Genomic DNA, 50,410 nt, shown 5'->3' on the forward strand with positions numbered 1-50,410 from the left:
CTGCCCGTTCTGCCACGGCTGGGAGGTGCGCGACCGCCGCATCGGCATCCTGGTCACCGGTCCCCAGTCGGTGCACAAGGCGTTCCTGTTCCGGCAGTGGAGCGCCGACGTGGTGCTGTTCTCCAACGACCACGAGCTCGAGCCGCAGGAGCAGAGTCAACTGGCGGCACTCGGCGTTGCCGTGATCGACGGCACTGTCACCGGGCTGGACGTCGAGGGGGACGCGCTCCGGGGAGTGCGCCTGGCCGACGGACGCGCCATCGATGTGGACGCCATCGTGGTGGCGACCCGGATGGTCGCACGCACCGAACCGTTCGAGGGCATCGGCCTTGAGCCGACCGAGCACCCGATGGGGGCGTTCATCGAGGCGGATGAGTTCGGCAGGAGCACCGTTCCCGGTGTGTGGGTCGCCGGAAACGCGAGCGATCTGGGCGCTCAGGTGAGCCATGCGGTCGCCGCGGGCACCCGCGCCGCGCAGCACCTCATCTCCGAGGTTGTCATGGCCGGCCTGGCGCCGATCGACGCCCCAGTCCCGGCATCGTCCGAGCCAGCCCAGGAAGGAGCCTGATGGAACACTCCTTCAGCAAGGACTACTGGGATGAGATCTGGCAGGGAGACCGGCGTGGCCCCATGAGCGTGAGTCCGCCCAATCCGCACCTGCTGACCGAGGTCGCCGACCTGCGGCCCGGCACGGCGCTCGACGCCGGGTGTGGAGCCGGCGCGGAGGCAGTGTGGCTCGCCTCCCAGGGGTGGCGCGTCCTCGGGGCCGACGTCTCGCAGGCCGCCCTGGCGCTCGCTCAGGACAGAGCGGCGGCCAACGGTGTCGGGGACCTGGTGACCTGGGTCCGGGCCGACCTCTCCACCTGGGAGCCGACCGAGCAGTTCGACCTGGTCACCACTCACTACGCCCATCCGGCCATGCCGCAGGTGGAGTTCTACGAACGCCTCGCCACCTGGGTGGCCCCCGGCGGCACTCTGCTCATCGTCGGCCACCTGCACCACAGTCCCGACGACGGCCAGGACCAGCCGGGCCACGGGCACCCGCCCGGCGGTGAGCACCAGAACCACGGTAACCACCAGAACCGCGATGACCAGCGGAACCACGATGACCACCAGAACCACGATGACCACCAGAACCACGGTGAGCACCAGCACGCAAAGCACGAGACCCGGCCGCCGGCGGAGGCCTCGGCGACAGCTGCCACCATCACGGCCGTGCTGAGCTCGGCCAGCTGGGACATCGTCACCGCGGAGGAGTCACATCGCGCTATGACGGGCCCGAACGGCGCCGAGACCACGATCCATGATGTCGTGGTCAGGGCAACACATCACACATGAGCCTTCTGCGATGAGGTGAGAGTCAGCGCTCCAGGGTGCGGGTCCAGGTCGCCATCTGCAGCACATACCCCTTGCGTTCGCGACGCTGCAGTGGACTCGGTGCCAGGCTGAAACCAGCGGCAACAGCGCTGCGCTGGCTCGCGGTGTTCCCGGTCGCGATCACCAGACGGCTCATCTGGTAGCCGGCGCTGACCGCCACCGGGAAGAGTGCCAGGACAGCCCGAGCCGCCAACCCCTGACCCCGATGCTCCTGGCCCACAGCGAAGGCGAACTCGCAACCGGTCGCGGTCTCGGTCGGGAACAGCAGCACCTCGCCCATCGGCGCTCCTCCATCGTGGGTGATCGCCAACGCCAGGGTGCCACCCTCGCGTGCCTCACGCGCTTGCCGGACGTAGTCGGTCGCGACGTCCGTGTCGAACGGCTGCGGAAGTGGTGTCCAGCGGTCCATCTCGTCCGTGTTGAACAGGGTGACCATCGTCGGGATGTCCGCATCGGTCCAGTCCCGCAGGACAAGCCCCTGCCCGCGCACCGGCGTCAGTCCGTCCCAGTCCACTAGGAGCCGACCGTGATCACAACGCAGGGGGCACCGCGAAGGGCCACCGGCTCAGTGGTGTCCAGGACGTCATACCGCGCGAGCCTCCAGGTCTGGCCGTCACCGCCGCTGGCGGTGAACCCGTCCTCCAGCGCGACCACCAGCCGGCGTGCGCCGCCCTTGACAGGGCCGAGACGGGTGTCTCCCGCCTGCCCGGCTCCCCCATCGTGGACCACGACCTGGCCGCTGGCCCGGCCACGGCGGGTCATCAGGTTCAGGGCCCTGGTCGGGCCGTCCGGCAGGCGGGCCGTCACGGACTGCTCCCCTGGGAAGTGGTGGGGCCGGCGCTCGACGAGCACGGTCTCCCCCGCCGCGCTCGCCAGCACCATCGACCCGCCCTCGAGCAGCGTGAGGACCCGATCGACCCCGGGAAACGCCGAGAAGGGACCCGGCGCCTCGATGTCGGCGATGCTCACCCGCCAGTCGAAGGTGCTCGGGCCGCTGGTCCCAGGTGCGGTTGCGACAGCTCGGGTGAGACCACCCCCGTTCTGCCAGGGGGTGGTCTCCGCGTCCACCCAGCGGGTCACCGTGGATCGGGGTGTCACCAGGTCCGCAGCCTGGTGTGCCTTGCGCTGATGCATCAGTCGACGACCAGATGCTGGTGTCCGTCGATACCTTCGCGGACCATGTCCAGGTGGCCCGCGTGGGTGGCGGTCTCGACGAGGAGCCTGAGCAGGCACTGGCGAGCATCCGCGAACGGTGGGAAAGGGAACACGTCCTCCGGTGGCCACCAGCACGGCGGAGCGTCGAGATCCACCCCTGCCAGCACGGCGTCGGAGCGGTGTGACCAGTGCCGGTACAGCTCCACCGTCTCAAGGCCAGAGGTCACCGGGACCTTCCAGCCGTCGGTGATCAGGGCCATCGCTTCGTCATCACCACCAAGGATGGCACTGGCCCAGAAGATCTCATCGTCGTAGGTCAGATGGTTCAGGAGCTGGGCGATAGACCAGCCTGAGGCAGCGATGGTGCGGGTCAGGTGGGCATCGTGCAGCCCGTCCACGGTGGCCAGCACATGACGTCGTTCGGACTCCAGCTGCGCCAGGAGCGCGGACCGTTCTCGCGTCATCACAGCACCGTACGCGCGATCAGCCCGCTGTGGGACAGGCAACGCCGCCCCGGCTCAGCCGTGCCGCCGGCGCAGCTCTGTCTCAACGTCGGCCAGTCCCAGTCCACGACTGCGCAGCAGCACCAGCAGGTGATAGATCAGGTCGGCCGACTCCCCGACGAGTTCGGGGTCCTCCTGCACGACCGCGGCGAGGGCGGTCTCCACACCCTCCTCACCGACCTTCTGAGCCACGCGGCGGATGCCACCCTCGAGCAACGAGGTGGTGTAGGACCCTTCAGGCCGCTCTCGGTCGCGACGCAGCACGATCTGCTCCAGGTCCGCGAGGAAGGAGCCGACCTCGGACCCTCCCTGTCGAGCCTCCGAACGAGCCGGTCCGACCTCGAACCCTCCCTGTCGGTCGTCCGAACCGGCCGGTCCGACCTCGGAACCTGCCCGCGCAGCCTCGAAGCAGGACTCGGCGCCGGTGTGGCAGGTCGCACCGTCGGGCGCACACAGCAGCAGGACCGTGTCCCGGTCGCAGTCGACCTGGACCGCCGCGACACGAAGGTAGTTGCCACTGGTGGCGCCCTTGACCCACTGCTCCTGTCTGCTCCTGCTGTAGAACGTGGCCAGGCCGGTCACCAAGGTGGCGCTGAGTGCCTCGGCATCCTGATAGCCGACCATCAGCACCCGACCCGTGCTCACGTGCTGCACCACGGCGGGCAGCAGCCCGCCCTGCTTGGCGAAGTCAAGGTCAGCGACGCCCAGACCATCGGGCAGCTGCAGCGAGCCGCTCATGCGGTGGTGCCCTCCATCGACGTCGGTGTGCCCGCGGTCGGTGAGCTACGCGGGATGCGGGGTGGCGTGGTCGGCGGTGTGCGTGGACCCCCGACGGGGACGGGGTCGTCCATTCGCACCTCGATGCCTGCCTCGCCCAAGCGCTCCTTGAGGTCCCGGATCGCCAGCTCCCCGGAGTGGAAGACTCCGGCCGCCAGGGCCCCGTCCACGTCAGCGTCGCGGAAGACGTCAATGAAATGCTGCGCACTGCCTGCACCGCCGGAGGCGATCAGCGGGACCTGGCACACCTGGCGGACCGCACGGAGCTGCTCCACGTCATAGCCCCGCCGCACGCCGTCGGACCCCATGGCGTTGAGCACCACCTCCCCGGCGCCGAGCTCCTGCACCCGCTCGACCCAGGCGAGGGTGGTGGTCTCCAGGGCGCGGGTGGCGTCCGGGTCACCCGTCAGCTGCCGGATGCGCCACTGCCCGTCCTCGTCGCGCAGGCTGTCGACGCCCACCACGACGCACTGGGTCCCGAACTCGCGGGCCAGCTCACCGACCAGCTCTGGCCGCCGGGTCGCCGGGGTGTTCACCGAGACCTTGTCGGCACCGGCCAGCAGCACCGCGCGGGCGTCCTCGACCGAGCTGATGCCTCCGGCGACACAGAACGGGATGTCGATCTCGCGGGCGACCCGGTCGATCCAGTCCAGGTCCACCCGACGCCCCTGCGGGCTGGCCGTGATGTCGTAGAAGACCAGCTCGTCCACGCCCTCGGCGCTGTAGCGCGCGGCCAGCTCGGTGATGCCACCCATGTCCTGGTGATCGCGGAACCTGGTGCCCTTGACGACCCGTCCATCGCTGACGTCGAGGCAGGCGATCACCCTGCGCGCCAGCGTCACCGGCGCTCCTCAGCGATGGCCTCGTCAATCGTCAACCGGCCCTCGAGGAGCGCCTTGCCGAGGATGATCCCGGCGCAGCCGAGCTTGCGGACACCACGCACGTCAGCCGCATGGCGGGCACCGCCTGAAGCCTGCACCGCCACGTCGGGGACCGCGCGGGTCAGGAAGGTGTAGAGGTTGAGGTTCGGACCGGCCAGGGTGCCGTCCCGCCCGATGTCGGTGCACAGCGCGTGCGCCAGGCCGGAGCGCGCATAGTGGCTCAGCAGCACCGCAAGATCCGTTGCGGAGTCCGAGGTCCACCCCGCAGTGGGCAGCACCCAGGAGCCGTCCTCCCCCGTGCGGGCGTCGAGCGCGACCGTGATCCGGTCGGCCCCGAACTCCTCGATCCAGCTGGTCACCGTCTCCGGCTGTGTCACGGCCAGGGACCCGATCACCACGCGCGCCGCGCCGGCCTCGAGCAGCGCGGCAACATCCTGCTTGCTGCGCACGCCCCCACCGGTCTGCACGGACAGCGCCGTCTCCGAGACGACCTCGCGCAACAGCGCGGTCAGGGTGTAGCCGCCGGCACGGGCGGCGTCCAGGTCGACCAGGTGCAGCCAGCTTGCCCCACCCGCGGCATAGTCACGGGCCACGTCGAGCGGTTCGGTCGGGTAGCGGGTCTCCTTGTCGTAGTCACCCTTGTGCAACCTGACGACGCGGCCCTCGCGGACGTCGATCGCGGGATAGACGGTGAAGTCGGTCATGGCGTCACCTCCAGGACGAAGTCTGTCAAAAGCCGCGCTCCAGCGCGGGCCGATCGCTCGGGGTGGAACTGTGCGCCCCACCTGTTGCCTCTGCGCACCACGGCACTCCAGGTGCCGGAATGCTGCGTCGTCAGCACCGTGTCCGGCGTGACCGGCACGGCATAGCTGTGCACGAAGTAGGCCCGCGTGCCGTCGGGGAGCCCCGCCGTGAGCGGGTCCTCCCGCAGTGCGGTCAGGGTATTCCACCCCATGTGCGGCACGCGCACCCCCGGTGCCCCCGGGATGGGGACCACCTCGCCCGGCACCAGCCCGAGGCACTCCACACCCCCGTCCTCGGCCGACCGGTCAAAGAGCAGCTGCATGCCCAGACACACACCGAGCAGCGGTTGCTCGACCGCCCGGAGAACCTCCACCAGTCCGGCTTCCCTGAGCCTCCGCATACCGGCTCCTGCTGCCCCCACCCCGGGGAGGATCACCCGGTCCGCGGCCAGGATGTCAGCCGGATCACGCGTCAACCGGGCATCGGCGCCGATCCGGTCCAGCGCATAGCGCACGGACGCGATGTTGGTGCCGCCCGAGTCGACGAGGGCGACCCTGGACCTAGCCACGGGTCACAGCACACCCTTGGTGGACGGCAGCTCGCTGCCCTCCACCCGGATGGCCTGGCGCAGCGCGCGGGCCACCGCCTTGAAGCCGACCTCGATCTTGTGGTGGGCGTTGTCACCGGTGACCGACAGGTGGAGCGTGGCGCGCAGCGACTCGGCGAAGGAGCGCCAGAAGTGCTCGACCATCTCGGTGGGCAGGTCACCCACCATCTCGCGGTCGAAGTCGCAGTCGAACTTCAGGAACGGGCGTCCCGACAGGTCGAGCGCGGCACTGGCCTGCGCCTCATCCATCGGCGCGGTGAAGCCGTAGCGGCCGATGCCACGCCGGTCACCGAGAGCCGTGTCCACAGCCTGACCGATGGCCAGGGCGGTGTCCTCGGTGGTGTGGTGCTCGTCGATGTGCAGGTCACCCTCACAGGCGACCTTCATCGAGAACCCCCCGTGCTTGGCCAGCTGGTCGAGCATGTGGTCCAGGAACCCCAGGCCGGTCGACACCTCGATGTCGCCCGCGCGGTCCAGGTCGACCTCGACATGGATCCTGGTCTCGGAGGTGTTGCGGTCCACCACGGCGACGCGGGGTCGGTTGGCCAGCTCGTGGGCGATCTGCTCCCAGGTGACCGCCTCCTCACCACCCTCGCCCATCGAGCTCTGCAGCAGGTAGGTCCGGATGCCCAGGTTGTCCCCGAACTCCCGGTCGGTGAGGCGGTCCCCGACCATCATCGAGCGGTCCCAGTCGATGCCGCGGTCACGCAGCAGGTGCTTGACCATGCCGATGCCCGGCTTGCGGGTGTCCGGCTGGTTGGGACCCGGCGGGTGCGGGTCGACGAAGACGTCGCGGAAGGTGATGCCCTGGCTCTCCAGGATGTGCAGCAGCAGGTCGTGTGGGCCCTGGAAGGACTCGACCGGGAAGTTCGGGCCGCCGAGGTCGTTCTGGTTGGACACCATGATGAAGTCCCAGCCGGCGTCCCGCAGCCGGGCCAGCGCCGGCATGACGCCGGGGACCAGGCGCAGCTTGTCGTAGGAGTCGATCTGGCAGTCGGCGGGTTCCTCGATGATGGTGCCGTCCCGGTCGATGAACAGGACAGGTCGCTGGGTGCTCATGGGTGGGTTCCTCGTGCGGGTTCGGTGGTGGGGGCGGGTTCGGTGGTGGGCGCGGGTCCGGTGGTGGGCGCGTGCTCGGTGGTGGTCTCGTGGGTCTGGGCGCCGTCTGCCAGGACCTGCTGCACGGCCTCAATCTCCTCGGGCGAGCCCACGGTGATGCGCAGAGCGTCGCTGAGCTGGTGCCTCATGTCGCGGACCACGATGCCACTGGCCCGCAGGTCGGTGAGCAGGGTGTCCACCCCAGGGCCGCGGATCAGCAGGAAGTTGGCCTCGCTGGCGTAGACCGTCTCGACGCGCGGATCGGCGTCCAGGAGCTCGGCGAGGCGCTCCCGGTCGATCCGGGTCCGTGCGACGCGGGCATCGACCGAGCGGCGCACGGAGCTGGACAGTGCCGCGACGGCGAGCTCGGTGACCGGTGCCGGCAGCGGGTAGGGCGCCTGCACTCGGCGCAGGACGGCCGCCAGATCCGGGTGGCACAGCGCGCTGCCGACGCGGGCACCGGCCAGGCCGTGGGCCTTGGACAGGGTGCGCAGCACGACCAGGTTGGGGTGGTTGCCCAACAACGTTGCGGCACTGCGTGGCCCGGCAAACTCCTGGTAGGCCTCGTCGACGACCACCACGGCCTGCTGGGCCAGGTCTGCTGCGAGGTGCTCGATGGCGTCCAGCGGCACGACGGCACCCGTGGGGTTGCCGGGGCTGGTGAGGAAGACGATCCGGGCGCCCTGCTCGGCGACAGCGTCCCGCAGGCCGTCGGTGTCGACCTCCCAGAGCCCACCCAGGTCCTGCTGGGGGACATCGACGACGGGGACGCCGTGCACCCGGGCCGTCACGGCATACATCCCGAACGTCGGGGAGGCCTGAACGATCCCGTGCTCGCCGCCGGGGGCACAGACGGCCCGCACGAGCAGGTCGATGCACTCATCGCTGCCGCGGCCGACGACGACCTGCTCCGACGTGACGCCGTAGAGGCCGGCCAACGCCGCGACCAGGTCCTCGGGCTGGGGGTCCGGATAGCGGCGCTGTGCACCCTCGGGGTCGACGGCACTCGCGGTCGCGGCCTCGTTGGCGTTGAGCCAGATCGTGGCCGGTGCCCCGGTGTCGGAGGTGCGGGCCGAGGAGTAGCCGGCGAAGTCGCGTAGGTCCTCCCGGATCAGGTCGGCCGGGAACTCCCCCAATTTTTGGGGAGGTTCGGACCGGCTCATGCGCATTTTTGGGGAGGTTTGGCCCGGCGTCACGGGGTGCCCTCGCTGTTCGTGGTCGTGGCCCTGGCCAGACGCCGGGTCACGGCCGCCTGGTGACCGATCAGTCCCTCGGCTCCCGACAGCTCCACGGCCGTGGGACCGACCGCAGCCAGCCCCTGCGGGCTCACCCGCTGGACGGTCATCGCCACCTGGAAGCTGGCGACGCTCACGCCACCGGTCCAGCGCGCGGCACCCGCGGTGGGCAGCACGTGGTTGGTGCCGCTGCAGTAGTCACCGAGGGTCTCCGGTGCCCAGTCGCCGAGGAAGACCGACCCGGCACGTTCCACGCGGTCCACCCAGTCCTCCGGCTCACGCAGCGCCAGGATGAGGTGCTCGGGGGCATAGTCGTTGCTGATCGCGAAGGCCTCCTCCAGGTCCTGAGTCACCACGATCGCGCTGGAGCCGAGCGCCTTGCCCGCGATGTCGGCGCGCGGCAGGACCGCCAGTTGCTCCGCCACCTGCTCGGCCACGGCCTGCGCCACCGCCTTGTCATCCGTCAGCAGGAGCACCTGCGAGTCGGGGCCGTGCTCGGCCTGAGAGAGCAGGTCGGCCGCTACAAACTCGGCGTCTGCCCCGGCATCGGCGATCACCAGCACCTCCGAGGGGCCAGCTGGCAGGTCAATGCCCGGCCCGCCCTCGTCGGTGCTTACTTGCCGCTTGGCCTCGGTGACCCAGGCGTTGCCGGGGCCGAAGATCTTGTCGCAGCGCGGGACCGACTCCGTGCCATAGGCCATGGCGGCGATCGCCTGCGCTCCCCCGGTCACGAACACCTGCGTGATGCCGCACTCGGCTGCCGCAGCCAGCACGGTGGCGTCAGGCAGGCCGTCCTCACCGGGGGGTGTGCACAGCACAACCTCAGGACACCCGGCCAGCTGGGCCGGCACGCCGAGCATCAACGCGGTCGAGGGCAGCGGTGCGCTGCCGGCCGGCACATAGAGCCCCACCCGGCGGATCGGTCGCACGACGCGTGCACAGATCACCCCCGGTGCGGTCTCCACCTCATAGCTGACGGTCATCCCCGCCCGGTGGAAGGTGCGGATATTGGTGGCCGCGTCACCGATGGCGATGCGCAGCTCCTCCGGTAGCGCGGCGGCGGCCCTGCGGATCTCCTCCTGCTCGACCACCACGGACTGGGCGGGCGCGCGGTCGAACCTTTCGGCATACTCCTGCAGTGCGGCGTCGCCGCCCTCCCGGACTCCGCGCAGGATCTCGGTGACCCCCTCGGTGACCTGCGGGCCAGCGGCCGCCGTGCCACGGGCCAGCAGCTCGGCGCGGGCGCTGTCATCCAGGGCCGACCACCTGACGGTCCTCATGCGAGCATCCCCTCCACCGGCAGCACCATGATGGTGTGCGCACCGGCGCGCTTAAGCTCCTCCAGGCGCGGCCACGGGACGGCGTTGTGGCACAACAGCTGCACCGAGACCTCATCGCGGCCGTCGACCGGCAGCACCGTCGGCTCGCCACCGGCGGGGAGGCGCTGCAGCACCTCGGTCAGCACGTCCCGACCGGCGCGGAGCATCAGCAGGCGCGTCTCCTTCAGCCGCAGCGCACCGTCCATCCGGCGCAGCAACAGGTCGGCGATCTCCTCCCGGCCGTCCTCCAGCGGGACCGGCGGGCCGGCGATCACGGCCTCGGAGTGCAGCAGCGTCTCGACCGGCTTGAGCGCGTTCGCCGCCAGGGTCCCGCCGGTGGAGACCAGGTCGCAGACGACGTCGGCCTGTCCGAGGCGCGGCGCAATCTCCACCGATCCCGACAGGGTGACGACCTGCGCGTCCACGCCCTTCTCATCGAGCCAGCGGCCCAGCGTGCGGGGATAGCTCGTGGCGATCCGCTGTCCCGCAAGCTGCTCGGGCCCGGCCCACTGCTCGTCATCGTTGATCGCGATGTCCAGACGGCACACGCCCCAGCCGAGCTGGCGCCACTCCTTCAGCGCGCTGGCCTGACCGTTGGCGGTGCGACCGAGGTCGTGCTCGACCAGGACGTTGCGACCGACGACTCCGAGGTCACACACGCCGTCAGCGATGAGGCCGGGGATGTCGTCGTCACGGACCAGGAGCAGGTCGACGGGCAAGGACTCGCCATAGCAGAACAGCCGGTCGCGGCTCTCTCGCCAGGTCAGGCCGCAGGAGGCGAGCAGGTCGCGGGCCGGTTCGGCGAGTCGGCCGGACTTTTGGATCGCCACACGGAGGCGGTCCCGGGTGATGGCAGGCGGGGTCATGGTGACCTTCCGTGGTCTGGGCCAGGAACAACCTTGGCCGTATGCAGTGGTGCAGGTCTGGGGGCGCGGTGCGCCGGGGATGGGTCGCGTCAGTGCGACCACGAGGTTCTGGGTCGGTGCGCTCAGCCCTGGGCGGGATGCGCACCGCGCGTATGCGCAAGCACCGAGCGGTAACCCCCGGTCCCGTGCTCGAGACAGCGGGCCACCCGCCCGACGGTCGTGACGCTGACACCGGTCTGCTCGTGGACCTGGCGGTAGGAGACGCCGTCGGCCAACAGCGGCACGACGCTCCACCGGTCGGCCAGTGCCTCGAGCTCGGCGGGCGTGCACAGGGCGGTGAGGAACGCGGCCATCTGCTCGGGACTCTCCACGGAAGCCAGTGCCCGCGCCAGTTCAGCCTGGGCTGCGCTTCGCTGCGACATCTCGTCGCTCACGTGCGGCTGCTCACCGCCGTCTCGGCGCTTCATCTCTGCTCCAGGGGTGGTTTCAGGACCTTCGTTGTAGTAACGCGCTATTACGCTAACACGCTGCTGCCCGGGAGCCGAAACCACCTCCCGGGATGCCCGCGACCCGGTGCAGAGGACCGTGACCTCAGTCTTTCGGGAGATCCAGCGGTTGGGCGAGCTCGACGCGCACGGCGGGAACCACCTCGTCGCGGGCCACGGTGAACTGGTCCTGGCGGCGCAGGTCCTTGATCGTGACGGTGTCCGCCGCGACCTCCTGCTCCCCCACGATGGCGACGAACCGGATCCCGGCACGATCGGCATACCGCAGCTGTTTGCCGAGCTTGCCACCGTCCAGGACCACCTCCGTGTTGATGCCGCCCTGCCGCAGGTCGGTGGCCAGCGCGAGGCACTGGGGCAAATAGGCCTCGTCGAGCTGGGGCACCAGCACCTGCACCGTTGACTCCGCGGTGCTGACCAGGCCGGCCTCGCGCAGCTGCCAGAACAACCGCGACAGCCCGATCGACATACCGACCCCGGGGAGCGTGGACTTGGTGTACTGACCCGCCAGGTCGTCGTAACGCCCGCCCGAACAGACCGAACCGATCTCCGGGTGGTCGTCCAGGGTCGTCTCGTAGACGGTGCCGGTGTAGTAGTCCAGGCCACGGGCAATCGACAGGTTCAGGGCGTAGTCACTCTCCGGGACGCCGAGGTCGCGGAGCACGGAGAGCACCTCGCGCAGCTCGGCCACCCCGGTGGCCAGCGCCTCCGACCCCCTCGACGCCACCTGCACCCGGTCCAGGATCGCCATCGCGTCCTCGTGTGAGGTGGACCTGATGGCCACGAGCGCCAGCAGCGAGTCCGCGACCTCAGCCGCCAACTGGAAGCCCTCCCCCACCAGGGTCTCGCGCACGGCGTCCGGCCCCCGCTTGTCGAGCTTGTCCACCTCGCGCAGCACCGCCACCTGCTGGTCGGCGTCAGCGATCCCCAGATCCTCGAAGTAGCCGCGCATCAGCTTGCGGTTGTTGAGCTGGATTGTGAAGGCACCGATGGCCAGGTCGGTGAAGATGGTGTGGATCACGGCGGGGCACTCGGCGTCGTGGCGGGGGCTGAGCCCGTCCTTGCCGATGATGTCGATGTCGCACTGGTAGAACTCGCGGTAACGCCCCTTCTGCGGGCGCTCACCACGGTAGACCCGTTGCATCTGGTAGCGCCGGAACGGGAAGGTCAGCTGGTGCTCGTGCTCGGCGACGTAGCGGGCCAGCGGAACCGTCAGGTCGAACCGCAGGGCGAGCTCTGGGAGCCCCGGGTCCTCTTGCGCCGCTGCCTTTTCCAGCGAACCGGTGGACTGCACGAAGAAGACCTGGCGCTCGGTCTCTCCCCCGGTCTTGGTCAGGAGGACGTCGGTCAGCTCATACGCCGGCGTCTCGATCGGCAGGAACCCGAACCTCTCGTAGCCCGACCGGATCACGTCGAGCATCCGTTGGAAGGCGATCTGATCGGTGGGCAGGAGCTCGAGGGTGCCGGGGGCGGTGCGGGGCTTGATCACCCGGCGAGTCTAACGAGGGGTGCCTGGCGACCCGCCCCGGCGCTGGCAGTCACCGCTGGCAGCCAGCACCCTGGCCGGAGCAACGGGCTGGGCTCGGTCAGGCCAGCGAGGTCAGGTAGGGGTTGGTGGTGCGCTCCCGCGCCATGCTGGTGGCCGGTCCGTGGCCCGGCAGGACCAGGCTGGAGTCCGGCAGCGGCAGGACGACATCGCGCAGTGACCGCAGCATGGCCGCGTGGTCACCACCGGGCAGGTCGGTGCGGCCGATCGACCCAGCGAACAGGACGTCCCCGGTCAGCACGGTGCGATCGACCTCGTCCGGCATCCCCGTCGGCACGCCGGGCAGACTGAACAGGACCGAGCCCTCGGTGTGTCCGGGGGCGTGCGAGACCCCGAGCGAGAGGCCAGCCAGCTCCAGCTCCTGACCTCCGGCCAGGTCGACCACGGTGTCCGGCTCGGCCCAGTTGGCGCGACGGCCGAACTGCTGCTCGAGCATGCCGAGCAGTTGAGGGCTGGTGCTGGACAACGGATCACGGAGCCGATAGCGGTCGTCATGATGGATGTATGCCGCGGTGGTGCCCCCGCAGACGGGCGTCACTGAGTAGGTGTGGTCCAGGTGGCCGTGGGTGAGAAGGACGGCAGCCGGCCGCAGCCCGTGAGCGGACAGGGTCTCGGCGACCTGATCCACCACCCCAACGCCCGGGTCGATGATCAGACACTCCTCGCCCGAGGCGGGTGCGACCAGGTAGCAATTAGTGCCGAAAGCGGCCGCTTCGATGCCGATGACCAACATGTGACCAAACCTACGTCCGATCGTGTCCAAACCGTCATCCGGCTGTGACCGTTTCGCCGCGGACCGCTGCCTAGACTGGCCGCTCCACCTTTGCCCAAGCACGTCAGGAGCACGAGAAATGGCGCTGGGTCGTCACCGGTGGCAGGCAGTCGGGTCGCTCGTGGCCAGCGTCGTCCTGTTCACCGCATGCGGCAGTCCCGAGACCACCGATACCGCCGAAGAGGGTCAGGACGACATCAGCGGCCACGCCACCACGCTCTCCCCTGCCGGCGCAAGCGCTGGCTGCAGCGAGCCGCCGGTCGTGCCGAGTGCCCGCACGATGTCGCCACTGGAGGCACCGGAGCAGCAGGCGTCCGGCACCTGGTCGGGCAGCATCGAAACCAACTGCGGGACGATCGAGGTCGACCTCTTCGGCGACAAGGCCCCGGAGACCGTGGCGTCCTTTGGTCACCTCGCCGAGGCGGGTTACTGGGTCGACAGTCCGTGCCACCGGCTCACCACGCAGGGCATCTTCGTGCTGCAGTGTGGCGACCCGACGGGCACTGGGCGGGGCGCCCCGGGCTATACCTTCGGGATCGAGAACGCGCCGGAGGACGGCACCTACCCCCCGGGCACGCTCGCGATGGCTCGCAGCCAGGACCCCAACAGCAATGGCGGACAGTTCTTCATCGTCTACGAGGACACAGAACTGCCGGCGGCAGGTGGTGGCTACAGCATCTTCGGTAAAGTCACCAGTGGAATGGACATCGTGGACCGCGTCGCCGAACAAGGCGTCGATGGCGGCGGTGCCGACGGAACCCCGGCGGCACCGATCAGCATCCTCTCGGTCGAGGTCACACAGGAAAAGGCGACAGAGTGAGCGAGCAGCCGCAGGGAACCAACAGCACGCCGGACGACACGTCGGCAACGGTCGAGGAGTCACCGGTCACGGTCGACGAGCAGAGCTCCCCACAGACACGTGCTGACGAGCCAGAGGTGACAGCACCGGAGACACCCGAAGCCGAGGTCACAGCACCAGAGACACCCGAAGCCGAGGTCACAGCACCAGAGACACCCGAAGCCGAGGTCACAGCACCAGAGACACCCGAAGCCGAGGTCACAGCACCAGAGACACCCGAGGCGCAGGAATCCGAGGCTGCAGTGCCTGAGGCGACCGAAACCACGGCAACTGAGCCTGAGGCGACGGAGGCCGGCACAACCGAGCCTGACGCACCGAGCGAGGCTGCCGCGCCCACAGAGCCTGAGGCACCTCCAGCGGCTGAGACCCAGGCAACGCCCACCCCCGCACCACCAGCCGCCGAGACGGCACCGACACCGAAGCCCAAGCCAGCACCGAAGCCGGGTCCGGTCCCCTCCCCCGCGGCCCTGGCCGGACGCAAGCCGGCGGTCACCCCTGCCGTGCCCACGCCACCCGTCACCTCGAAGCCCTCGGAATCGATGGCCTTCGGCCGAGTTGCCGAGGACGGCACCGTCTATGTCAAGGACGGCGACCAGGAGCGAGCCGTCGGCTCCTACCCGGAAGCCTCGCACGAGGAGGCGCTGGCCTACTTCGCCCGCAAGCACGACGAGCTGGTGGCCGGTGCCCAACTCCTGGAGCAGCGTCTGGACCAGACCGAGATCTCTGCGCACGAGGCACGGGAGTCCCTCAAGACCCTGCGGGACCAGATCGGCGAGGCCAACGTCGTCGGCGACCTGGCAGCCCTGCGGGACCGGGTCACCGCCATCGAGGCCGCGGTCAAGGAGCGTCAGCGCACCGAGACTGAGGCGCGTGCCACCGCCAAGGCGGAGGCCACGGCCGTCCGGGAGTCCCTGGTCGTCGAGGCCGAGACGCTGGCGGCAGCGGATGTCCACCAGATTCAGTGGAAGTCGGCCAGCGCCAAGATGCGCGGCATGCTCGACCAGTGGCGCGGCCTGCAGAAGAAGGGGCCCAAGCTCGACAAGGACGTGGAGAACGGCCTCTGGCAGCGTCTCAGCTCCGCGCGCAGCACCTTCGACAAGAACCGCAAGGCCTTCTTCAGCGAGCTGGACACCCAGCACTCGGAGGCCAAGCGTGTCAAGGAGAAGCTCGTCGTCGAGGCCGAGGCGCTGTCCACCAGCAAGGACTGGGGACCCACCGCCGGCGCCTTCAAGCGCCTCATGCAGGACTGGCGCCGCGCCGGTCGCGCACAGCGCTCCGACGACGATGCCCTGTGGGAGCGTTTCCGCGCCGCCCAGGACGCCTTCTTCAACGCCAAGGACGAGGTCGTCGCGGCGGAGAACGAGGAGTTCAAGGCCAACCTCGTGGTCAAGGAGGCGCTCCTGACCGAGGCGGAGGCGCTCCTCCCCATCAAGGACCTGGAGTCGGCCAAGGCCGCGTTGCGCAGCATCCAGGACCGCTGGGACGAGGCCGGCAAGGTGCCCCGCTCGGACATGTCGCGCGTCGAGGGCCGGCTCCGCAAGGTCGAACAGGCGGTCCGCGACCAGGAGGACGCCAAGTGGCAGAAGAGCAATCCTGAGCTGAACGCCCGGGCGCAGTCCATGGTGGAGCAGCTGGAGCGTGCTGTGCAGGGCCTGGAGCAGGACCTGGAGGCAGCACGGGCCACGGGCGACGACAAGAAGATCGCCGAGGCCCAGGCCGCGCTCGAGGCCCGTCAGACCTGGTTGGACTCCGCTCGCGGTGGCCTGTCCGAGTTCGGCGGCTGAGCGGTGACCCACGCCTTCGACCAGGATGACACCGCACGCAGCCTGACGGCATACCTTGATGCCTCTCCCTCGCCCTTCCACGCGGTGGAGAGCACTGCGGCGCTGCTGCTGGCCGCCGGGTTCACCCGCCTCGCCGAGACGGACCCGACCCCCAGCGCGCCCGGGCGCTATATGACGGTGCGCGGTGGTTCACTCATCGCCTGGTCGACCGAGGCCGACCCGGCCCCCGCGACGCCGTTCCGGGTGGTGGGCGCGCACACCGACTCCCCCAACCTGCGCATCAAGCCACGGCCGGACGTGCTCCGGGCGGGGTGGCAGCAGCTGGCTGTCGAGATCTACGGCGGGCCGCTCCTGAACACCTGGCTGGACCGGGACCTGGGGCTGTCCGGTCGGGTCGCGGTCCGTGGAGAGAGCGGCGCCGAAGGTCGCCTCCTCCTGATCGACGAGCCCCTGCTGCGCGTGTCGCAGCTGGCCCCGCACCTGGACCGCACAGTGAACTCCGAGGGTCTCAAGCTCAACCCGCAACAGCACCTGGTCCCGCACTGGGGGCAGGGCGAGACGGCCGGCGACCTGCTGGGCTTCATCGCCGAACGGCTCGAGGTGCCAGCCAGCCATGTCCTCGGCTGGGACCTGATGACCCACGACCTCACCCCGGCCAGGCGCATCGGGCGGGATCGTGACCTGATCGCCTCGGCGCGACTGGACAACCTGGCCACGTCCTTCGCAGCGTCCATCGCGCTGGTCGCCGCCGTCGAGGCGGGCACCCCCGGCGTCGTGCCGGTGATCGCGCTGTTCGACCATGAGGAGGTCGGCAGCACCACTGAGCGCGGGGCCCAGTCCACCTTCCTCACGGCAACACTGGAGCGGATCGTGCTGTCCCGCAACGGGTCACGCGAAGACTATCTGCGGGCGCTGGCCGGCACGGTGATCGCCTCCGGTGACATGGCCCACGCGACGAACCCGAACTATGCCGACCGTCACGAGGCCGGTCACCACGTGCAGATGAACGGGGGGCCCGTCCTGAAGATCAACGCCCAGGCACGCTATGCGACCGACGGGCTCGGCGCGGCGGCCTTCCGTCTGGCGTGCGAGCAGGCTGGGGTGCCGGTGCAGAGCTTCGTCACCCGCACGGACCTGCCCTGCGGCTCGACGGTGGGGCCGATGACCTCGGCCCTGACCGGGGCCACCACGGTCGACTTCGGTGCCCCGACCCTGTCGATGCACTCAACCCGGGAAGCCTGTGGCGTCGCCGACCAGGCGATGTATGCCGGCGCTCTCCAGGCCTTCCTCTCACCTGCCTGAGGGCTGACCTGCGCGACAGAGAGAACTTGCCTGTGGGCGGGTGAGGGCGTGCCCGTGCGCGGGTGTGGCCGCGGTGTCAGGCGCTCTGGTGCCGGCGGTGCGGGTCGGTCCGCTGGGTGCCGGTGATCCGGTAGGCATCGAGCACGCCGCTGACCCGCCGCACCGCGCGGATCACCGACTCCAGGTGGCTCGGGTCAGCCATCTCGAAGGTGAACTTGGACAGCGCCACCCGGTCTCGTCCGGTCTGCACCGAGGCCGCGAGGATGTTGACGTGCTGGTCGGTGAGCGCCTTGGTGATCTCGGCCAGGAGCCCGGCCCGGTCGAGGGCCTCGACCTGCAGCTGCACCAGGAAGACGCTGGTCTCCGTCGGTGACCAGGCCACGTCGATGATCCGCTCGGACTGCTGCTTCAGCGACTCGGCGTTGGTGCAGTCGGTCCGGTGCACCGAGACACCCTTGCCGGTGGTCACAAAGCCCATGATCGGGTCGCCCGGCACGGGCGTGCAGCACTTGGCGAGCTTGACCCAGACGTCGTCCGTGCCAACGACGGTGACCCCTGAGTCGAGCGACCGGTTGCGGCCCCGGTTGGGCACGGTCGCCTCGGCCAGGTCCTCGGTGGCACCGTCCTCACCGCCGAGCGTGGACACCAACTGCTTGACCACATGGGCAGCCGAAACGTGCCCCTCACCGACAGCGGCGTAGAGGCCGTCGACGTTGTGATAGCGCAGGTCGCCCGCGACGGCGTTGAGCGTCTCGTGCGACATCAACCGTTGCAGCGGCTGGTTCTGTTTGCGGAGCACCTTGGCGATCTGGTCCTTGCCGGACTCGATCATCTCCTCGCGGCGCTCCTTGGAGAACCACTGGCGGATCTTGTTGCGGGCCCGGGGGCTCTTGACGAAGTTGAGCCAGTCACGACTCGGCCCCGCCTCCGCAGCCCTGCTCGTCAGGATGTCGACGACGTCGCCATTGGCCAGCGAGCTGTCCAGCGGCACCAGCTTGCCGTTGACCCGGCCGCCGACACAGTGGTGCCCGACCTCGGTGTGCACCGCATAGGCGAAGTCCACCGGGGTTGCACCGGCGGGCAGGGCCATGACGTCGCCCCCCGGAGTGAAGACATAGACCTCGGCACCGCCGATCTCGAACCGCAGGGACTCCAGGAACTCCCCCGGGTCGGCGGTCTCCTTCTGCCAGTCCAGGAGCTGGCGCAGCCACTCCATGCCCTCCATCTGGCCGGGCCCCCCGTCGGGCCCCAGGGGTGGCTTGACGCCGTCCTCCTTGTACTTCCAGTGGGCGGCGACGCCGTACTCCGCGCGACGGTGCATCTGGTGGGTGCGGATCTGGACCTCGACCGGCTTGCCATCGGGTCCGATGACCGTCGTGTGCAACGACTGGTACATGTTGAACTTCGGCATCGCGATGTAGTCCTTGAACCGGCCCGGGACCGGGTTCCACCGGGCGTGCAGCGCACCGAGCACCGCATAGCAGTCCTGCACCGTCTCGACCAGGACGCGGACCGCCACCAGGTCGTAGATCTGCTCGAAGTCGCGGCCGCGGACGATCATCTTCTGGTAGACGGAGTAGTAGTGCTTCGGGCGCCCGGTCACCACCGCCTTGATCTTGGAGTCCTTCAGGTCCCTCCCGATCTCGGTGCGGACCGTGGCGAGATACTCCTCCCGCGCCGGGGCCCGCTCAGCGACCATCCGGACGATCTCGTCGTAGATCTTCGGGTAGAGCTGGGCGAAGGACAGGTCCTCCAGCTCCCACTTGATCGTGTTCATGCCGAGCCGGTGGGCCAGCGGGGCGTAGATCTCCAGCGTCTCGTTGGCCTTGCGGGCGGCAGACTCCGGGGACACATATCGCCAGGTCCTCGCGTTGTGGAGCCGGTCGGCGAGCTTGATCACCAGCACCCGGATATCGCGCGCCATGGCCACGACCATCTTGCGGACGGTTTCAGCCTGGGCGGCCTCGCCATACTGCACCTTGTCCAGCTTGGTGACGCCATCGACCATCATCGCGATCTCGTCGCCGAAGTCCTTGCGCAGCTGGGCCAGCGCGTAAGAGGTGTCCTCCACCGTGTCGTGCAGCAGTGCTGCGGCGAGTGTCGAGGGGGTCATCCCCAGCTCGGCCAGAATCGTGGCGACCGCGAGAGGGTGGGTGATGTAGGCGTCGCCGCTCTTGCGCTGCTGGCCCTCGTGCGCGCGCTCCGCGACGCGGTAGGCCCGTTCGATCAGGTCGAGGTCGGCCTTGGGGTGGGTGGCCCGGACCGCACGCAGCAGCGGCTCCAGCACCGGGTTGGACCCGGGCCGGGTGCCTCCCAGTCGGGCCAGGCGTGCGCGGACGCCGTGGCTGTGGGAGGAGGCCGGGGCGACATCCTCACTCATGACGCGATTGTAGGCCGCTCAGACCCCAGGTTGCGCCATCGTCCACCGACAGTGCCGCTGGTCAGTCCGTCAACAGCGCGTGGACCGGCGTGCCCGTGAGCTTGCTGCGACCGTTGAGGAAGCCCAGCTCGAGCACCACCTCGACCGCCACCGCCTCGCCGCCGCACTGCCGGACGAGGTCGACGGTGGCTGCCGCGGTGCCGCCGGTGGCAAGGACGTCGTCCACCACGAGCACGCGCTCCCCCGGGCGCACCGCGTCGGTGTGCAGCTCGATCGTCGCTGAGCCGTACTCCAGGGTGTAGGAGACGGCGTGGGTTGCCGCCGGGAGCTTGCCCTCCTTGCGCACCGGCACGAAGCCGACGCCCAGTTCGTGGGCGATGATGGCGCCGAGGATGAACCCGCGTGCCTCCACGCCGATCACCACGTCCACGGTCCCGCGGCGTCGTCGGACCACGTCGGCCACCACCCGGTCCCGCAGGGGCGGGTCCAGCAGCAGCGGCGTGAAGTCCTTGAAGACGACTCCCGGCTCCGGGAAGTCGGGGATCGCCCGCAGGCGAGCCCCGACATCCTGGGCGAGGTCCGGGTCCGCTCCATCGGGCGTGTGGTCAGCTGGTCGCAGAGCCGCGGTCATGATCGCAGTATGCCGTGGGGCCGGGTCAGCGCTTGGACTTCGGCGGGCGCTTGGGTTGGTTGCGCGGCCCGCGGGACCGCGGGTGGACCTCCCGGGCGGCACGCGGGTGGACCTCCCGGGGGCGGGGTGCAGGTGCGGCCTCGCCCGGCGTCCCCTCGGCCAGTGCGTCGGGGGCCGTGTCCGCCGTCTCCTCGGTCAGCAGTATGACCCCGGCGCCCTCGTCCTCCTGGGGCTCCATGGACTCCATCCCGGGAGGGGCGTTGTAGTCGCGCTCCATCCCGGGCGGGGCCGCGTAGTCAACCTTGTCGGACTGCCGGTCCTCACGCTTGGCAATCTTCTTGTCCAGTGCCTTGATCTCGTCCTCGTTCTGGCGCAGGTGCACCAGGAGGGGGGTCGCGATGAAGATGGAGGAGTAGGTGCCGACCAGCATGCCGACGAACAGCGCCACGGACAGGTCTAGGAGCGTGCCGGGACCGATCAGCGTCACACCGAAGACCAGGATCGCCGCGACCGGCAGCAGTGCGACGACGGAGGTGTTGATGGAGCGGACCAGGGTCTGGTTGACCGCAAGGTTCGCCGCCCGGGCGTAGGTCGTGCGCTTGGAGTCCAGGGCGTACTCGGTGTTCTCGCGCACCTTGTCGAAGACGACGATGGTGTCGTAGATCGAGTAGCCCAGGATCGTCAGAAAGCCGATCACGGAGGCCGGCGAGATCTCGATGCCGAGCAGCGCGTAGATCCCGACGGTGAACAGCACGTCGTGCAGGAGCGCGACCAGCGCCGCGGCCGCCATCTTCCACGTGCGGAAGTACAGGGCCAGCACGACGGTGACCAGCGCCAGGAAGGCCACCAGCGCCTGGATCGCCTTGGTCGTGACGGTGTCGCCCCAGGAGGGCCCGACGAAGGAGCTGGTGACATTGTCATCGCCGACCGAGAACTCCTCCGCGAGGGCCTCGATGGAGGCGTTGGACTCCCCGGCGCTCAGCTCGCCGGTCTGGATACGGACTGTGTCGGAGCCGATCTGGGTGACCGATACCTCGGCGGCGTCGGGAGCCTGACCGCGCACTACCTCGGTGGCCCGGGACTCATAGTCCTGCATGTTGCTGACCCCGGGGACGCGGAGCTCAGTGCCGCCGCGGAACTCAATACCGAAGTTGAGTCCCTTGGCGAAGATGCCGAGGAGCGAGATGATGAGGAGGATCCCGGCGATTCCGTACCAGAGCTTGCGCCGACCGACGATGTCGAACGAACGCTTGCCGGTGAACAGGTCATTACCGAATCTGGCGAAACTAAACATCAGACGATGCCTCCCTCGGTCTGCTCCCGGGTGGGACCGGTCCGTTTGGGTTCGGGCATCGCGAACTGGCCGCGGCCCAGGTAGGTGGAACGACGGGCCCCCAGGTGCTCGGGATCCATGCCCGACCACTTGTGACCCTCACCGAAGAACTTGGTGTTGGCCAGGATGCTCACCACGGGGTGGGTGAACATCATGACCACGATCAGGTCGATCACGGTGGCCAGCCCCAGGGCGAATGCGAACGCCTTCACGCCCGACTCGGAGAGGAAGTACAGCACCGCAGCCGCCAACAGGTTGACGAAGTCGGAGATGATGATGGTCCGACGGGCTCTGCGCCACCCGGTGTCGACCGCATAGCGCAGTGGACGCCCCGTGCGGACCTCGTCCCGGATGCGTTCGAAGTAGACGATGAAGCTGTCTGCCGTCACACCGATCGCGACGATCAGTCCGGTCACGCCGGCCATCGTCAGCCGGAAGTTCGTCGCCCAGCCCAGCATGGTCACTGCCAGATAGGCCAGGATGCCCGCGATGACCAGGGACGCGACGGTCACCAGGCCCAACGCGCGGTACTGGACGAGTGAGTAGATGAAGACCAGGATCATGCCGATGGCGCCGGCGATCACGCCGAGCCGTAGCTGCTCGCCGCCGAGCTGCGGGCTGAGCTGCTCCGAGGTCTGCACGTCGAAGCTCATCGGCAGCGCGCCGAACTTCAGTGTGTTGGCCAACTCCTCCGCACTGTCGTTGGTGAAACCACCGGTGATGGTGGCCACACCGTCAGTGATCGGCGAGTTCACTCCGGGGGCGGAGATGACCTGGCCGTCCAGCACGATGGCGAACCGGTTCTGGGTGGAGTTCTGTCCGAAGTTGAACAGGCGGGTCGTGATCTCCCGGAAGGCGTCCCGGCCCTCGCTGTCGAAGTTCAGGCGCACCTCCACGATGCCGGTCGGCTGACCACCGGCGCCGACCTGCAAACCAGAGCTGGCGTCGGTGAGGGAGGCACCGCTGAGCTCGGAGGGACCGAGAATGTACTTCTCGGTGCCTCCCACCGAGCAGGCCACGATGGCCTCGTCGCTCGGAGCGGAGGAGGCGGTGCGCACGTTCTCGTCCTCGGCGCAGTCGTACTCCATGAACTGCTGCTGCAGCTCGGGAGTGACCCAGGCCAGGTCGCTGGCGCTGGTCGGTTCGGCGCCCTCCGGCGCGTCAGTGACGGCCGAGTCGTCAGGGGCCTGCGTGCTCTGAGCGTCATCGGTGCTGCCGCCGTCGTCGGCGCCGGGTGCCTCGGTGGCCTCCGCCGCGTCCGTGCTGCCGGCCGCGGACACTGGGCCGGCTGCGTGGAGCACTGGCACCTGGTCGGCCAGGAGTCCCTCGGGGTAGGCCGCGTTAGTGGTCTCTGCATCGTCGGTGCCGGAGTCGTCCGTGGGCTCATCCGTCGGCGACTCGGTGGGATCGGCCATGGGTGCCTCGGTGGCACCGGGAGGCATCGGCAGCTCACGCGGCGGCTCGGTCGGTGCCTGCTGCGTCACCGGAGCGGCGACCAGGACTGCACGGAAGCGGAGCTGGGAGGAGCGACTGAGGGCCTCCAGTTGCTCGGGGGTCGGCGTTCCGGGGATAGCGACCTGGATGTTCGATCCGAGACGGGAGACCTCGGCCTCGGCGACACCGCTGCCGTCGACACGGCGCCGGATGATGTCGATGGCCTGGTCCAACTGCTCGGGCTGGACCGACTCGTCCCCCTCGACAACCGGCTCGATCACCATCTGCCGTCCACCAGCCAGGTCCAGACCCAGCAGCGGGGTGAGTTGGGCCTTCGGCTCGCCCCATGTGTTGGCAGCGCCCAGGCCTCCCCCCAGAACGACGATCAGGGCCAGCAGTGCCAGCAGGGTGTTCCGGGCCTTGCGGTTGCGCGGGTTGCGCGCCATCACTGCTCCCCCATGGTCTCGTCGGCGCCCGGCTGGGCGTGTGGCGGTTGTGCCCCCGGCGCCTGCATCACGACGCGACGGTCGAACTGCAGCACGACCCCAGGTGCCGCCTCGATCTGGACGGTGCTCGCGTCCATCTGCGCGATGGTCCCGTAGAGCCCTGTCGTCGTCATCACCCGCGATCCGACTGCCAGGTCGGCCTGCATCTCCTTGAACTTCTTCTGCCGCTTGCGCTGGGACCAGAAGAGGAAGGCGATGAGGAGGAGTGGCAGCAACAGCAACAGCATGCTGAAGCCGTCACCGCTGCCTCCGTTGGCAGCGGCCGAGGCCAGTGGCGACATGGAGATTCCTTATAACGTCTGTCGGTGAGTGTCCAGGCGCCCTGACCTTGGGGCGGTCCACCGCCAGTGGACACTCGCGGCAGTCTAGGTGACGGGGCTGGGTCCGCCCAACACCCCACCCCGCACGTCAGGTAAAGATCCGGTATCTTCCCGCGTTTTCAGAGTGGGTTTGGGCGCGTTCCCGCAGGGTCGTCGCGGATTCATGAGCCGTCCCGCAGTTTCGTCGCGTGCACGTGTCGGCCGCGCCAGGTCAGCCCGAGCCTCAGTGGTCCAGGCGACCCGGGGCGTCGATCGGCAGCTGCTCCTGCCCCGCGACGGAGTTGGGCGGGGTGAGACCGAGGTGCTCCCAGGCCGTCCGGGAGGCTGATCGCCCGCGTGGAGTGCGCACGATGTAACCCTCTCGGACCAGGTAGGGCTCGGCCACGGTCTCCACCGTGTCGGGCTCCTCCCCCACGGCCACGGCCAGTGTGCTGAGCCCGACCGGGCCACCACCGAACCGCTTGCACAAGGCCTCCAGCACGGCGCGGTCGAGGCGGTCCAGACCCTGCCGGTCCACGTCGAAGAGCTCGAGTGCCGCCAGGGCGGCCTCCTCGTCGACGATGTGCTGCCCGTGCACCTGCGCCCAGTCCCGGACCCGACGGAGCAGCCGGTTGGCGATGCGGGGTGTGCCACGGGACCGGGAGGCGATCTCGTGGATCCCCTCGCGGGTGCTGTCGATCTCCAGGAGGCCGGCGCTGCGGCTGAGGATCCGCTGCAGGTCCTCGGTGTTGTAGTAGTCCAGGTGCCCTGTGAAACCGAAGCGGTCCCGCAGAGGGGCGGGCAGCAGGCCCGCCCGGGTGGTCGCGCCGACGACGGTGAACGGTGGCAGCTCCAGAGGGATCGCCGTAGCTCCTGGCCCCTTGCCGACGATGACGTCGACACGAAAGTCCTCCATCGCCAGATAGAGCATCTCCTCGGCCGGGCGGGCCATGCGGTGGATCTCATCGAGAAAGAGCACCTCGCCCTCGACCAGCGAGGACAGCACCGCCGCCAGGTCGCCGGCGTGCTGGATCGCGGGGCCGCTGGTGATGCGCATCGGCTGCTCCAGCTCGGCCGCGATGATCATCGCCAGAGTGGTCTTGCCGAGCCCCGGAGGGCCGGAGAGCAGGACGTGGTCGGGCGGGCTCGCCCGGCGGCGGGCCGCCTCTAGGACCAGACCGAGCTGGTCACGCACCCGGCGCTGGCCGGGGAACTCCGTCAGCCGACGTGGTCGCAACGCTGCCTCGATGCGTCGCTCCTCGTCCGTCGGCGAGGCGTCCACCACGCGCGCTGTCGCGTCGAAGGAGCCGTCGTCGCCATGCTCGAGGTCCTCGAGGTCTGCACCAGACGCCCGCCCCGCAGCGTTCTGGCCGGACCCCTCCTGGTCGTGGAGGCTCACCGTCCCAGCTCCCGGAGGGCCGCGCGCAGGAACTCGGAGACCACCGTGGGCGGCTGCCCTGCAGCACGGACCCGCTCGATCGCGTCGTCCGCCTGCTTGCCGCTCCACCCCAGGCCCACCAGGGCCTCGTGCACCTGACCACCCAGCTGATCACCGCTCGCCCGGGCGGCCGGCGTGCCACCTCCGATCGATGGCTCGACCCCCATCGCGAGGATCTTGTCCTTCAGCTCCAGCACGATGCGCTCGGCACCCTTCTTGCCGATGCCCGGGACCTTGGTGAGAGCGGCGAGGTCGCCGCCGGCGATGGCCTGGCGGACTCCGTCAGGGCTGTGCACCGACAACATGGCCAGGGCCAGCCGGGGCCCGACACCAGAGACGGTCTGCACCTGCTCGAACAGGGAGCGTGCCTCGGTGCCGTCAAAGCCGTAGAGGGTCAGTGACTCCTCGCGCACCACGAGCGTCGTGGCGAGGGTGACCTCGCCCGTGCCGCTGCAACCTGCCGCGGTGGCGGGCGTGGTCAGCACGTGCAGACCCACGCCGCCGACCTCGACGACGACATGGTCAAGCCCGACATGGAGCACCGGGCCCCGGACGGATGCGATCACGGGAAGCTCCTCCGAACGGCGGTCTGTGGGCGAGCAGGCACCGGGAGGCGCGGGCCACGGCCGTGCGTGGCGTGCAGCTCCTCGAGCCGGTTGCGGGGTGCCCGGCCAGCGCTCTGTTCGGCACGCTGCAGCGCGTTGCCCCGGGCCGCGCCGGCCAGACGACTGTCGGACAACCCCCGCCACAGGTGACACACGGCGAGAGCGAGGGCGTCGGCGGCGTCGGCCGGCTTGGGTGCGGTCTCCAGCCCCAGGATCCGGGTGATCATCATCGTGACCTGCGCCTTGTCGGCCCGCCCGTTGCCGGTCACCGCGGCCTTGACCTCGGTGGGTGTGTGCAGCGCCAGGGGCAGGCCGAGACGCGCCGCAGCGAGCATCGGGACCGCCGACGCCTGCGCCGTGCCCATGATCCCCTTGATATTGGCCTTGGCGAAGACTCGCTCGACGGCCACCGCGTCCGGCTGATGCTCGGCCAGCCACTGGTCGATCTCGGTCTGCAGGGTCAACAGGCGCTCCTGCGGGTCGTCGCCCGGCGGCGTGCGGACCACGCCGACGGCGACCATGCGCACCGACCGACCGCCGGTGGACTCCACGACGCCCAGGCCACACCGGGTGAGCCCGGGGTCGACACCAAGAACACGCACCCCGGCACCTCCTCATGGTCTCGCGTCAGGCTGCCTCCGAACACCTGTTCGCCACAACGCTACGTCACCGGCACGACAGACCAGGGCAGGACTCGCCGGGGTCGCCCCACGGGGCGCCGTAGGCCGACACTCGCCGGTGATGCACCCCGCGCCACCCCGGCCGCGGCGGCGGGTCAGTCGTCGGCCTCGAGCTCGGCCAGCACCTCATCGGAGACGTCAGCGTTGGAGAAGACGTTCTGCACGTCGTCGCAGTCCTCGAGGGCGTCGACAATGCGCATCATCTTGCGGGCCCCCTCGGCGTCCAAGGGCACCTCCATGCTCGGCACGAAGGTGACCTCCGCCGAGTCATAGTCGAGACCTGCTTCCTGCAGCGCAGTGCGCACCGCGACCACGTCCGTGGCCTCGGAGATGATCTCGAAGGACTCGCCGAGATCCTCGATCTCCTCGGCACCAGCCTCCAGGACGACCTCCAGCAGGGCCTCCTCAGTGGTCTCCCCCGACGTCTGCTCCTTGGGCACGACGACCTGGCCCTTGCGGTCGAACAGGTAGGCCACTGAGCCGCTGTCGGCCATGCTGCCGCCGTTGCGGGTCAGCGCGGTGCGGACCTCCATGACGGCGCGGTTCTTGTTGTCGGTCAGGCACTCGATGTAGAGCGCGACGCCACCGGGTGCGTACCCCTCATAGACCAGGGCCTCATAGTTGGCACCGCCCGCCTCGGCCCCGGAGCCCCGCTTGACGGCGCGATCGATGTTGTCGTTGGGCACCGAGGTCTTCTTGGCCTTCTGGATGGCGTCGAACAGCGTGGGGTTGCCGGCCGGGTCGCCGCCGCCGGTGCGCGCCGCGACCTCGATGTTCTTGATCAGCTTGGCGAAGAGCTTGCCGCGCTTGGCGTCGATCACCGCCTTCTTGTGCTTGGTCGTTGCCCACTTGGAGTGCCCAGACATCAGTTATCCCTGTTCGTCGTGCTCGCGCTTCCCTCAACTACTGCTCGGCCGTCGATGTTACCCCTCGCCCGGACCATCTCCACGAATAGTGCGTGCACCCGGACGTCGTCGGTCACCTCGGGGTGGAAGGCGGTCGCCAGCAGGTTGCCCTGCCGGACCGCCACCGGGTGTTTCGTGCCGTCCCGCTCGATGCTGGCCAGCACCTGCACGCCGGGGCCGACCCGCTCCACCCAGGGAGCGCGGATGAACACAGCATGGAAGCGCTCACTCAGACCGTCGAGGACCAGGTCCACCTCGAAGGAGTCGACCTGTCGCCCGAAGGCGTTCCGCCGGGTGGTGATGTCGAGCGCTCCGAGGCCCTGCTGGTCGGCGCGCCCGTCCAGGATCTCAGCGGAGAGCAGGATCATCCCGGCGCAGGAGCCGTAGACCGGCAGCCCGTCTGCCAGCCGGGCGCGCAGCGGCTCAGCGAGCCCGAAGACGCGCAGCAGCCGGTCGATCGTGGTCGACTCCCCGCCGGGGATGACCAGGCCGTCGATCGCTGCGAGCTCCTCGGGGCGGCGGACCGGGACGGCCTCGGCCCCGGCCAGGGTCAGGGCGCGGATGTGCTCGACGACGTCGCCCTGGACAGCCAGGACACCGACCAACGGGGCGGAGGTGGGTCCGGTCACCAGCCGCGCTCGGCGAACTGGATGGACCGGGCCGGCTCGTCGACATTGATGCCAACCATCGCCTCGCCCAGCCCTCGGGAGACCTTGGCGATCATGTCGGGGTCGTCGTGGAAGGTCGTGGCCTTGACGATCGCCTCGGCACGTTCCTTGGGGTTGCCGGACTTGAAGATGCCCGAGCCCACGAAGACGCCCTCGGCGCCGAGCTGCATCATCATCGCGGCGTCGGCGGGCGTCGCGATGCCCCCGGCGGTGAACAGCACCACGGGCAGCTTGCCGTTGCGGGCGACGTCGGCGACCAGCTCATAGGGCGCCTGGAGCTCCTTGGCGGCGACGAACAACTCGTCCTCGGGCAGGCTCGAGAGGCGGCGGATCTCCTGGCGGATCTGGCGCATGTGCATGGTCGCGTTGGACACGTCGCCGGTGCCGGCCTCGCCCTTGGAGCGGATCATGGCGGCGCCCTCGGTGATGCGACGCAGCGCCTCACCCAGGTTGGTCGCACCACAGACGAACGGGACGGTGAAGGCCCACTTGTCGATGTGGTTGCTGTAGTCGGCCGGGGTGAGCACCTCGGACTCGTCGATGTAGTCGACACCGAGGGACTGCAGGACCTGGGCCTCCACGAAGTGGCCGATGCGGGCCTTGGCCATCACCGGGATCGACACGGCCTCGATGATGCTGTCGATCATGTCGGGGTCACTCATCCGGGAGACGCCACCCTGGGCGCGGATGTCGGCCGGCACCCGCTCCAGCGCCATGACGGCGACGGCTCCGGCGTCCTCGGCGATCTTGGCCTGCTCGGCGGTGACGACGTCCATGATCACCCCACCCTTGAGCATGTCGGCCATGCCGCGCTTGACGCGGGTGGTCCCGGCGTCCGGTGCGGCGCTGTCCGTGCCATGGGGCGCGAGGCCGGGGGCGGAGTTGGTCACAGAGTTGGTGTCAGGGGTGCTCATGTTGGTGCCTTCCGGGGCGTGGTGGTGCTCGGCATTGAGTGCGCTCACCGGTGGGGTGGGGCCCGGGCTGTGCCGGCGTCCCACCATGTGGTCGGGTCGGTCCTCCAGTCTAGGTCCCCCGTGGCCGGTCCACCGCACTGGCGCCGGATCAGGTGGCCGCGGGCCAGTCGTCGTCGAAGGTGATGGGCAACGGGACCTTGGCGGACCCGGCCAGGTGCAGGAAGCGCACCAGCCGCTGACCGCGCACCGCGCGCGCCTCCTGGACGGCCTCGTTGTGGAAGCGCCGAGCCAGCTTGACCCGCTCCCCCGTGCCCCGCATCCGCTCGAGCAGCTCCCCCACCTCGACCGGCTCACCAGGCTCCGGGGCATGGGTGGCCCGCAGCACCTCGCTGAGCTGGGACTCGGCGTCGAGCCGATCCTGGGACCAGGTCTCGGCCTGGTCCAGGGCCGCCCCCGCAGAGGCTGCCATCAGGGCGGCGGAAGCGGGGTCGATGCCGGCGATATAGGCAACTTCCAGGGCGGCCTCGGCGCGACGCACGAGCTGGGCGTCGAGCGCCGCGGCCGTCCCGATCACCCGGTGGTGCAGGCGGTCCAGCCGCACCGCGGTGTAGGAGAGGTACCACCCGAGGGCCAGCAGCGCGGCCAGCACGATGGAGCCGAGGATCACCCACTCCTGGACGCCCCACTCGATGTCCGGCGTCATCGGCCCAGCCACCTCCGCACGGTGCGGGCGACTCGTCCGGACGAGGAACCGGGCTGCCGCAGGCCAGGCTGCGTCGGGACCGGCATCGGGGGTCGGCGCGAGGCATGACCGTTGGCCGCTCCGAAGACCGTGCGCGCCGCAGAGGGCGCCCTGCCTCCTCGCGCGCTCCCACCGGCACCACCTGGGCTCACGGTCTCGCGCAGGGGCCCGTCGGTGGCTCGCTCGACGGCCACCGAGTCATAGACGGCCTCGATCCGGGCCCCGACCGTCGCCCAGTCATAGCGCCGGGCACGGGCCTGACCGGCCCGCCGCAACAGCTCCTGCTCCTGGGGGCTCTCCAGCAGGCGGACGATCGCCGCCGCCAGGGCCCGGTGGTCCCCCACCGGGAAGATGGCACCGGCGCCGGAGTCGCCGATGACCGCCGAGAACGCGTCGAGCGCGCTGGCCACCACCGGCGCGCCGGCGCTCATCGCCTCGACCAGGATGATCCCGAAACTCTCTCCGCCCGTGTTGGGCGCCACGTAGGCGTTGGCCTGCGCCAGCAACCGGATCTTGTCCTCCTCGCTGACCACTCCCAGGAAGCGCACCGAGTCGACCACCTGGTCGGACAGCCCGGCGCGGACCTCCGCGACATCGCCGGGGCCGGCCACGAGCAGCTCGGCATCGGGGACCTGCGCCAGCACCAGTGGCAGGGCCGCCAGGAGAACCGGCAGGCCCTTGCGCGGCTCGTCGAACCGGCCGAGGAAGACGATGCGCGGCCGACCACCGGGCTCCGGTGGGAGGTCCGCGGGAGCGAACCGGTCGACATACACCCCATTGGGGATGACCAGGGTGGTGCCACCGAAACCGGAGGCCATCGTGGTGTGCGCCGCGGCGGAGACCGCGATCCGGGCGGAGATCTTGTCCAGGCCCGGCTGCAGCAGTGGCTGGGCGGCGCGCATCGTGCCGACCCGCGACTGGGAGCTGTGGAAGGTCGCCACGACCGGCACCTCCGCGGCCCACAGCGCCAGCAGCGACAGGCTGGGCGCGGCCGGCTCGTGCAGGTGCAGCACGTCAAAGTCCCAGTCGTCCAGCCAGGCATCGACGCGGTTGGCCACGATCGGCCCGAAGGACAGCCGCGCGACCGACCCGTTGAAGCGGACCGGGACGGCACCACCGGCACTGACCACGTAGTCGGGCAGCTCGGTGCCCTCATCGGCCGGCGCGAGCACCGAGACCACGTGACCGCGCCTCAGCAACCACTCGGCCAGGTCCCGGATGTGCAACTGCACGCCGCCGGGCACGTCGAAGGAGTAGGGACAGACGATCCCGATGCGCATCAGCGGATCCCGTCCGCGACGAAGACCCGCTGCATCATGTGCCAATCCTCGGTGTGCTCTCGCAGCGTGGCACCGAGGTAGTCGGCACACGCCTGGGTCATCGCGGTGATCTGCTCGCTGCGGGTCCCCCCGTCGGGGACCGCCACCGCCGGGCCAAAGGTCAGCACCACACGGTAGGCCGAGGCGCCGGCCGACCGGCCGGCCGCACCCTCTGCGGTGCGCTCGTAGGTCACGGTCACCGGGTGGAGCGGCGCGCCGGTGGCCAGGGCCAGTGCTGCTGGGCCACTCGCCATGCGGGCGGGGTGCCCGCACAGACTCACCTCGACGCCCGAGTCGGTGAGGTCGCGGTCCGCCAGGAGCGGCACCAGACCACCCGCGTGGACCGTGCGCACCAGGGCCCGAAAGGGTGACTGACCGCCGGTGAGCGGCAGGATCGTCATGCCCAGCGCCTCGCGGTAGGCGACGAACCGGTCGTAGAGCTCCTCCGGGCGGAGCCGCTCGGCCACCGTGGTGACCGGCGCCAGGTGATGGGTGGCCCACGCCCCGACGGTGTCCCAGTTGCCCAGGTGCCCCAGGAAGCAGACCACGCCCCGGCCTGCCCCGAGGGCCTCGCGCGGCGGTCCGTCGCCGATCACACGGACGCTCGCGGCCAGCTCCCCGGCGGTGCGGTCGGGCAGGCGGAAGGACTCGCACCAGTAGCGCAGGTAGGAGCGCAGCCCGGCGTGCACCAGGTCGTCCAGCTCGTGCGCGGAGAGCTCGGGCCGGATCCGGGCGTAGTTGGCACGCATCCGCTCCACGCCCTTGCCGCCGCGGCGGTGCATCGCGTCAGCGATCCGCTCGAACAGGGCGTAGGCCGCCGGCGCGGGCAGCTTGCGCACCGCCCCCCACCCCAACCGGTAGCCCAGCACGCTCGCCCTCTCCCCCATTTTTGGGGAGGTTCGGACCGGCCCCAGCGCCTTTTTGGGGAGGATCGGCCCACCGTCTCGTGAGCTGAGCGCTCCCCATCGGGTGCGGCTCGGCATACTCAGGACCCCACCGGACGAGCCAGCGCCTGGGTGCGCACGGTGAGGATGCGCTGCAGGACGGTGATCAGGCTGGCCACGGCGAGCGCCGCCAGCACCGCCGTCAACACCCACATCGGCAGGAAGAGCCCGCAGAACCCGGTGGTGACCAGCGTGGCGACCAACCGGTCGGCCCGCTCGGCAATGCCAACATTGGCGGTGAATCCCAGGCTCTCGGCGCGCGCCTTGGCATAACTGACGATGAAGCCGAGGATGAGGCAGGCCAGCGCGAGCGCCGCGGTGAGGTCGTCCTGGCCACGACCGGTGAAATAGAGGATCAACCCACCGAAGACGGCCGCATCGCCGATCCGGTCCAGGGTGGAGTCGAGAAAGGCACCCCACGAGCTGGTGCGCCCGGACATCCGGGCCATCGTGCCGTCGATCAGGTCGGTGAACACGAAAGCGGTGATGAACAGCGTCCCCCACCAGAGCTCCCCGATCGGATAGAAGTAGAGCGCGCCGAAGGTCACCCCGGCCGTCCCGACGACCGTCACGGCATCAGGACTCACCCCGAGGCGCAGCAGAAGTCGCGCGATCGGGGTGAAGATTGCGGTGAAGAACGCTCGGGCGTACCTGTTCAGCATCGTCCCCCCAGGCTACTGAGTCGTGCTCGCCACACGGTCACGGCGTGCCGGGCGACTCCGTGCCCTCCGTCACGTCCTCGTCGGACCAGACGGCGACCAACGCCTGGCGGGCCGCCTCCAGCAGAGTGGGCACCGCCTTGGTCTGTCCGATGATGGGCAAGAAGTTCATGTCGCCGCCCCAGCGCGGCACGACGTGCTGGTGCAGGTGGGCGGCCACGCCGGCACCGGCCACCTCGCCCTGGTTCATGCCGATGTTGAACCCGGCCGGGGCCGAGGCCCTGCGCAGTGCGCCCATCGCTGCCTGGGTCAGCTGCGCGAACTCGACCGTCTCCTCCGCGGTGAGGTCGGTATAGAGCGGGACGTGGCGGTAGGGGCAGACCAGCAGGTGGCCGGGGTTGTAGGGGAACAGGTTGAGCACGACGTAGCAGGTCTGGCCGCGGTGGACGACGAGCCCCTCGGCGTCGTCCTTGTCGGGCGCGACGCAGAACGGGCACCCCCGGCCCGCGTCGTCGGTGGGTCGCTCGCCACGGATGTAAGCCATCCGGTGCGGGGTCCAGAGTCGCTGGAAACCGTCCGGCACCCCCGCGAAGTCGGTGGCGGGCTCCCCCGTGCTGTCCTCCTGCACCATGGCCGCGATCCTATCTCCCGCACGGAGCGCACCGGCTGAGCCGGCCTGGGAACATCGTTGGGTCCTCGTCGGTTGCCGCCCATATGACCGAGACCGGAGCAGACCACACGGACTATGTCCCGCCCGCCACCGACTGGGTGCGCAAGCAGTTGGACGCGATCGACGAGGCCGGGGGTGATGCGTCCGTCGCCAAGATCCAGGGCCGCGATGTTGTCGTGGTGACCCTCATCGGGGCGAAGTCGGGGCGGCCCCGCCGGGTGCCGCTGATGCGCGTGGAGCATGAGGGCAGCTATCTGGCGGTGGCCAGCAAGGGCGGAGCTCCCGAGGACCCGCAGTGGGTGGCGAGCATCCGCAAGAACCCGGACCAGGTGAGCGTCCTGGACGGCACAACCGAGACCCCGATGACCAGCCGGGAGCTGAGCGGCCAGGAGCGCGCGACCTGGTGGGACCGCGGGGTCGAGGCCTTCCCCTCGTATGCCGACTACCAGGCCAAGACCGACCGCCTGATCCCCATCTTCCTGCTCGAGCCCCGCTGACTCGTATGCCGAGGCTCGCCTGGCCGTAGCGACCTCGCCTAGATCTGTGGTGCGATCGGGCAGTGATGTTCTCGAACCTGGACCTGGAGCGGATCGCCGCCGGCGAGGTCGACCTGGCGTTCCGGGTGTGGCGCCGGCCGATGCACACACCGGGCGGCCGTCAGCGCACCCGGGCTGGTGTCGTCGGCTTCACCGCGGTGGAGCCGGTCGACCCGGCGGACATCACGAGGGAGGAGGCGGCTCGGGCGGGTCGGACCCTGTCCGAGCTTGAGGCCTTCCTCGCCCGCAAGGACGGCACGGTCTATCGGATCGGTCTGCAGTTCCTCGGCCCGGACGAGCGGGTCGCGCTCCGGGAGCGTGACCAGCTGACCAGCAGTGAGCTGGGCGAGGTCGCCGAACAGCTCGCCGCCGTGGACAGACGGAGTTCCCGTGGCCCGTGGACCCGCCAGTTCCTGGAGCTCATCGAGGGGCGGCCGGCCGAGCTGGCCGAGACGATCGGCGCCTCGATCGGGTGGGAGCGGGCTCCCTTCAAGGCCAACGTGCGGCGACTCAAGGAGCTCGGACTGACCGAGAGCCTCCCGACCGGCTACCGACTCTCCCCGCGGGGGATGGCTGTGTTGGCGTCCCTGCGGAGGCACACGCCGGGGCGGGGTGGTCGCCGCTCGTGAGAGAGCGGTCCGAACCTCCGCGGTCCGAACCTCCCCAAAGTTGTGTTCAGAGCGGTCCGAACCTCCCCAAAGTTGTGTTCAGAGCGGTCCGATCTTCCCCAAAAATGGTTAGACCTGGGCGCGGCTGCGGACGGCGGCGGCGATCTCCTCGATCGCCTCGGCAATAGGCACCCCGTTCTTCTGGGAGCCGTCGCGGTAGCGGAAGGACACCGCGCCCGCGTCCCGGTCCTCGCCTCCGGCGATCAGGATGAACGGCACCTTCGACTTGCTCGCGTTGCGGATCTTCTTGGGGAAGCGGTCGTCCGACAGGTCGAGCTCCACCCGGATCCCGGCCGCGAGCAGCTGAGCCTCGACCTCCTTCAGGTAGCCGTCGAACTCCTCGGCGACAGGCACACCGAGCACCTGCACGGGCGCCAGCCACGGCGGGAACATCCCGGCATAGTGCTCCACGAGTACCCCGATGAACCGCTCGATGGAGCCGAACTTGGCCGAGTGGATCATGACCGGCTGCTGGCGGGTGCCGTCAGCAGCCGAGAACTCCAGCTCGAAGCGCTCGGGCTGGTTGAAGTCGTACTGGATGGTCGACATCTGCCAGGTGCGCCCGATCGCATCGCGTGCCTGGACCGAGATCTTGGGCCCGTAGTAGGCGGCGCCCCCAGGGTCGGCCACCAGGTCCAGCCCCGACTCGGTGGCCACCTGCTCCAGGATCGCCGTCGCCTCGGCCCACTGCTCCTCGGAGCCGATGAACTTGTCCTTCTTGTCCCCGTCGTCGCGGGTGGACAGCTCCAGGTAGTAGTCATCCAACCCGAAGTCGCTCAGCAGCTGGGTCACGAAGTTCAGCAGGTGCTTGATCTCACCGGGCGCCTGCTCACGGGTCACGTAGGAGTGGCTATCGTCCTGGGTGATCATCCGCACCCGGGTCAGCCCCTGCAGCACACCCGACTTCTCGTTGCGATAGACCGTCCCGAACTCGAAGAAGCGCAGGGGCAGCTCACGGTAGGAGCGGCCGCGGCTGCGGAAGATCAGGTTGTGCATCGGGCAGTTCATGGCCTTGATGCGGTAGGGCTGCCCGTCGTCGTCGATCGGCGGGAACATGCCCTCGGCGTAGTAGGGCAGGTGCCCGGAGGTGTGGAACAGCCCTTCCTTGGCGATGTGGGGCGTCCCGACGTACTGGAAGCCAGCGTCGATGTGGGCCTGTCGGACGTAGTCCTCCATCACCCGCTTGAGCACGCCGCCGCGCGGGTGGAAGACGGGCAGGCCGGGGCCGATCTCCTCGGGGAAGGAGTAGAGGTCCATCTCCGCCCCGAGCTTGCGGTGGTCGCGCCGCTCGGCCTCGGCGAGCCGCTCCAGATAGGCCTTCAGCTCGTCCTTGGACGGCCAGGCAGTGCCATAGATCCGCTGCAGCTGAGGGTTCTTCTCCGACCCGCGCCAGTAGGCAGCGGCACTGCGCATGATCTTGAAGGCGTTGCCGATGATCTTGGTGTTCGGCAGGTGCGGGCCTCGGCAGAGATCACCCCAGACGGTCTCGCCGGTCCGGTCCCGGTTGTCGTAGATCGTCAGCTGACTGCCGCCGACCTCGACCGCCGCACCCTCGGCCGCGTCCTCGGCGGAGCCGCCCTTCAGCCCGATCAGCTCCAGCTTGTAGGGCTCACCGGCCAGCTCCTCGCGCGCTGCATCGTCGGAGACGTCGCGCCGGTGGAAGGTCTGTCCGGTGTTGATGATGCGCTGCATCACCTTCTCGAGCTTCTTCAGGTCCTCCGGGTGGAACGGCTCCGACACGTCGAAGTCGTAGTAGAAGCCGTCCCGGATCGGTGGACCGATCCCCAGTCGCGCCTCCGGGTTGACCTCCTGCACGGCCTGGGCCAGGACGTGCGCACAGGAGTGCCGCAGCACGTCGAGCCCGTCCGGCTCGCTGATCAGCACCGGCTCGACGACGTCCCCGTTAGCCACCTCGTGGGCCAGGTCGCGCAGCTCTCCACCGATCCTGGCCACGACCACCTGCTTGTTGTCGGCGAACAGGTCGGCGGCGGTAGTGCCCTGATCGACCGATCGCTCGTTCCCGGCGATGGTGACGGTGATCTGGGCGGACACGGTGGCTCCTCGGAGTCGGTGGCGATGGCAGTCGCGGAGCGCGACTGTGCAAGCCTAATGGGGTGAGTAAGCCGAATCGTCCACCCCGCCCCCAGACGGTCCTGACCGTCCAGTCCTCGGAGTGGGTCTCCCCCACGACCGTCCGGGTCGTCGCGGGAGGTGAGGGGTTCTCTGGCCTCAACCTGAACGAGTTCACCGACGCCTACGTCAAGCTGCTCTTCGTCAAGCCCGAGCTGGGCCTGACTCCGCCGTATGACGAGGCGCACCTCCGCGAGCACCTCGCCCCGGAGGACCAGCCGGTTCGGCGCACCTACACCCTGCGGTGGGTCGACCGGGAGCGCGAGCAGGTCGCCATCGACTTCGTGGTGCACGGTGACGAGGGGATCGCTGCGCCCTGGGCGCGAGAGGCCCAACCGGGCGACCAGTTCGTCGTGTCCGGCGCTGGCGGCGGCTACGCCCCCGACCCCACCGCCGACTGGCACCTGTTCATCGGCGACGAGTCGGCCCTGCCGGCCATCGCCGCGGCCCTGGAGGCCCTGCCGGACCAGGCCCGTGGGATCGCCTACCTCCAGGTCACCGAGGACTCGGGGCGGATCGAGCTCGAGGCGCCCGAGGGCATCCACCTGGAGTGGTTGACCGGCGGCGCCCACCTGACCAGCCTCCTGGCCGATGCGGCAGCTGCCGGCCCGTGGCCCGAGGGCCGGGTGCAGGTCTTCGCCCACGGCGAGCGCGAGTCGATCAAGGCGGTGCGCGCCCTGCTGAAGGAGCGGGCCGTGCCCCGGGAGGATCTGTCCCTGTCGGGCTACTGGGCCTATGGGCGCACCGAGGACCGTTTCCAGGCCGAGAAGCGCGAGCCGGTCGGCCAGATCCCGGACTGAGTATGGCTGGGCACGTCGAGGTGATCTGCGGGCCGATGTTCGCGGGCAAGTCCGAGGAGCTCCTCCGGCGGGTCCGTCGCGCGCGGCTGGCGGGCCTCGACGTCGAGGTGATCAACCACGACCTGGACGAACGGCACGGCACCGGTCAGGTGGCCGCACACTCCGGAGCCAGGCTCGAGGCCCGCACCGCCTCCGACGTTGCTGGCCTCCGCAGAGTCCTCGGTGACCGTTCCCCCGACATCGTGGCCATCGACGAGGCCCAGTTCTTCGGCCCCGACCTCGTCGGTGTGGTCGACGAGCTGGCCGCCCGGGGCGCGACGGTCATCGTGGCGGGACTGTCGGTCACCTTCGACGGCCGACCGTTCGAGCCGCTGCCCACGCTGATGGCGACGGCCGAGATCGTCACCCGGCTGACCGCCGTGTGCTCGGTGTGCGGCGCCGAGGCGTCCTTCCACCAGCGCACAGACCCTCGGACGGCCCACGACGCCTTGACGACGGCGGCAGAGCACGTGGGCGGGACCGAGACCTATCAGGCTCGCTGCCGACACCACCTCCAGGTGGCGCGCTGAGCGCAGAGGTGCCCCTCGGCATACCCGACCTGTTCCCCCTTGCCCTTTCCAATATATAGCGCACCGGGGGCCTTGCCGCAAGCGGCTTCCTGCGGTCACACTTGACGTCTCACGAGCACAGAACCGCAGGTCACAGGGGGTTGGAGCCACACCTGCCGGAGCCTCGTGACGCACCCGTGACCGTCTTCTCCCTGGGAGCTGATGCCTGCATGACCGACCAGAGCACCGCCGCCTTCGCCCTTCCCGACACGCTCGTCGCCAAGCGCGACCCCGCCCTGATCGCCGCTGACGTGCAGCACTTCGCCGTCATCGCCGCCGCCCAGGCCGCGCAGATCGCCGAGCTCACCTCCCGGCTCGATGCCGCGCGCCGGGCGCCCGGTGGCTCGGGGCAGGCCGCCCTGGACCGTGACCTGGAGATCCACCGGCTCACCACGCAGCTGCGCCTGCTGCACCGCTTCGGACTCGACCTGTGCCTGGGCCGGGTCGTGCGCGCCGAGGAGCCCGAGCCCATCTATATCGGTCGCACCGGCCTCACCGGCCCGGACGGTGATCGCCTCCTGATCGACTGGCGTGCTCCAGCGGCGGAACCCTTCTTCGGCGCCACGCACGCCGACCCGATGGGTCTGGTCAGCCGCCGCCGCTATCGCTGGACGAGGGACGGCCGGGTGAGCGACTACTGGGACGAGGTGTTCACCGCCGACGGGCTGCAGGGCCACGCGGCTCTCGATGACCAGTCGGCCTTCATCGCCACCCTCGGCACGAGCCGGTCGCCGAGGATGCGGGACGTGCTGAGCACGATCCAGTCCGACCAGGACGCGATCATCCGCGCCGGCTCGCGCGGGGCGCTCGTGGTCGATGGTGGGCCGGGCACCGGCAAGACCGTGGTGGCCCTGCACCGCACGGCCTACCTGCTGTATGCCGACCCGCGCCTCGGTCACCAGCGCGGCGGTGTGCTCTTCGTCGGGCCGCACGAGCCCTACCTGGACTATGTGGGCGATGTGCTCCCCAGCCTGGGCGAGGAGGGTGTGCAGACGGTCACCCTGCGGGACCTGCTCCCCGAGGGCGCCTCGGCCGCCCCGGAGACTGACTCCGAGGCAGCACGGCTGAAGTCCTCGGCAGAGCTGGTCGGGGCGATCGAGCCGGCCGTGCGGTTCTACGAGGAGCCGCCGGGCACGGCGACACACCTCGAGGTGGACGGCGTCCCCCTCCGGGTCCGCGCTGAGGACTGGGCCGAGGCCTTCTCATCCGCAGAGCCGGGCACGCCCCACAACGAGGCACGCGAACAGGTGTGGGAGTCGCTCGTGCAGATCCTGCTGGACGGCGTCGAGGTCGACGAGGAGGACGAGGGCTTCGTCGAGGCCGACCTGCGCCGCGCCCTGGCCGAGCACGAGGATCTCACCTCGGTCTTCAACGGTGCCTGGCCGCTGCTGGAGCCCGAGGACGTCGTCGCTGACCTGTGGTCGGTGCCGGCCTTCCTGCGCCTGGCAGCTCCCTGGCTCTCCTCCGACGATGTCCAGCGCCTGCAGCGCGAGGACCCTGCGGCGTGGACCGTCTCGGACCTGCCACTGCTGGACGCCGCGCGCCAGCGGATCGGTGATCCGGGCGCCGCCAGGCGCCGGCTCCGGCAGCAGGAGGCGGCGGCACAGGAGCGGGCCCGCCTGGACGAGGTCATCGACCAGATGTTGGAGGCTGACAACATCGGGGGGCTGGGCCAGCAGCTGCGCCACCAGGACCTGCAGGACAAACTGCTCGATCAGGCGGCGCTGCCGAGCGTGGACCCGGACCGGTTGGCCGGCCCGTTCGCGCACATCGTGGTCGACGAGGCCCAGGAGCTCACCGACGCGCAGTGGCAGATGCTGCTGAGCCGCTGTCCCTCCCGCAGCCTGACGATCGTCGGTGACCGGGCCCAGGCGCGGCACGGTTTCACCGAGTCGTGGCAGGAGCGGTTGGAGCGGGTCGGCCTGGACCGGGTCGAGATCGCCTCCCTGACCCTCAACTACCGCACGCCGCAGGAGGTGATGACGCAGGCCGAGCCGGTCATCCGGGCGGCCATCCCCGATGCCAACGTGCCCACCTCGGTGCGGGAGGGCGGCATACCGGTGCACCACGGGTCCCGCACCGAGCTGGACGAGATCCTGACGGTCTGGTTGACCGAGCACGAGGAGGGCACGGCCTGTGTCATCACGACCGAGCCCGTCGTCGTGCCCGACCGGGTCCGGTCGCTGACGCCGGCGCTGGCCAAGGGGCTGGAGTTCGACCTCGTGGTCCTGCTCGACCCGCAGGAGTTCGGCACCGGCATCGAGGGGGCCGTCGACCGCTACGTGGCGATGACCCGGGCGACCCAGCAGCTGGTCGTCCTGACCAGCTCCTGATCGGCCCACCTGCGGCGTCAGCGCGCCGTGGGAGCTCGGGCGCGCAGGGCTCTCAGGCGCTGTCCGCGGGCAGGAGCTCGTCGACGAGCCCCTGGATGCGTCGCCTGATCTCGTCGCGGATCGGGCGGACCGCCTCGAGGCCCTGGCCGGCCGGGTCGTCCAGTTCCCAGTCCTCATAGCGTTTGCCGGGGAAGATCGGGCAGGCGTCACCGCACCCCATGGTGATCACCACGTCGGAGGCCTGCACGGCCTCGGTGGTCAGGACCGTGGGGTGGTTGGCGCTGATGTCGATGCCGTCCTCGGCCATGGCCTCGACTGCAACCGGGTTGATGGCCTCACCGGGCGCGGATCCGGCGGAGCGGACCTCGATCCGGCCGCCACCCAGGTGGTGCAGGTAGCCGGCCGCCATCTGGGAGCGGCCGGCGTTGTGGACACAGACGAACAGGACGCTGGGTGTGCTCACTTCAGTCTCCTTGTGGGCGTTGGGTGATCAGAGGTCGAGGTCACGCAGCAGGGAGGTGACGCGCTGCTGGACATCGTCGCGGATGTCGCGGACCACCTCGAGTGGCTGCCCGGCCGGGTCGGCCACGTCCCAGTCGAGGTAGCGCTTCCCGGGCAGGATCGGGCAGGCGTCGCCACAGCCCATGGTGATGATGACGTCGGCTGCGCGAACTACGTCCCCGGAGAGTGGTTTGGGATACGCGTCGGTGAGGGTGATGCCCCGTTCGGCCAGCACCTCGACGACGGCTGGGTTCAGCTCCCCCGTCGGTTGAGACCCCGCCGAGCGCACGTGCACCTTGCCTGGTGCCAGGTGGGCGGCCAGGGCCGCCGCGAGCTGCGAACGACCAGCGTTGTGCACACACACGAACAGCAGCTCGGGGACGGTCTTGGCGAGGTGTCCCTCGGCCTGGGCTGCGGCTGTGAGGCGCTCGCGGGCGAGCTTGCTCACCAGCACGGGCAGGAAGTCGTGGACGGTGGAGACGGCGGCCAGCTCACGGTGCGCGGTGTCAACCGCCTCCTCGACCTGGTCGGGAGCAAACACGCCCTCGAATCGGTAGGTCAGGTCCTCGACGATGGACGCCACCTGCGTGCGCGCGGTGGCCGGGCCGGGCTCAGTGTGCTGTCGGGGCTGGAACATGGGACTCCTCCTGGTGTGGGAAGCGGTCGCGGAGCGCGAGGGAGACATAGACGAGGCCCACGAGGACCGGAACCTCGATGAGCGGTCCGACGACGCCGGCCAGGGCCTGGCCGGACGTGACGCCGAAGGTGGCGATGGCCACCGCGATGGCCAGCTCGAAGTTGTTGCCGGCCGCGGTGAACGCCAGCGTGGTGGTGCGTTCGTAGGACAGACCAAGGCCCTTCCCGACGGCGAAACCCACGCCCCACATCAGGGCGAAGTAGAGCAGCAGCGGCACCGCGATCCGGGCGACGTCCCAGGGCCGGGAGGTGATCTGATCCCCCTGCAGGGCGAACAGCAGCACGATGGTGAACAGCAACCCCCGCAGCGTCCACGGGCCGATGCGGGGCAGGAAGGTCTCCTCATACCAGGCACGACCCCGTGCGCGCTCTCCCCAGACGCGGGAGGCCCAGCCTGCCACGAGGGGAATGCCCAGGAAGATCAGGACCGACTTGGCGATCTGCCAGGCACTGACGTCCAGGGTGGCCTGGGACAGGCCGAGCCAGCCAGGCAGGACCGAGAGGTAGAACCAGCCGAGTGCCGCGAAGGCGACGACCTGGAAGACGGAGTTGATGGCGACCAGCACCGCTGCGGCCTCGCGGTCACCGCAGGCCAGGTCGTTCCAGATGATCACCATCGCGATGCACCGCGCCAGGCCGATGATGATCAGGCCGGTGCGGTATTCCGGCAGGTCGGCCAGAAAGATCCAGGCCAGGGCGAACATCAGGGCCGGGCCAATGATCCAGTTCAGCAGCAGCGAGCTGCTCAGCAGGCGCCGGTCCGCGGCGACCGTGCCGACCCGGTCGTAGCGGACCTTGGCCAGCACGGGGTACATCATGACCAGCAGACCCAGGGCGATAGGTAGCGAGATGCCGTCGATCTCGACCGCGCCCAGCCAGCCCCCCAGACCGGGGACGAGCCGGCCCAGCAACAGGCCGGCCACCATCGCCGCCCCGATCCACACCGGCAGATACTTGTCCGTCGTGGACAGCCGGACCTGTGAAGTGCCAGCTGGACGGGTTGCCTGGCTGGTCACTGGGCTGCTCCAGCGGTGCCGGTCAGCGTGAGCGACTGGGGCTCCTGGGGGGTCCCACAGCAGCCACCGTCACCGGATGCCTCCTCATCGAACAGGCCCGCCCCGCCACACACACCGGTGTCCGGCAGCTTCAGCTCGACGGCACGTGCGGCCTCGTGGTCACCCGCCAGGGCGGCAGCGATCGAGCGCACCTGCTCATAGCCGGTCATCGCCAGGAACGACGGCGCCCTGCCGTAGGACTTCATGCCGGCCAGGTAGAGCTCGCCCTCAGGCTGGGCCAGGACGTCGTGACCGTGTGGTTGGACCGAGCCGCAGGAGTGCAGGTTCGGATCGATGCCCGGTGCCAGGTCGGCCGGTGCCTGCAACCGCGGGTCGAGGTCGAGGCGCACCTCGGACAGGAACGACAGGTCCGGGCGGAACCCCGTGGCCCCCACGACCTGGTCCAACTCCGCGATCCGGCGTCCATCGGTCGCGAGCAGCGTCACGGATCCACCCTGCCTCTCCACCCCCGCGACGCGGAACCCGGTGACCGGCTCGATCAGCCCCGCCTCAACGGCGGTCCGGACCCGGCTGCCCAGTGCGCCGCGGGCGGGGAGCTCATCCAGCTCACCGCCCCCGAAGGCACCTCCGACCGTGCCGCGACGCACGACCCACACCACGCGGGAGGTGTCGGTGTGCAGGGGCTCGGAGGTCAGTGCGATGAGGGCAGTCAGCGCAGAGGCACCTGAGCCGACCACCGCGGTGGCCCGGCCGGCGAACCGGTCGTGGTCACGCACCGCATCGGGCATCCCGTAGAGGATGCGCTCGCCCGCAGCGGTCTCACCGGCCGCCGGATAGCCCTCGGAGCCCAACGGGTTGGGGACACCCCAGGTGCCGGAACAGTCCACGACGGCACGTGCCAGCAACCGTTCGGTCGAGCCGTCGGATCGCTCCACGTGCAGCACGAACGGCTGGGCCTCGCGCCCAGAGTCCACCAGCAGGTCCCGGTCCGAGCGGGCGACGCCACGCACCCGGTGACCGGTGCGGACCCGCTGTCCCAGCAGGGCGGCCAGCGGGTCCAGGTAGTCGCGCAGCCAGTCCGCGCCCGTCGGGTAGGCCGTCGGCTCCGGTTGCCTCCACCCGGCCTCCTCCAGCAGTGCCACGGCAGCGGGTGAGGTCACCTCGGACCAGGGCGAGAACAGCCGCACGTGACCCCACTGCCGGACTGCGGCGGCGGGCGCCTCCCCCTGCTCCAGGACGATCACCTCCTGGTCACGACGGGCCAGCTCGGCTGCGGTGGCCAGTCCGATGGGGCCAGCGCCGATGACGACGACGGGATGTGGTGCAGAGGACACGAGAGCGACTCCCTTGTTTCGATGACTGCCGATACAGGCATCCTTGCAACATTCTTAGATCGTTGTCAATATAGAGGCATGCCCGCTTCCGCTCGTGCCACCGATCTGGCCCCTCCAGCCGTCTGCGCGGCGGGGTGCTCACCTGCCGAGGGGCTTCCCGCAGGGCAGGCCGAGGAGCTGGCGAACCTGCTCAAGGCCCTCGCGGATCCGGTGCGGCTGCGGCTCTACTCACGCATCGCGGCCACCGCGGGCGAGACCTGCGTGTGTGACCTCGGCGACTTCGGCGTCTCCCAGCCGACGATCTCCCACCATCTGCGCAAGCTGCGGGAGGCAGGACTCATCGAGAGCGAACGCCGCGGAACCTGGGTCTACTACAGCGCAGTCCCCGCGGCTATCGCACCGCTTGCTCCACTCCTGCAGGGTGATGCGTTGTCCCCACAGAGTTGAGTGCACGGCGGGCTGGTGAGTGACCTTCAGATCTCGCCTGTCACCCGGGGTGCCCAGCCCAGCCGAGCGCCTGGAGGTGCTCAACTCCTTCCGCTCGCATCACCGATGACCCGCTGGCACTACCGGCCCTCGTTGCTCAGCGGTAGACCTCGCGCCGATGGGCGACCTTCACCCCCATCACCAGCAGGACGTCGTCCTGGATTTTGCACAGGAGCCGGTAGTCAGCTACCCGGTAGCGCCACTCGTCCCGGCCAACCAGGGGCTTGCGCCTAGAGCGGGGGTTGTCCAGGTCGAGGCTCTCATCGAAGAACCGGCGGATCCGTTTCACCTGCGCCTTGTCGAGTTTCCCGATCTCCTTGAGCGCTTTGGGTGCGTACCGCCTCCATCCCCAGGAATCTCTATATAACTAGCACTATGCGGCGAGCGACTCGCACAGGGTGATGTTTCCGCGCCCCGCTCAGGCCCCTGAAGCACCCCGAAACGGTTGGTCTCGGTACATACTCGTCGAGCTGGGAGTGCGCGGGAGGCTCCAAAACAGCCTCTGAACGCGGTGATGTGGGTGGACGTGAAGGGACTCGAACCCCTGACCTCTCGCGTGTGAATCTTCCGGTCAGTTTCTGAGTCATCGCGCACCACGGTGCTGTGACCTGCATGTTCGTCTCCTGTGCGCGTACTGGAGATGGTTGTGGGTACCAGCGACAGTACCCGTTGGTTCCCGTTGTTTCCCGCACGTTCCCCGGTCTTCGGTACACGCTCTGGTACATCCCGCACAGCAGTAGGTCATGCCCGTCATCAGGACCGTCACAGGAGGCCAGTCCGATGTCAACTGAGGCGCCCTCGACGCGGCCGGGGCCGCAGGCGTTCCGCACTCGGGGTGGTGCCCGGCCGGTGGCTGGGCCGAGGACCTACGGGACCTTCCGGCCTGCTGCGCCGCGCAACTACCCGAACCTGAGGCCAGCATCGTCGCCAGACCGCGCAGTGGGCACGGTGGCGAACGTCCGGGACGCGCACGCCACGCCACGCTCATCATCGGACCACCCGACTGGTCACCGGCACCGACCTGGCTGTTGCCACCGCGAGAAGCCTCCGCCGGGCACACCTCTTGCTGGTCCCTTCCAACCGTGACCAGTCACCGGGCCGCCGATGATGTGCCCGCCTGGCTGTCCGGGTTGGGGCACGTCGTGGTGCTCAACGTCGCGGGACCACGGTCCAGCCAGTGGCCGAACTGCTACGAGGTGTCGCACCGGATAGTCACGGACCTACTGAACCACCAGGGGAAGGCGACGTCATGTTGTACACACTGAGCCAGAACGGGACCAGCTCGGGCCATTCGCACCCGGCGGGACTGCCGAGTCGAACCTGTCCCTTGCCGCCGAAACACGCCCAGATCATCCCAGACCTGGTGGACATCCCGGCACGGGTCGATGCGGCACTGGACACTCTCTGCGCCACCGGGATGCGACCGGTCCTGGTCGGCGGGTCTGTCCGTGACGTCCTGCTCGACCCGGACCTGGAAGCGAAATCGCGGTGCACGGCGCTCACACGGGATGCGCAAGACGAACGCCTTGAAGGGCGGGCTGTGGTGCTGCCGATGGACGACGTGCCTCCCTTGCCGGGCTGCGAGACGCAGCAATCACTGACGGCAAGACGGACGGCGCCCATTGTGCAGGGGGATTGAGACATCAATGTCAAGACACCACCAACCAGGCCGGTCGTGGCGCATGCCGGCTGGCGAAGCAGGGCTTGGCGTCAGGACGGCACATCACAATTGGGTAACGGTCGTGGCAGCCGCCTTGACATCCCCTCCCGCGGTGAACAGATTGTTGCTCGACAAATTCCCTGTCGAACACTTACCACGGGGGAACGATGAAGAAATTCCTCGCGACCAGTGCAATCACTGTCGTACTGCTGGCCCCACTCGACGCCGCAACCGCCTACCCGGTCAAGTACAGCTGGCACGGCAATGACCGCTCGTGGAACAATAGCGATGGCAACACATTGTATGTCTGCGACGGGGAGGACGACTCCAACTGGGCCGAAGGTCAACGCTGGACCGCCTCGAACACCAGACACGTCATCACCGACAACAATGTGGCTGGCTGCCCGTCAGTCACTGTCAGCATCGATATGTACAAGCACAGAGTCGTCGAACGCCGGATGATCAATGACAGCGTTGGCCCGATGCAGTACCTCTGGTGAACTCTTAGGACACCTTCGACAATGATGTCACCGTCGATGTTGTCGGCCTGACCGTTGTCTACGATGGGCTCCCTGCTATTGAGGACCAGTCGTTCCGCCTAGTTGGCGGTGAAATTGTCGGGCTGGTGGGACCGAGCGGCTCCGGAAAGTCGACAGTCATCCGGTGCATCGCAGGGATCCAACTTCCTGACGGAGGATCCATCGCGGTCTCTGGGACGGTAATGAACTCGCTCAGCACCAGGGAACGCAGCAAACTTCGGCGCCAACGCATCGGGCTCGCCTTTCAGAGCCCGGAATTGCTTCCCGAGCTATCCGTCGCAGACAATGTGGCAATCACGTTGCTCTTCGATGGCTGGAAGCGAGAGAAGGCCCTGGCCGTTGCACAGGAAAGCCTCAGGCGAGTCGGCCTGACCGAACACGGTGACAAGGCAGTCGACGAGATCTCTCGTGGAGAGGCCCAGCGGGTTGCGATCGCCCGTGCCCTCGTGCACCCCGCAACCCAGTTGCTGATTGCGGACGAGCCCACGGCGAACCTCGATGCCCAGTCGGCTAGAGACATCACGGCCCTACTCGTCAGCCAAGTGGAGTCACGCGGCCACGCCTGCCTGATCGCCACACATGATATGTCTGTGGCGGCCGCGTGCCATCGGATCATTGACCTCCGAGCGCCGGCTGCATGATCACGCTGCGGGTCGCGAGCTTCTTCGCTCTCTCAGTTGATCGCCGTCAGCGTTGGAGACAGGCTTCCTTAATCCTGGGGGGGTTTGCCGCAGGACTCGCTGTCCTCGCGGCTGTCGGGCTGATGCACGCGGGCAAAATCGCCTCCGATCACAGCGCTGCACGCTCGCCCGCAGTCGCGCTGTCGTCAACAGACGACGTCCGTCTCCTGATGAGCGCACGGGCGATCACCATCGAAGGTTTTGGGCAGGTGCCGGTGCATTGGTTGCAACCAGTCGCGGGTCACGACAACGATCCCCTCAGCATCCCTCCGGGCCTCACAAGGTTGCCCGGACCGGGCGAGGCTGTGCTGTCGCCCGGCCTGTTGCGAGCCGGCATCTCTGCCGGCGACCTCGGATTACGGACCTCGCAGGCGGGAAACCGAGCTGACGGGTCCATCGGTGATGCCGGTCTTATCTCTCGGTCCGAAGGCTTCGTCTATGCCCGGCCTCCTACAAATCGCTCACTCGGAGAGGGTGGCGCACTGATTCCACTGGTCGGCTACACGCCCAGTCAGGCGTCGGTCCCGGTCGAGTTGAATCCTGACGTCCTCCTGTTCCCCGCTGCAGCGCTCGGAGCCCTGTGGATGCTACTAATCCCCGCCGGTTACCTACTCTTCGGCTGCGCACGGGCATCGTCCCCGGTGCGCGAACGGCGGGCCAACCTCCTTTGGCGTCTCGGCGTGTCCACTGGTCGCATTCGTCGTCTCGTTGCCGTCGAATCCGCCCTCCTGGTGGCTGCGGGAGTGACCGCGGCGCTAGTCGTGTGGCTCACCGTAGGTTCCCATGCCACGTCGTTCCCCCTGAACTCGTCAGAGCTCCTGCCTGGAGCCTTCCGGCCGCCAGTGTGGTGTTCTCTTCTTGCCGGCTTAGCAGTCATCCTCCTCGCGGCCATCGTGTCTGCCAGCGCTAGGGTTGTCCCCCGGCCGACTCGCGTGTCCGGACGGCGGTTCACAAGCCTTCACCTTCTCCCGCTGATCCTTGCGCTGATCGCCATGGCAATTTCGCCCCTCATCAGCGGTGATCTCGGCCTGGCAGTCCTCTTTGGCGGGCTCTTGCTCAGCCTCCTTGCCCTTCCCGCAGTCATTCCGATGCTGGCCAGCGCGCTGGCGCATCGCATGAGCGGGCGCTCCCGGCCCACCACGTGGCTTGCCGGCAAGCGGCTGGCCCTGCGCGCCGGCAATGTGTCCCGCCCTGCCGTGGTCACGGCTGCCCTCGTCTTTATGGCTGGCTCAGCATTCGCGCTCTTTGACGGCCTGCTGACTGCACCTGGTGAGTTCATCCCGGACGGCCCGCGGTCGGTCTGGAGCGTCAACTGGCGAGACTCAAAGGTCGATGACGTCGCTGCCATTCGAGCTCAGGCCCCCGACGAGGTCATTGTCGGCGCGGTGAGTGGCGAGGCCACGAACGGGCTGGACGGAATACCGACGTCCCTGGGATCTGTATCATTCCCGTCATGTGAGGCTCTGCGCGCGTTCATGGACGATGCCGAATTGGCCTGTGACGGCTCAGGAAACTTGTTTGGATACCAAACTCAGGTTGGGCCCGCCGCCTCAGACACCTACGAAGTCCTCGTGGGTGCCCCCCGCGGCACGGACGAAATGGATGTGGTGCAGTTGTTTGAAGGGTTGCCTGCAGTCAATCCGAGCCAGTTGATGGGGCCGACCAACCTCATGGATCCTGGAGCGCTCTGGGTCCGCACCGGGTGGGCCGCCGCGGCGGGGCTCCTGGTAGTCGCGACCGTGCGGGAGATCGGGGACCGGACGATCACCTCGCTACAGAGCCAGAGCAGGATGTTGCGCGCAGGTTTAACCACGCGAGAGGCCCGCGCGACCGACCTCATCGCTTCACTCACGCCCATCGCCATCTCAATACCGGTGGGCTATGTGTGTGCAGTGTTGTTTGCGCTCCGGGGCTACGGTCGCGGGCTCACCGGTTTCAACCTGTCTGCGCTATCCGTTGTCTGCCTACTCGTCGGCAGCAGCGCCGCCCTACTGATCGTCGCTATCCACGCGTGGCAGCAGCGATCTGATGATCAAGTGATCTGACGGAGACCGCCATTTCGGTAGCGTGTCGCTTCGTTGGACTTGGGCCCTGATCCAGTAGGACTGCAGGCGAGCCTCGAGTGTCGAAGGAGACGCCAGTCCGATGAGTACAACTACACTTGCCCTGTCGATCGAGATGCCGGACCTGGACAGGTCGTCGTCGTGGAACGCCTTCGAGTCGCTGGTGGTGCAGATGGGTAAGGACCTGCCGGCCCAGGCGCTGGCGTGGGCGCTGGAAGAAGCCCAGGTAGAGCTGATCGACAGTGTCTGCGGACCGCGCTGGGCACCGGTGCATGGGTTGCCGGCGCCGTTCGCAGGTCCGAAGTGCCAGGCCACCAAGGACTTCGCCCGCAAGGGAAAACGGACCCTGCCGCGGGTGCTGCACACCGCAGCGGGCAAGGTCGAGATCATCCTGTGGCACGTGGGGTGCGCTCCTGTGGGCGCAACTTCGCGTCGTTGCTGCTGATGCTGGGCCTGTCGGGCAAGCGGCGCACCGACCGGCTCACCCTGGACCTGGCCGAGTTGAGTACCCAGGTGAGCTTCGCGCGGGCCGCTCGTCTGGATGACCAGCTGGCCGGGACCGGCGCCAGCCCAGGGCAGGCCCAAAACGCGTTGGCGGACGTCGCTGCCCTGTTGACCGGCCCCGACGGTACGCTCGACCTGGCGCACCCCGGGCCTGACGTGGTGCTGCTGGATGGCACGGGTCTGGGCGCCCGCAAGAACGGCACCGTGGGCGCACCTGGCGATCGGGTTGACCGGCCGGTCCGGACCCGCCGGGCGCCGCCGGGCCACCTCGGCCCGGTTAAGTGGCTCTTCCACTTTCACCGTGGTGGTGGGTGTTACGCCGCCTTGGGTGACGTCGTGTAGGCCATGATGCGGCATCGGTAGTTGTCATGGTTGCGGTACCCCCTTCCGACACGCTTGAA

General features: G+C 69.2%; 52 protein-coding genes and 1 pseudogene (1 of these 53 running past the window's edge). 17 read left to right on the top strand and 36 right to left on the bottom strand.

The features are described 5' to 3' along the window. Together DPQ65_RS11935 and DPQ65_RS11940 are read left to right on the top strand one after the other, a co-directional pair. On the top strand, window positions 1-568 hold the 3' portion of the coding sequence (locus DPQ65_RS11935; protein WP_114907576.1) for an NAD(P)/FAD-dependent oxidoreductase. The gene continues 404 nt to the left of window position 1, outside the view; only the last 568 of its 972 coding nucleotides appear in the window; its start codon lies beyond the left edge, outside the window; it ends in the stop codon at window positions 566-568. Then, window positions 568-1,338, top strand: a complete 771-nt coding sequence (locus tag DPQ65_RS11940) for an SAM-dependent methyltransferase (protein ID WP_114907577.1) — start codon at window positions 568-570, stop codon at window positions 1,336-1,338. Before DPQ65_RS11935 ends, DPQ65_RS11940 begins: the two co-directional genes overlap by 1 nt. 22 nt (window positions 1,339-1,360) lie before the next feature. On the opposite strand, the gene DPQ65_RS11945 is transcribed toward DPQ65_RS11940, so the two are convergent. The 14 genes from DPQ65_RS11945 to DPQ65_RS12010 all read right to left on the bottom strand — a co-directional run bounded on the left by DPQ65_RS11945 (window position 1,361) and on the right by DPQ65_RS12010 (window position 13,344). Then, the gene (locus tag DPQ65_RS11945; RefSeq protein ID WP_114907578.1) at window positions 1,361-1,891 is read right to left on the bottom strand and encodes a GNAT family N-acetyltransferase; all 531 of its coding nucleotides are present in this window, start codon (window positions 1,889-1,891) and stop codon (window positions 1,361-1,363) included. Further along, window positions 1,891-2,511: a HutD/Ves family protein gene (locus tag DPQ65_RS11950; RefSeq protein WP_114907579.1), complete on the bottom strand. Its 621-nt coding sequence runs from the start codon at window positions 2,509-2,511 to the stop codon at window positions 1,891-1,893. The genes DPQ65_RS11945 and DPQ65_RS11950 overlap by 1 nt, the downstream gene beginning before the upstream one ends. Further along, on the bottom strand, window positions 2,511-2,996 hold the full coding sequence (locus DPQ65_RS11955; protein ID WP_114907580.1) for a mycothiol transferase: 486 nt from the start codon (window positions 2,994-2,996) through the stop codon (window positions 2,511-2,513). Before DPQ65_RS11955 ends, DPQ65_RS11950 begins: the two co-directional genes overlap by 1 nt. A 54-nt stretch (window positions 2,997-3,050) precedes the next feature. Further along, on the bottom strand, window positions 3,051-3,773 hold the full coding sequence (gene hisIE / locus DPQ65_RS11960) for a bifunctional phosphoribosyl-AMP cyclohydrolase/phosphoribosyl-ATP diphosphatase HisIE (RefSeq protein ID WP_114907581.1): 723 nt from the start codon (window positions 3,771-3,773) through the stop codon (window positions 3,051-3,053). Further along, window positions 3,770-4,654, bottom strand: coding sequence for an imidazole glycerol phosphate synthase subunit HisF (gene hisF / locus DPQ65_RS11965; protein ID WP_114907582.1), 885 nt, complete (start codon window positions 4,652-4,654; stop codon window positions 3,770-3,772). The genes hisIE and hisF overlap by 4 nt, the downstream gene beginning before the upstream one ends. After that, window positions 4,651-5,397 carry a 1-(5-phosphoribosyl)-5-[(5-phosphoribosylamino)methylideneamino]imidazole-4-carboxamide isomerase gene (gene hisA / locus DPQ65_RS11970; RefSeq protein WP_114907583.1) on the bottom strand — a complete coding sequence of 249 codons (747 nt, stop codon included), beginning with the start codon at window positions 5,395-5,397 and terminating at the stop codon, window positions 4,651-4,653. The genes hisF and hisA overlap by 4 nt, the downstream gene beginning before the upstream one ends. Beyond that, window positions 5,394-6,005, bottom strand: a complete 612-nt coding sequence (hisH, locus tag DPQ65_RS11975; protein ID WP_114907584.1) for an imidazole glycerol phosphate synthase subunit HisH — start codon at window positions 6,003-6,005, stop codon at window positions 5,394-5,396. The genes hisA and hisH overlap by 4 nt, the downstream gene beginning before the upstream one ends. 3 nt (window positions 6,006-6,008) lie before the next feature. Next, on the bottom strand, window positions 6,009-7,103 hold the full coding sequence (gene hisB / locus DPQ65_RS11980; RefSeq protein WP_114907585.1) for a bifunctional histidinol-phosphatase/imidazoleglycerol-phosphate dehydratase HisB: 1,095 nt from the start codon (window positions 7,101-7,103) through the stop codon (window positions 6,009-6,011). Beyond that, window positions 7,100-8,305, bottom strand: a complete 1,206-nt coding sequence (hisC, locus tag DPQ65_RS11985) for a histidinol-phosphate transaminase (RefSeq protein ID WP_114907630.1) — start codon at window positions 8,303-8,305, stop codon at window positions 7,100-7,102. The genes hisB and hisC overlap by 4 nt, the downstream gene beginning before the upstream one ends. Window positions 8,306-8,334: 29 nt before the next feature. Then, window positions 8,335-9,657, bottom strand: a complete 1,323-nt coding sequence (gene hisD / locus DPQ65_RS11990) for a histidinol dehydrogenase (protein WP_114907586.1) — start codon at window positions 9,655-9,657, stop codon at window positions 8,335-8,337. Continuing rightward, window positions 9,654-10,562 (bottom strand): ATP phosphoribosyltransferase, encoded by a 909-nt coding sequence (hisG, locus tag DPQ65_RS11995; RefSeq protein WP_114907587.1) that lies wholly within the window; start codon window positions 10,560-10,562, stop codon window positions 9,654-9,656. The genes hisD and hisG overlap by 4 nt, the downstream gene beginning before the upstream one ends. A gap of 122 nt (window positions 10,563-10,684) precedes the next feature. Then, window positions 10,685-11,029 carry a YerC/YecD family TrpR-related protein gene (locus DPQ65_RS12000; RefSeq protein ID WP_238146822.1) on the bottom strand — a complete coding sequence of 115 codons (345 nt, stop codon included), beginning with the start codon at window positions 11,027-11,029 and terminating at the stop codon, window positions 10,685-10,687. Between the two features lie 124 nt (window positions 11,030-11,153). Continuing rightward, window positions 11,154-12,554 carry a histidine--tRNA ligase gene (gene hisS / locus DPQ65_RS12005; RefSeq protein ID WP_114907588.1) on the bottom strand — a complete coding sequence of 467 codons (1,401 nt, stop codon included), beginning with the start codon at window positions 12,552-12,554 and terminating at the stop codon, window positions 11,154-11,156. Between the two features lie 97 nt (window positions 12,555-12,651). Next, the gene (locus tag DPQ65_RS12010) at window positions 12,652-13,344 is read right to left on the bottom strand and encodes an MBL fold metallo-hydrolase (RefSeq protein WP_114907589.1); all 693 of its coding nucleotides are present in this window, start codon (window positions 13,342-13,344) and stop codon (window positions 12,652-12,654) included. 118 nt (window positions 13,345-13,462) lie between these two features. Here DPQ65_RS12010 and DPQ65_RS12015 point away from each other — a divergent pair, with 118 nt between their 5' ends. Genes DPQ65_RS12015 through DPQ65_RS12030 form a run of 3 tightly spaced genes read left to right on the top strand, consistent with a single transcriptional unit; the run spans window position 13,463 to window position 17,328 of the window. Further along, window positions 13,463-14,203 (top strand): peptidylprolyl isomerase, encoded by a 741-nt coding sequence (locus tag DPQ65_RS12015; protein ID WP_114907590.1) that lies wholly within the window; start codon window positions 13,463-13,465, stop codon window positions 14,201-14,203. Further along, complete coding sequence (locus DPQ65_RS12025) at window positions 14,200-16,026, top strand: DUF349 domain-containing protein (RefSeq protein WP_202863106.1); 1,827 nt, start codon at window positions 14,200-14,202, stop codon at window positions 16,024-16,026. The genes DPQ65_RS12015 and DPQ65_RS12025 overlap by 4 nt, the downstream gene beginning before the upstream one ends. Window positions 16,027-16,029: 3 nt before the next feature. Beyond that, window positions 16,030-17,328, top strand: a complete 1,299-nt coding sequence (locus tag DPQ65_RS12030) for a M18 family aminopeptidase (RefSeq protein WP_114907591.1) — start codon at window positions 16,030-16,032, stop codon at window positions 17,326-17,328. A gap of 76 nt (window positions 17,329-17,404) precedes the next feature. On the opposite strand, the gene DPQ65_RS12035 is transcribed toward DPQ65_RS12030, so the two are convergent. The 16 genes from DPQ65_RS12035 to DPQ65_RS12110 all read right to left on the bottom strand — a co-directional run bounded on the left by DPQ65_RS12035 (window position 17,405) and on the right by DPQ65_RS12110 (window position 33,416). Next, the gene (locus DPQ65_RS12035) at window positions 17,405-19,708 is read right to left on the bottom strand and encodes a RelA/SpoT family protein (protein ID WP_114907592.1); all 2,304 of its coding nucleotides are present in this window, start codon (window positions 19,706-19,708) and stop codon (window positions 17,405-17,407) included. Window positions 19,709-19,769: 61 nt separating this feature from the next. Next, window positions 19,770-20,339: an adenine phosphoribosyltransferase gene (locus DPQ65_RS12040; protein ID WP_114907593.1), complete on the bottom strand. Its 570-nt coding sequence runs from the start codon at window positions 20,337-20,339 to the stop codon at window positions 19,770-19,772. Between the two features lie 25 nt (window positions 20,340-20,364). After that, window positions 20,365-21,633: a protein translocase subunit SecF gene (secF, locus tag DPQ65_RS12045; protein WP_114907594.1), complete on the bottom strand. Its 1,269-nt coding sequence runs from the start codon at window positions 21,631-21,633 to the stop codon at window positions 20,365-20,367. After that, on the bottom strand, window positions 21,633-23,552 hold the full coding sequence (gene secD / locus DPQ65_RS12050; RefSeq protein WP_114907595.1) for a protein translocase subunit SecD: 1,920 nt from the start codon (window positions 23,550-23,552) through the stop codon (window positions 21,633-21,635). The genes secF and secD overlap by 1 nt, the downstream gene beginning before the upstream one ends. Continuing rightward, window positions 23,552-23,893 (bottom strand): preprotein translocase subunit YajC, encoded by a 342-nt coding sequence (gene yajC, locus DPQ65_RS12055; RefSeq protein ID WP_114907596.1) that lies wholly within the window; start codon window positions 23,891-23,893, stop codon window positions 23,552-23,554. The genes secD and yajC overlap by 1 nt, the downstream gene beginning before the upstream one ends. 262 nt (window positions 23,894-24,155) lie before the next feature. Beyond that, window positions 24,156-25,196 (bottom strand): Holliday junction branch migration DNA helicase RuvB, encoded by a 1,041-nt coding sequence (gene ruvB, locus DPQ65_RS12060; protein ID WP_238146829.1) that lies wholly within the window; start codon window positions 25,194-25,196, stop codon window positions 24,156-24,158. A gap of 110 nt (window positions 25,197-25,306) precedes the next feature. Next, entirely contained in the window at window positions 25,307-25,915 is a 609-nt protein-coding gene (gene ruvA / locus DPQ65_RS12065; RefSeq protein ID WP_114907598.1) for a Holliday junction branch migration protein RuvA, read from the bottom strand. After that, window positions 25,912-26,556, bottom strand: coding sequence for a crossover junction endodeoxyribonuclease RuvC (ruvC, locus tag DPQ65_RS12070; RefSeq protein WP_114907599.1), 645 nt, complete (start codon window positions 26,554-26,556; stop codon window positions 25,912-25,914). Before ruvC ends, ruvA begins: the two co-directional genes overlap by 4 nt. Before the next feature lie 173 nt (window positions 26,557-26,729). After that, window positions 26,730-27,500, bottom strand: a complete 771-nt coding sequence (locus DPQ65_RS12075) for a YebC/PmpR family DNA-binding transcriptional regulator (protein ID WP_114907600.1) — start codon at window positions 27,498-27,500, stop codon at window positions 26,730-26,732. After that, window positions 27,500-28,168 carry a pyridoxal 5'-phosphate synthase glutaminase subunit PdxT gene (gene pdxT, locus DPQ65_RS12080; RefSeq protein ID WP_114907601.1) on the bottom strand — a complete coding sequence of 223 codons (669 nt, stop codon included), beginning with the start codon at window positions 28,166-28,168 and terminating at the stop codon, window positions 27,500-27,502. Before pdxT ends, DPQ65_RS12075 begins: the two co-directional genes overlap by 1 nt. After that, the gene (gene pdxS, locus DPQ65_RS12085; protein ID WP_114907633.1) at window positions 28,165-29,121 is read right to left on the bottom strand and encodes a pyridoxal 5'-phosphate synthase lyase subunit PdxS; all 957 of its coding nucleotides are present in this window, start codon (window positions 29,119-29,121) and stop codon (window positions 28,165-28,167) included. Before pdxS ends, pdxT begins: the two co-directional genes overlap by 4 nt. 148 nt (window positions 29,122-29,269) lie before the next feature. Next, the gene (locus tag DPQ65_RS12090; RefSeq protein WP_114907602.1) at window positions 29,270-29,824 is read right to left on the bottom strand and encodes a hypothetical protein; all 555 of its coding nucleotides are present in this window, start codon (window positions 29,822-29,824) and stop codon (window positions 29,270-29,272) included. Then, the gene (locus DPQ65_RS12095; RefSeq protein WP_114907603.1) at window positions 29,821-31,143 is read right to left on the bottom strand and encodes a glycosyltransferase family 4 protein; all 1,323 of its coding nucleotides are present in this window, start codon (window positions 31,141-31,143) and stop codon (window positions 29,821-29,823) included. The genes DPQ65_RS12090 and DPQ65_RS12095 overlap by 4 nt, the downstream gene beginning before the upstream one ends. Next, window positions 31,143-32,069, bottom strand: coding sequence for a phosphatidylinositol mannoside acyltransferase (locus tag DPQ65_RS12100; protein WP_114907604.1), 927 nt, complete (start codon window positions 32,067-32,069; stop codon window positions 31,143-31,145). Before DPQ65_RS12100 ends, DPQ65_RS12095 begins: the two co-directional genes overlap by 1 nt. A gap of 98 nt (window positions 32,070-32,167) precedes the next feature. After that, window positions 32,168-32,788, bottom strand: coding sequence for a phosphatidylinositol phosphate synthase (pgsA, locus tag DPQ65_RS12105; protein WP_114907605.1), 621 nt, complete (start codon window positions 32,786-32,788; stop codon window positions 32,168-32,170). A gap of 37 nt (window positions 32,789-32,825) precedes the next feature. After that, window positions 32,826-33,416, bottom strand: a complete 591-nt coding sequence (locus tag DPQ65_RS12110; RefSeq protein WP_114907606.1) for an HIT family protein — start codon at window positions 33,414-33,416, stop codon at window positions 32,826-32,828. Between the two features lie 83 nt (window positions 33,417-33,499). Between DPQ65_RS12110 and DPQ65_RS12115 the strand changes: the two genes are divergently transcribed. Further along, window positions 33,500-33,952, top strand: a complete 453-nt coding sequence (locus tag DPQ65_RS12115; RefSeq protein ID WP_114907607.1) for a nitroreductase family deazaflavin-dependent oxidoreductase — start codon at window positions 33,500-33,502, stop codon at window positions 33,950-33,952. 62 nt (window positions 33,953-34,014) lie between these two features. Next, on the top strand, window positions 34,015-34,620 hold the full coding sequence (locus DPQ65_RS12120) for a hypothetical protein (protein WP_114907608.1): 606 nt from the start codon (window positions 34,015-34,017) through the stop codon (window positions 34,618-34,620). A 108-nt stretch (window positions 34,621-34,728) separates the two neighbouring features. Here the strand turns inward: DPQ65_RS12120 and thrS are convergent, their stop codons facing one another. After that, window positions 34,729-36,711 (bottom strand): threonine--tRNA ligase, encoded by a 1,983-nt coding sequence (gene thrS / locus DPQ65_RS12125; RefSeq protein WP_114907609.1) that lies wholly within the window; start codon window positions 36,709-36,711, stop codon window positions 34,729-34,731. 62 nt (window positions 36,712-36,773) lie between these two features. On the opposite strand from thrS, the gene DPQ65_RS12130 reads away from it, so the two are divergent. The 3 genes from DPQ65_RS12130 to helR all read left to right on the top strand — a co-directional run bounded on the left by DPQ65_RS12130 (window position 36,774) and on the right by helR (window position 40,530). After that, window positions 36,774-37,589: a siderophore-interacting protein gene (locus DPQ65_RS12130; RefSeq protein WP_114907610.1), complete on the top strand. Its 816-nt coding sequence runs from the start codon at window positions 36,774-36,776 to the stop codon at window positions 37,587-37,589. 2 nt (window positions 37,590-37,591) lie between these two features. Continuing rightward, window positions 37,592-38,158, top strand: coding sequence for a thymidine kinase (locus DPQ65_RS12135; RefSeq protein ID WP_114907611.1), 567 nt, complete (start codon window positions 37,592-37,594; stop codon window positions 38,156-38,158). Window positions 38,159-38,367: 209 nt separating this feature from the next. Beyond that, the gene (helR, locus tag DPQ65_RS12140) at window positions 38,368-40,530 is read left to right on the top strand and encodes an RNA polymerase recycling motor ATPase HelR (protein WP_114907634.1); all 2,163 of its coding nucleotides are present in this window, start codon (window positions 38,368-38,370) and stop codon (window positions 40,528-40,530) included. 52 nt (window positions 40,531-40,582) lie between these two features. On the opposite strand, the gene DPQ65_RS12145 is transcribed toward helR, so the two are convergent. The 4 genes from DPQ65_RS12145 to DPQ65_RS12160 all read right to left on the bottom strand — a co-directional run bounded on the left by DPQ65_RS12145 (window position 40,583) and on the right by DPQ65_RS12160 (window position 44,077). After that, window positions 40,583-40,993: an arsenate reductase ArsC gene (locus DPQ65_RS12145; protein WP_114907612.1), complete on the bottom strand. Its 411-nt coding sequence runs from the start codon at window positions 40,991-40,993 to the stop codon at window positions 40,583-40,585. 27 nt (window positions 40,994-41,020) lie between these two features. Further along, window positions 41,021-41,668: an arsenate-mycothiol transferase ArsC gene (locus DPQ65_RS12150; protein ID WP_114907613.1), complete on the bottom strand. Its 648-nt coding sequence runs from the start codon at window positions 41,666-41,668 to the stop codon at window positions 41,021-41,023. Continuing rightward, window positions 41,643-42,653: an ACR3 family arsenite efflux transporter gene (arsB, locus tag DPQ65_RS12155; RefSeq protein WP_114907635.1), complete on the bottom strand. Its 1,011-nt coding sequence runs from the start codon at window positions 42,651-42,653 to the stop codon at window positions 41,643-41,645. Before arsB ends, DPQ65_RS12150 begins: the two co-directional genes overlap by 26 nt. Before the next feature lie 86 nt (window positions 42,654-42,739). Then, entirely contained in the window at window positions 42,740-44,077 is a 1,338-nt protein-coding gene (locus DPQ65_RS12160) for an FAD-dependent oxidoreductase (RefSeq protein ID WP_114907614.1), read from the bottom strand. A gap of 78 nt (window positions 44,078-44,155) precedes the next feature. Between DPQ65_RS12160 and DPQ65_RS12165 the strand changes: the two genes are divergently transcribed. Beyond that, window positions 44,156-44,524, top strand: a complete 369-nt coding sequence (locus tag DPQ65_RS12165) for an ArsR/SmtB family transcription factor (protein ID WP_114907615.1) — start codon at window positions 44,156-44,158, stop codon at window positions 44,522-44,524. A gap of 136 nt (window positions 44,525-44,660) precedes the next feature. On the opposite strand, the pseudogene DPQ65_RS12170 reads toward DPQ65_RS12165, so the two are convergent. Continuing rightward, window positions 44,661-44,891: pseudogene (locus DPQ65_RS12170) on the bottom strand (type II toxin-antitoxin system RelE family toxin); the annotation flags it as partial. 921 nt (window positions 44,892-45,812) lie between these two features. Here DPQ65_RS12170 and DPQ65_RS12175 point away from each other — a divergent pair. The 6 genes from DPQ65_RS12175 to DPQ65_RS12200 all read left to right on the top strand — a co-directional run bounded on the left by DPQ65_RS12175 (window position 45,813) and on the right by DPQ65_RS12200 (window position 50,351). Then, window positions 45,813-46,202 (top strand): hypothetical protein, encoded by a 390-nt coding sequence (locus DPQ65_RS12175; protein ID WP_114907617.1) that lies wholly within the window; start codon window positions 45,813-45,815, stop codon window positions 46,200-46,202. Window positions 46,203-46,390: 188 nt separating this feature from the next. Continuing rightward, window positions 46,391-46,723 (top strand): hypothetical protein, encoded by a 333-nt coding sequence (locus tag DPQ65_RS12180; protein ID WP_114907618.1) that lies wholly within the window; start codon window positions 46,391-46,393, stop codon window positions 46,721-46,723. A 77-nt stretch (window positions 46,724-46,800) separates the two neighbouring features. Beyond that, a complete protein-coding gene (locus tag DPQ65_RS12185) occupies window positions 46,801-47,403 on the top strand; it encodes an ABC transporter ATP-binding protein (protein ID WP_272947650.1) in 603 nt (200 codons plus the stop codon). After that, window positions 47,400-49,487, top strand: a complete 2,088-nt coding sequence (locus DPQ65_RS15700) for a hypothetical protein (RefSeq protein ID WP_162802193.1) — start codon at window positions 47,400-47,402, stop codon at window positions 49,485-49,487. Before DPQ65_RS12185 ends, DPQ65_RS15700 begins: the two co-directional genes overlap by 4 nt. A 100-nt stretch (window positions 49,488-49,587) precedes the next feature. Continuing rightward, entirely contained in the window at window positions 49,588-49,950 is a 363-nt protein-coding gene (locus DPQ65_RS12195; protein ID WP_162802194.1) for a hypothetical protein, read from the top strand. Then, window positions 49,941-50,351 carry a hypothetical protein gene (locus DPQ65_RS12200; protein ID WP_114907622.1) on the top strand — a complete coding sequence of 137 codons (411 nt, stop codon included), beginning with the start codon at window positions 49,941-49,943 and terminating at the stop codon, window positions 50,349-50,351. Before DPQ65_RS12195 ends, DPQ65_RS12200 begins: the two co-directional genes overlap by 10 nt. Window positions 50,352-50,410: the final 59 nt, after the last annotated feature.

Origin of the sequence: Ornithinimicrobium murale (genome assembly GCF_003352835.1) — a bacterium.
Lineage (GTDB): Bacteria > Actinomycetota > Actinomycetes > Actinomycetales > Dermatophilaceae > Ornithinicoccus > Ornithinicoccus muralis.

What these genes read in the sequence shown, in the direction of transcription:
- DPQ65_RS11940 (WP_114907577.1), top strand. Translation starts at nt 568, where the DNA reads ATGGAACACTCCTTCAGCAAGGACTACTGGGATGAGATCTGGCAGGGA.
- DPQ65_RS11950 (WP_114907579.1), bottom strand. Translation starts at nt 2,511, where the DNA reads ATGCATCAGCGCAAGGCACACCAGGCTGCGGACCTGGTGACACCCCGA.
- DPQ65_RS11955 (WP_114907580.1), bottom strand. Translation starts at nt 2,996, where the DNA reads ATGACGCGAGAACGGTCCGCGCTCCTGGCGCAGCTGGAGTCCGAACGA.
- hisIE (WP_114907581.1), bottom strand. Translation starts at nt 3,773, where the DNA reads ATGAGCGGCTCGCTGCAGCTGCCCGATGGTCTGGGCGTCGCTGACCTT.
- hisA (WP_114907583.1), bottom strand. Translation starts at nt 5,397, where the DNA reads ATGACCGACTTCACCGTCTATCCCGCGATCGACGTCCGCGAGGGCCGC.
- hisB (WP_114907585.1), bottom strand. Translation starts at nt 7,103, where the DNA reads ATGAGCACCCAGCGACCTGTCCTGTTCATCGACCGGGACGGCACCATC.
- hisC (WP_114907630.1), bottom strand. Translation starts at nt 8,305, where the DNA reads ATGAGCCGGTCCGAACCTCCCCAAAAATTGGGGGAGTTCCCGGCCGAC.
- hisD (WP_114907586.1), bottom strand. Translation starts at nt 9,657, where the DNA reads ATGAGGACCGTCAGGTGGTCGGCCCTGGATGACAGCGCCCGCGCCGAG.
- hisG (WP_114907587.1), bottom strand. Translation starts at nt 10,562, where the DNA reads ATGACCCCGCCTGCCATCACCCGGGACCGCCTCCGTGTGGCGATCCAA.
- DPQ65_RS12000 (WP_238146822.1), bottom strand. Translation starts at nt 11,029, where the DNA reads ATGAAGCGCCGAGACGGCGGTGAGCAGCCGCACGTGAGCGACGAGATG.
- DPQ65_RS12010 (WP_114907589.1), bottom strand. Translation starts at nt 13,344, where the DNA reads ATGTTGGTCATCGGCATCGAAGCGGCCGCTTTCGGCACTAATTGCTAC.
- DPQ65_RS12015 (WP_114907590.1), top strand. Translation starts at nt 13,463, where the DNA reads ATGGCGCTGGGTCGTCACCGGTGGCAGGCAGTCGGGTCGCTCGTGGCC.
- DPQ65_RS12035 (WP_114907592.1), bottom strand. Translation starts at nt 19,708, where the DNA reads ATGAGTGAGGATGTCGCCCCGGCCTCCTCCCACAGCCACGGCGTCCGC.
- DPQ65_RS12040 (WP_114907593.1), bottom strand. Translation starts at nt 20,339, where the DNA reads ATGACCGCGGCTCTGCGACCAGCTGACCACACGCCCGATGGAGCGGAC.
- secF (WP_114907594.1), bottom strand. Translation starts at nt 21,633, where the DNA reads ATGTTTAGTTTCGCCAGATTCGGTAATGACCTGTTCACCGGCAAGCGT.
- secD (WP_114907595.1), bottom strand. Translation starts at nt 23,552, where the DNA reads ATGGCGCGCAACCCGCGCAACCGCAAGGCCCGGAACACCCTGCTGGCA.
- yajC (WP_114907596.1), bottom strand. Translation starts at nt 23,893, where the DNA reads ATGTCGCCACTGGCCTCGGCCGCTGCCAACGGAGGCAGCGGTGACGGC.
- DPQ65_RS12075 (WP_114907600.1), bottom strand. Translation starts at nt 27,500, where the DNA reads ATGTCTGGGCACTCCAAGTGGGCAACGACCAAGCACAAGAAGGCGGTG.
- pdxS (WP_114907633.1), bottom strand. Translation starts at nt 29,121, where the DNA reads ATGAGCACCCCTGACACCAACTCTGTGACCAACTCCGCCCCCGGCCTC.
- DPQ65_RS12090 (WP_114907602.1), bottom strand. Translation starts at nt 29,824, where the DNA reads ATGACGCCGGACATCGAGTGGGGCGTCCAGGAGTGGGTGATCCTCGGC.
- DPQ65_RS12095 (WP_114907603.1), bottom strand. Translation starts at nt 31,143, where the DNA reads ATGCGCATCGGGATCGTCTGTCCCTACTCCTTCGACGTGCCCGGCGGC.
- DPQ65_RS12100 (WP_114907604.1), bottom strand. Translation starts at nt 32,069, where the DNA reads ATGGGGGAGAGGGCGAGCGTGCTGGGCTACCGGTTGGGGTGGGGGGCG.
- pgsA (WP_114907605.1), bottom strand. Translation starts at nt 32,788, where the DNA reads ATGCTGAACAGGTACGCCCGAGCGTTCTTCACCGCAATCTTCACCCCG.
- DPQ65_RS12110 (WP_114907606.1), bottom strand. Translation starts at nt 33,416, where the DNA reads ATGGTGCAGGAGGACAGCACGGGGGAGCCCGCCACCGACTTCGCGGGG.
- DPQ65_RS12115 (WP_114907607.1), top strand. Translation starts at nt 33,500, where the DNA reads ATGACCGAGACCGGAGCAGACCACACGGACTATGTCCCGCCCGCCACC.
- DPQ65_RS12135 (WP_114907611.1), top strand. Translation starts at nt 37,592, where the DNA reads ATGGCTGGGCACGTCGAGGTGATCTGCGGGCCGATGTTCGCGGGCAAG.
- helR (WP_114907634.1), top strand. Translation starts at nt 38,368, where the DNA reads ATGACCGACCAGAGCACCGCCGCCTTCGCCCTTCCCGACACGCTCGTC.
- DPQ65_RS12150 (WP_114907613.1), bottom strand. Translation starts at nt 41,668, where the DNA reads ATGTTCCAGCCCCGACAGCACACTGAGCCCGGCCCGGCCACCGCGCGC.
- arsB (WP_114907635.1), bottom strand. Translation starts at nt 42,653, where the DNA reads ATGGTGGCCGGCCTGTTGCTGGGCCGGCTCGTCCCCGGTCTGGGGGGC.
- DPQ65_RS12165 (WP_114907615.1), top strand. Translation starts at nt 44,156, where the DNA reads ATGCCCGCTTCCGCTCGTGCCACCGATCTGGCCCCTCCAGCCGTCTGC.
- DPQ65_RS12175 (WP_114907617.1), top strand. Translation starts at nt 45,813, where the DNA reads ATGTTGTACACACTGAGCCAGAACGGGACCAGCTCGGGCCATTCGCAC.
- DPQ65_RS12180 (WP_114907618.1), top strand. Translation starts at nt 46,391, where the DNA reads ATGAAGAAATTCCTCGCGACCAGTGCAATCACTGTCGTACTGCTGGCC.
- DPQ65_RS15700 (WP_162802193.1), top strand. Translation starts at nt 47,400, where the DNA reads ATGATCACGCTGCGGGTCGCGAGCTTCTTCGCTCTCTCAGTTGATCGC.
- DPQ65_RS12195 (WP_162802194.1), top strand. Translation starts at nt 49,588, where the DNA reads ATGAGTACAACTACACTTGCCCTGTCGATCGAGATGCCGGACCTGGAC.